Origin of the sequence: Bacteroides sp. RTP31139st1_H2_RTP31139_211217, assembly GCF_040227615.1 — a bacterium.
In the GTDB taxonomy this organism is placed as follows: Bacteria; Bacteroidota; Bacteroidia; order Bacteroidales; family Bacteroidaceae; genus Bacteroides; species Bacteroides uniformis.
In genome coordinates this window covers 1-57671 of record NZ_JBCNZM010000005.1, presented here as the reverse complement: position 1 = coordinate 57671, position 57671 = coordinate 1, and the positions used below count along the sequence as shown (strand labels likewise).

At 48.1% G+C, this 57671-nt stretch carries 42 protein-coding genes and 1 tRNA gene; 17 read left to right on the top strand and 26 right to left on the bottom strand.

Going from position 1 to position 57671, the window contains the following annotated elements; genetic code table 11:
- Nucleotides 1–38: 38 nt before the first annotated feature.
- The 3 genes from ABUA47_RS01620 to ABUA47_RS01610 all read right to left on the bottom strand — a co-directional run bounded on the left by ABUA47_RS01620 (nt 39) and on the right by ABUA47_RS01610 (nt 3186).
- A complete protein-coding gene (locus ABUA47_RS01620; RefSeq protein ID WP_035450195.1) occupies nt 39–809 on the bottom strand; it encodes a ParA family protein in 771 nt (256 codons plus the stop codon).
- Nucleotides 810–1230: 421 nt separating this feature from the next.
- A complete protein-coding gene (locus tag ABUA47_RS01615) occupies nt 1231–1704 on the bottom strand; it encodes a DUF456 domain-containing protein (RefSeq protein WP_035450190.1) in 474 nt (157 codons plus the stop codon).
- Between the two features lie 45 nt (nt 1705–1749).
- On the bottom strand, nt 1750–3186 hold the full coding sequence (locus ABUA47_RS01610) for a DUF1080 domain-containing protein (RefSeq protein WP_035450189.1): 1437 nt from the start codon (nt 3184–3186) through the stop codon (nt 1750–1752).
- A gap of 157 nt (nt 3187–3343) precedes the next feature.
- On the opposite strand from ABUA47_RS01610, the gene surE reads away from it, so the two are divergent.
- From surE to ABUA47_RS01595, 3 genes are all read left to right on the top strand, one after another.
- Nucleotides 3344–4108, top strand: coding sequence for a 5'/3'-nucleotidase SurE (gene surE / locus ABUA47_RS01605; RefSeq protein ID WP_005824046.1), 765 nt, complete (start codon nt 3344–3346; stop codon nt 4106–4108).
- A gap of 24 nt (nt 4109–4132) precedes the next feature.
- Entirely contained in the window at nt 4133–5278 is a 1146-nt protein-coding gene (lpxB, locus tag ABUA47_RS01600; protein ID WP_005835179.1) for a lipid-A-disaccharide synthase, read from the top strand.
- A gap of 98 nt (nt 5279–5376) precedes the next feature.
- A complete protein-coding gene (locus ABUA47_RS01595; RefSeq protein ID WP_035450310.1) occupies nt 5377–6126 on the top strand; it encodes a NigD-like protein in 750 nt (249 codons plus the stop codon).
- A gap of 117 nt (nt 6127–6243) precedes the next feature.
- On the opposite strand, the gene ABUA47_RS01590 is transcribed toward ABUA47_RS01595, so the two are convergent.
- From ABUA47_RS01590 to rsfS, 3 genes are read right to left on the bottom strand one after another with little or no spacing between them, the layout of a single operon-like run.
- The gene (locus ABUA47_RS01590; protein WP_005824038.1) at nt 6244–7086 is read right to left on the bottom strand and encodes a phosphatidate cytidylyltransferase; all 843 of its coding nucleotides are present in this window, start codon (nt 7084–7086) and stop codon (nt 6244–6246) included.
- The gene (ftsH, locus tag ABUA47_RS01585) at nt 7076–9088 is read right to left on the bottom strand and encodes an ATP-dependent zinc metalloprotease FtsH (protein WP_035450188.1); all 2013 of its coding nucleotides are present in this window, start codon (nt 9086–9088) and stop codon (nt 7076–7078) included. The genes ABUA47_RS01590 and ftsH overlap by 11 nt, the downstream gene beginning before the upstream one ends.
- 9 nt (nt 9089–9097) lie before the next feature.
- Nucleotides 9098–9457 (bottom strand): ribosome silencing factor, encoded by a 360-nt coding sequence (rsfS, locus tag ABUA47_RS01580; RefSeq protein WP_005824036.1) that lies wholly within the window; start codon nt 9455–9457, stop codon nt 9098–9100.
- A gap of 217 nt (nt 9458–9674) precedes the next feature.
- On the opposite strand from rsfS, the gene ABUA47_RS01575 reads away from it, so the two are divergent.
- Nucleotides 9675–9745 (top strand) — tRNA-Gln (locus tag ABUA47_RS01575).
- Between the two features lie 179 nt (nt 9746–9924).
- Nucleotides 9925–11103 (top strand): phosphoribosylaminoimidazolecarboxamide formyltransferase, encoded by a 1179-nt coding sequence (locus ABUA47_RS01570; protein WP_005824030.1) that lies wholly within the window; start codon nt 9925–9927, stop codon nt 11101–11103.
- An 84-nt stretch (nt 11104–11187) separates the two neighbouring features.
- On the opposite strand, the gene ABUA47_RS01565 is transcribed toward ABUA47_RS01570, so the two are convergent.
- From ABUA47_RS01565 to rsmA, 3 genes are all read right to left on the bottom strand, one after another.
- The gene (locus ABUA47_RS01565; protein WP_022402314.1) at nt 11188–13041 is read right to left on the bottom strand and encodes a DUF349 domain-containing protein; all 1854 of its coding nucleotides are present in this window, start codon (nt 13039–13041) and stop codon (nt 11188–11190) included.
- A 117-nt stretch (nt 13042–13158) separates the two neighbouring features.
- Nucleotides 13159–14505, bottom strand: a complete 1347-nt coding sequence (mgtE, locus tag ABUA47_RS01560; RefSeq protein WP_005824027.1) for a magnesium transporter — start codon at nt 14503–14505, stop codon at nt 13159–13161.
- 26 nt (nt 14506–14531) lie between these two features.
- The gene (gene rsmA / locus ABUA47_RS01555; RefSeq protein ID WP_005824025.1) at nt 14532–15326 is read right to left on the bottom strand and encodes a 16S rRNA (adenine(1518)-N(6)/adenine(1519)-N(6))-dimethyltransferase RsmA; all 795 of its coding nucleotides are present in this window, start codon (nt 15324–15326) and stop codon (nt 14532–14534) included.
- 135 nt (nt 15327–15461) lie between these two features.
- Between rsmA and ABUA47_RS01550 the strand changes: the two genes are divergently transcribed.
- The 6 genes from ABUA47_RS01550 to ABUA47_RS01525 all read left to right on the top strand — a co-directional run bounded on the left by ABUA47_RS01550 (nt 15462) and on the right by ABUA47_RS01525 (nt 27926).
- Entirely contained in the window at nt 15462–16448 is a 987-nt protein-coding gene (locus tag ABUA47_RS01550; protein WP_005824021.1) for a lysylphosphatidylglycerol synthase transmembrane domain-containing protein, read from the top strand.
- Between the two features lie 370 nt (nt 16449–16818).
- Nucleotides 16819–18276 (top strand): aminoacyl-histidine dipeptidase, encoded by a 1458-nt coding sequence (locus ABUA47_RS01545; RefSeq protein WP_005835191.1) that lies wholly within the window; start codon nt 16819–16821, stop codon nt 18274–18276.
- 703 nt (nt 18277–18979) lie between these two features.
- On the top strand, nt 18980–24877 hold the full coding sequence (locus tag ABUA47_RS01540; protein ID WP_035450186.1) for an alpha-2-macroglobulin family protein: 5898 nt from the start codon (nt 18980–18982) through the stop codon (nt 24875–24877).
- 141 nt (nt 24878–25018) lie between these two features.
- The gene (locus tag ABUA47_RS01535; RefSeq protein WP_035450184.1) at nt 25019–26083 is read left to right on the top strand and encodes a DUF1573 domain-containing protein; all 1065 of its coding nucleotides are present in this window, start codon (nt 25019–25021) and stop codon (nt 26081–26083) included.
- Nucleotides 26084–26213: 130 nt separating this feature from the next.
- On the top strand, nt 26214–27317 hold the full coding sequence (gene meaB, locus ABUA47_RS01530) for a methylmalonyl Co-A mutase-associated GTPase MeaB (protein ID WP_005824008.1): 1104 nt from the start codon (nt 26214–26216) through the stop codon (nt 27315–27317).
- A gap of 24 nt (nt 27318–27341) precedes the next feature.
- The gene (locus tag ABUA47_RS01525; protein ID WP_005824006.1) at nt 27342–27926 is read left to right on the top strand and encodes a Crp/Fnr family transcriptional regulator; all 585 of its coding nucleotides are present in this window, start codon (nt 27342–27344) and stop codon (nt 27924–27926) included.
- A gap of 16 nt (nt 27927–27942) precedes the next feature.
- On the opposite strand, the gene ABUA47_RS01520 is transcribed toward ABUA47_RS01525, so the two are convergent.
- Entirely contained in the window at nt 27943–28854 is a 912-nt protein-coding gene (locus ABUA47_RS01520) for a DMT family transporter (protein ID WP_009037165.1), read from the bottom strand.
- A 139-nt stretch (nt 28855–28993) separates the two neighbouring features.
- On the opposite strand from ABUA47_RS01520, the gene ABUA47_RS01515 reads away from it, so the two are divergent.
- From ABUA47_RS01515 to ABUA47_RS01500, 4 genes are all read left to right on the top strand, one after another.
- Nucleotides 28994–29824: an AAA family ATPase gene (locus ABUA47_RS01515; protein WP_022402321.1), complete on the top strand. Its 831-nt coding sequence runs from the start codon at nt 28994–28996 to the stop codon at nt 29822–29824.
- 11 nt (nt 29825–29835) lie between these two features.
- Nucleotides 29836–30849 carry a DUF4435 domain-containing protein gene (locus ABUA47_RS01510; protein ID WP_035450179.1) on the top strand — a complete coding sequence of 338 codons (1014 nt, stop codon included), beginning with the start codon at nt 29836–29838 and terminating at the stop codon, nt 30847–30849.
- Between the two features lie 27 nt (nt 30850–30876).
- Entirely contained in the window at nt 30877–32154 is a 1278-nt protein-coding gene (locus ABUA47_RS01505) for a mechanosensitive ion channel family protein (protein ID WP_005823993.1), read from the top strand.
- 335 nt (nt 32155–32489) lie between these two features.
- Complete coding sequence (locus ABUA47_RS01500) at nt 32490–32915, top strand: hypothetical protein (RefSeq protein ID WP_005835201.1); 426 nt, start codon at nt 32490–32492, stop codon at nt 32913–32915.
- A gap of 120 nt (nt 32916–33035) precedes the next feature.
- Here ABUA47_RS01500 and ABUA47_RS01495 read toward each other — a convergent pair whose 3' ends face one another.
- Together ABUA47_RS01495 and ABUA47_RS01490 are read right to left on the bottom strand one after the other, a co-directional pair.
- On the bottom strand, nt 33036–34217 hold the full coding sequence (locus ABUA47_RS01495; protein WP_035450176.1) for a hypothetical protein: 1182 nt from the start codon (nt 34215–34217) through the stop codon (nt 33036–33038).
- A 119-nt stretch (nt 34218–34336) separates the two neighbouring features.
- Complete coding sequence (locus ABUA47_RS01490) at nt 34337–37015, bottom strand: TonB-dependent receptor (protein WP_349831390.1); 2679 nt, start codon at nt 37013–37015, stop codon at nt 34337–34339.
- Nucleotides 37016–37249: 234 nt separating this feature from the next.
- Between ABUA47_RS01490 and ABUA47_RS01485 the strand changes: the two genes are divergently transcribed.
- The gene (locus tag ABUA47_RS01485; protein ID WP_117945539.1) at nt 37250–40033 is read left to right on the top strand and encodes an ATP-binding protein; all 2784 of its coding nucleotides are present in this window, start codon (nt 37250–37252) and stop codon (nt 40031–40033) included.
- A 135-nt stretch (nt 40034–40168) separates the two neighbouring features.
- On the opposite strand, the gene ABUA47_RS01480 is transcribed toward ABUA47_RS01485, so the two are convergent.
- The 14 genes from ABUA47_RS01480 to dxs form a co-directional block, all read right to left on the bottom strand.
- Entirely contained in the window at nt 40169–41608 is a 1440-nt protein-coding gene (locus tag ABUA47_RS01480; RefSeq protein WP_117945538.1) for an NADH-quinone oxidoreductase subunit N, read from the bottom strand.
- Nucleotides 41609–41729: 121 nt separating this feature from the next.
- Nucleotides 41730–43214, bottom strand: coding sequence for a NuoM family protein (locus ABUA47_RS01475; RefSeq protein WP_005823976.1), 1485 nt, complete (start codon nt 43212–43214; stop codon nt 41730–41732).
- Nucleotides 43215–43265: 51 nt separating this feature from the next.
- The gene (nuoL, locus tag ABUA47_RS01470) at nt 43266–45179 is read right to left on the bottom strand and encodes an NADH-quinone oxidoreductase subunit L (protein ID WP_035450173.1); all 1914 of its coding nucleotides are present in this window, start codon (nt 45177–45179) and stop codon (nt 43266–43268) included.
- A gap of 58 nt (nt 45180–45237) precedes the next feature.
- Nucleotides 45238–45546 (bottom strand): NADH-quinone oxidoreductase subunit NuoK, encoded by a 309-nt coding sequence (gene nuoK, locus ABUA47_RS01465; protein ID WP_005823972.1) that lies wholly within the window; start codon nt 45544–45546, stop codon nt 45238–45240.
- Nucleotides 45547–45551: 5 nt separating this feature from the next.
- Nucleotides 45552–46064: an NADH-quinone oxidoreductase subunit J gene (locus tag ABUA47_RS01460; protein WP_005823970.1), complete on the bottom strand. Its 513-nt coding sequence runs from the start codon at nt 46062–46064 to the stop codon at nt 45552–45554.
- Between the two features lie 30 nt (nt 46065–46094).
- Entirely contained in the window at nt 46095–46598 is a 504-nt protein-coding gene (locus ABUA47_RS01455; RefSeq protein ID WP_035450171.1) for a 4Fe-4S binding protein, read from the bottom strand.
- Between the two features lie 57 nt (nt 46599–46655).
- Nucleotides 46656–47732, bottom strand: a complete 1077-nt coding sequence (gene nuoH, locus ABUA47_RS01450) for an NADH-quinone oxidoreductase subunit NuoH (protein ID WP_009037156.1) — start codon at nt 47730–47732, stop codon at nt 46656–46658.
- 140 nt (nt 47733–47872) lie between these two features.
- A complete protein-coding gene (locus ABUA47_RS01445) occupies nt 47873–49462 on the bottom strand; it encodes an NADH-quinone oxidoreductase subunit D (RefSeq protein ID WP_016274121.1) in 1590 nt (529 codons plus the stop codon).
- A 15-nt stretch (nt 49463–49477) separates the two neighbouring features.
- Nucleotides 49478–50059: an NADH-quinone oxidoreductase subunit B gene (locus ABUA47_RS01440; protein ID WP_005823959.1), complete on the bottom strand. Its 582-nt coding sequence runs from the start codon at nt 50057–50059 to the stop codon at nt 49478–49480.
- Nucleotides 50050–50400 (bottom strand): NADH-quinone oxidoreductase subunit A, encoded by a 351-nt coding sequence (locus ABUA47_RS01435; protein WP_005823956.1) that lies wholly within the window; start codon nt 50398–50400, stop codon nt 50050–50052. The genes ABUA47_RS01440 and ABUA47_RS01435 overlap by 10 nt, the downstream gene beginning before the upstream one ends.
- Before the next feature lie 111 nt (nt 50401–50511).
- Nucleotides 50512–50883, bottom strand: a complete 372-nt coding sequence (locus ABUA47_RS01430) for a hypothetical protein (RefSeq protein ID WP_005823953.1) — start codon at nt 50881–50883, stop codon at nt 50512–50514.
- A gap of 103 nt (nt 50884–50986) precedes the next feature.
- On the bottom strand, nt 50987–52438 hold the full coding sequence (locus ABUA47_RS01425) for a TrkH family potassium uptake protein (protein WP_005823951.1): 1452 nt from the start codon (nt 52436–52438) through the stop codon (nt 50987–50989).
- A 21-nt stretch (nt 52439–52459) separates the two neighbouring features.
- Nucleotides 52460–53800 carry a Trk system potassium transporter TrkA gene (gene trkA / locus ABUA47_RS01420; RefSeq protein WP_005823949.1) on the bottom strand — a complete coding sequence of 447 codons (1341 nt, stop codon included), beginning with the start codon at nt 53798–53800 and terminating at the stop codon, nt 52460–52462.
- Nucleotides 53801–53866: 66 nt separating this feature from the next.
- Nucleotides 53867–55771 carry a 1-deoxy-D-xylulose-5-phosphate synthase gene (gene dxs / locus ABUA47_RS01415; RefSeq protein WP_039160270.1) on the bottom strand — a complete coding sequence of 635 codons (1905 nt, stop codon included), beginning with the start codon at nt 55769–55771 and terminating at the stop codon, nt 53867–53869.
- 571 nt (nt 55772–56342) lie between these two features.
- Between dxs and ABUA47_RS01410 the strand changes: the two genes are divergently transcribed.
- Complete coding sequence (locus ABUA47_RS01410) at nt 56343–57440, top strand: hypothetical protein (RefSeq protein ID WP_035450303.1); 1098 nt, start codon at nt 56343–56345, stop codon at nt 57438–57440.
- Nucleotides 57441–57671 lie beyond the last annotated feature (231 nt).

Here is a 57671-nt window from a genome sequence, read left to right as displayed (position 1 = left end):
GGTATTTATCACTAATCATTAATCACTAACCACTATAATCACTTCTTTTCGTTTCTGCTTATCAATTCCTTGGCAAGTGCCATGTGGTTTTTGGCTCCGGTTGAGTCTGCGTCATAGAGAATGGTGGGCAGGCCGTAGCTGGGAGCTTCGCTCAGTTTCACATTGCGCTGGATGACGGTGTTGAATACCAATTCCTGGAAGTGGCGTTTCACTTCATCGTAAATCTGGTTGGCCTGGCGCAGGCGCGAGTCGTACATCGTCAGCAGGAAGCCTTCGATTTCGAGGGCAGGGTTCAGCTTGGACTTGATGATTTTAATGGTATTCAGCAATTTGCTGATGCCTTCCAGTGCAAAATATTCCGCTTGTACGGGGATGATTACCGAATCGGCGGCAGTCAGTGCGTTGACCGTAATCAGACCCAAAGACGGGGAACAGTCTATCAAGATATAATCAAACTCATTCTTCAGCGGAGCGAGTACTTCTTTCAGTATCTTTTCGCGGTTTTTCAGATTGAGCATCTCTATTTCGGCACCTACCAGATTGATGTGGGAGGAGATTACCTTCAGTGTGTCTATCTCCGTGTCATGAAGGGCCTCGCGTACGTCTGCACGGTCAATAATGCACTCGTAGATAGTACATTCCGACCGCTTGATGTCCACACCCAATCCTGAGGAGGCATTGGCCTGCGGGTCGGCATCTACAACGAGCACTTTCTTTTCAAGCGTGGCGAGTGAGGCTGCGAGGTTGATTGTCGTCGTAGTCTTGCCTACACCACCCTTTTGGTTAGCCATAGCAATTATTTTTCCCATAATCTCAATATTTATTGGCAGCGAAATAAGTGATAATTCCGGATAGCGCCTACAAATTTGGAGAAAGATTGCAAAAACGGTTGATAAGTCGGCTGTTTTGTTAATAACTCACAGACGTTTACCGCTGTTTTTCTTCTTGTAAATTGCGCGTAAAGCGTTCTTTCTCTGTTTAGTGGGCAAATATACGTATTTATCTTGAAATGAAGCTGATTTTTTGTCTCGCTTGCAGAAGATTAAGATTTGTAAACCAATGGAAGACATTGGCTTGGACTATTCTCTCTACTTGCATGAGATGTACATCTCGTGTTGTTTGAAACGTGCATCTCATGTTGCTCGAGATGTACATCTCATGCAGATGGACTACCGTGTGGAAGATGGTCGGGGGATAAGTTGTTCCCGGGCAGAAGGAGAGGAGCTGGTGTCAGACCAAGGCTTTGACGAACTCCCAGCAGAAGTACGCACTCATCACACATTTCACTACTGTGCCCAGCAAGAATCCAAGCAGCGAGCCCAGCCCCGATTTCAAGGCCTGGTCTGTCTTGCTGCCTCCCATCAGTTCGCCGGCAAAGGCTCCGAGAAAGGGGCCGAGGATGATGCCCCAAGGCATGAAGAACAACCCTACGATGGTGCCTATGAGGCAGCCGCGCGTTCCCCACCGACTGCCTCCGCTGTATTTGCTGCCCAGCATCGGGACGAAATAATCCAGTATCTGTACAAGGACGACTGCTGCCAGCCATAAAAGTAACTGCGTGGTGGAAAACTGCGCCTTGTCCGTGAAATGTAGAAGCAACAAGCCTGCATAGGCTACGGGCGGTCCCGGAATCATAGGCAGGATGCAGCCTGCCAATCCGACAATCAGGCAGAGGATGCCCAAGATGATGAGAAGAATGTCCATAGGTGTATCGTTTCTGTTGGTGAAGATGACAGCGGTTGTTCCCTGCTACTCGAATCGGTTGTATATGACAATGGGGCGGGAGCGGCGTGTGCTCATCGACGGGAACCATATATCGTCGGCTGTGAGGCCGCATTGCTTGATGGCTTCGGCGCAGTATTCCAGTCGTCCGAAGTCGGCATCGACATTGTTTGTACCGAATGTGAGTTTGATTCCACGTGCTTTGGCGCGACGGATAATCTCGAAACTGGGAATCCGGTAGCGTGCATTGATTTCCAGAGCGATTCCATGTTGTTGCAATACATTCAATACGCGTTCAATGCGTCCGTCCGTCCAGTACTTGTCGTAATCATGCGCCATAGTATCGGGCAAGAAGGTAGGGTTGGCATAAATGTCGGCTGGCTCGTTGGTCAGAATCAGGACTGTTTGGTCGACAAGGTGGTCCATATACTGTTCAAGCGTAATGTCATCAAAGAGTGCTTCTTCGGCCCGGTAGATGCGCGAATTACGTCCCTTGTGGTCTATGATGGTCATGGCGTCGGTAAACAGGTAATCGAAAATCCCCAAAGCTTCCTGCGAGAAAGTTGCCGTCCATTTGCGTCCCTCACCTTGTACACCGCACAGGAATGGCATCCCTTTTACTTCATTAAAATAGTCGTACACTTCTTTGTCATCGGCCAGCATACGTCCTACGCCTCCTTCTCCGGCATTGGGGGCGACACCATAGTTGATACCGTAATTCATGGACATGGCGTGTGCCATTTCCTTCGTCAGCCCTCCTTTCAAGTGAACGTGATAGTCTATAACTGGGAAATCGTGCTGCTGTAGCCTGATTATCTCATCCGTGCGCTCGTCTACCGGAGCAAGCGTGTCGGCTTCGTTGCGTGCCTCCTTGGCAAGCCGTTCGATGGCGAGATTCCGGAATGACACTTCGCCGTGTATGCCTTGCAGGGCAATGGAACCTTGACTCAGCAGTTGCCGGGCGTGCTCCTCTGTGCGATATGGGTGTCCGGGTTCGGTATAACAAACAACTTCGGTTCCGTTAATGCAGACAATGATGTTTTGTCCGCGTACGGTTATCTCGAAGTCAAACCATTCTCCATCTTTTGCGAGTGAGCGATAGAGGTTGCGCACCGAGGCGAGTGAGCCGCTCTTGCGTGTGCCGTCGATGTCTCCGTTACGGAATATCACTTCATAACCGGACTCGCCGTCCGTATGAAAGAGGAGGCCTGCTTCGGAGCCGGGTTGTGTGAGGGCTTCTCCGGTGAGTCGGAAATTTTGGTATTCTTTGTCGTTGAAGAGCTTCCGGCCTTCTGCAATGACCGGGTCTGCCGTGTGAAGCGTAGATGTCCCGTCATTCCATTGGTCAAGTGGCTCGGGAGAACTGCTCCTGCCACAGCTTGTCAGGGTTGTTAGAAACAGAATAATTGCGGCAGCTGCCGTCTCGATGCGTGCAGCAATGGTAGAATGGCAAGAAGTGTTCATTATAGCATGGATTTTATGAATGATTATATTCCAATTATTGTCGGTACAAAGTTAGCCTTTTCTGAAAATATCTTTGAATACAAAAGAATTATTATCTTTGTAGTATTCTGTTTAAAGCCTTTTTAGCTACTTTTGCACGATAATAAAAAAGAAAGTTATGGAAAATCAGAGACCTTTGATATTGATTTCCAATGATGACGGCATCATTGCGAAAGGTATTAGCGAGTTAATCAAATTCCTCCGTCCGCTGGGCGAGATTGTGGTAATGGCGCCGGATGCACCTCGCTCTGGAAGTGCGTGTGCGCTGACTGTAACGGAACCTATCCACTACCAGTTGGTCCGTAAGGATGTTGGGCTGACGGTATACAAGTGTTCCGGTACGCCGACCGATTGTGTGAAGCTGGCTTTTCATACGGTGCTCGACCGCAAGCCCGACTTGGTGGTAGGCGGCATCAACCACGGCGACAATTCTTCTGTAAACCTGCATTATTCCGGTACGATGGGCGTTGTGATAGAGGGATGCCTGAAAGGAGTGCCTTCCATCGGATTCTCCCTTTGCAACCATGAGCCGAACGCTGATTTTGAACCTGCAGGTCCTTACATCCGCGAGATAGCCCGGCTGGTATTGGAGAAAGGACTCCCTCCGTTGACATGCCTCAATGTCAACTTCCCCGATACCAAAGAATTGAAGGGTGTGAAGATTTGCGAACAAACCAAGGGGCAATGGACCAATGAATGGGAAAACTTTGCCCATAGAGGAGATGCCCATTACTACTGGCTGACCGGCGAGTTTGAGAACAACGATGCCGAAAATGAGAAGAATGACCATTGGGCGCTTGATAACGGTTATGTGGCAATCACCCCGACCACGGTGGATGCAACGGCATACGGCTTGATTGATGAACTGAAAGCATGGTTCTGAATTAATTGACAATTATCAATTGATATGAAGTATTACTTGATTGTCGGTGAAGCTTCCGGCGACCTGCATGCCTCCCATCTGATGGCTGCATTGAAGGAGGAGGACTCGCAAGCGGAGTTCCGTTTCTTCGGAGGCGACCTCATGGCTGCAGTGGGCGGTGTGATGGTGAAGCATTACAAAGAGTTGGCGTATATGGGGTTCATTCCCGTACTGCTGCATCTGCGCACCATCTTTGCCAATATGAAGCGCTGCAAGGAGGACATTGTTACGTGGCAGCCGGATGTGCTGATTTTGGTGGACTATCCGGGCTTTAATCTGGATATAGCCAAGTTTGTCCATGCCAACACAAGGATTCCTGTCTTTTATTATATTTCTCCCAAGATTTGGGCATGGAAGGAATACCGCATCAAGAATATTAAACGGGATGTGGATGAGCTGTTCTCCATCCTACCGTTCGAGGTGGAGTTTTTTGAAGGGAAGCACGGGTATCCGATACATTATGTCGGCAATCCGACAGTGGATGAAGTGACGGCTTTTCTTGCTTCCAGCTCAGAGACATTCGACGACTTTGTCCGGGCAAACGGACTTTCGGCCAAACCCGTTATTGCTCTGCTGGCTGGTAGCCGCAAGCAGGAAATCAAGGACAATCTGCCCGACATGCTTCGTGCGGCAGCTTCTTTTCCCGATTATCAACTGGTGCTGGCCGGTGCTCCGGGTATTTCCCCCGAGTATTACAAACGTTATGTGGGTGGGGTGGATGTGAAGATTATCTTCAACAAGACATTCCCTTTGTTGAGGCAGGCAGAGGCTGCACTGGTCACTTCGGGGACGGCAACGCTGGAAACAGCTCTGTTTCGTGTGCCGCAAGCGGTATGTTACCATACTCCGATAGGGAAGGTTATCGCTTTCCTGAAACGGCATATACTGAAAGTGAAGTACATTTCCCTGGTCAATCTCATAGCCAACCGGGAGGTGGTGAAAGAGCTGGTTGCAGATACCATGACGGTAGAGCAGGTACGCTCGGAGCTGAACCGCATTTTGTACGATAAGGAATACCGCCGTCAGATGCTCGAGGGATATGAGTATATGGCATCCTGTCTGGGAGAGGCAGGGGCACCCAAACATGCTGCCCGCGAGATGGTGGCATTACTGAGGAGGAGGGAAGAATAATCGAAAAATTAAGAATTTGTTAAAATGGGAAAAGCCGGTGCAGTAAATGCCCGGCTTTTGTATTTTCTATACAGAAACAAATGAAAAGGACTTTGATTATGAAAAAGCTACATTGGTTATTTATGGCAATATGTTTGGCAGTGATGCCCGCTTTGCAATCATGTGATGATAACGACGGATATTCTTTGGGTGATTTTACCCCGCCTTTGTGGGCCACTGTGCGTGTTACGGGAAATGCCTTTTATTTAAACTGCGATGTTTGGGGGACGCTCTGGCCGGTGAATACGGACATGGGGTGGTATGATGCCGTGGATGGGCAGCGTGTGATTACCGTGTTCAATCCTTTGTGGGACGACTATGCAGGATATGATCATGCTGTGAAGCTGCTGCGTCTGCAGAACGTTTTGACGAAAGAGGTGGAGACGCTGACTCCCGAAACCGAAGAGGAATTCGGTAATGACCCCGTGCGTATATATAAAGGTGATATTACCATCAGTGGTGGCTATATGAACATTTTTTTCATGCAGAATCTGCCATCTTCGACTGATAATAAACACCGTATCAGCCTGGTGCGTCCGCAAGAAGATGATACTTTGTATGGCGAAGATGGATACGTCCATTTGGAACTCCGCTATAACGACTATGATGACCTGACGGGACGTCGTAGTCCTGGTGCTGTCTCCTATAACTTGAACAGTCTGGACATCCCCTCTGAAACCAAAGGCATCAAGTTGAAACTCAATTCAGAAGAGAATGGAGAGGTGGAAGTAACCTTTGATTTGAAAACTGTGGGGAGTAATGAAAAGCTGACTACTAATGTGGATTTGTCCAATATGCAGTTGAAGTAAGAAAGAGTTTGCGAGAGTATATAGTTAGAAAGAGCACCCGGGATTTTGATGTCATTCATCTTGCCCGGGTGCTCTTTTTATATCTGTTTTATGTAAGTTTGGTCATGTGAACTGTCGTTAGAACATCGTCAAGGCATATAGATAAACGACTGCTGCGGGAATTGCCATCAGGGCACTGTCGAAACGGTCGAGCATTCCTCCATGCCCCGGCAGAATGTTACCGGAATCCTTGATGCCCAATTGGCGTTTCATGAGTGATTCGGTCAGATCGCCCCAAGTGCCGAAAATGACGACAACGATTGCCAGACCTACCCATTGCCATCCTGGCATAAAAGGAAAGAAATGTGCAAAGCCAAGAGAGGAAGCGATGGAGAATATTCCGCCGCCGATGCTGCCCTCCCAGGATTTTTTAGGTGAGATACGTTCGAACAGACGGTGTTTGCCTATCAGCGAACCTACGCAATAGGCACCTGTATCGCTCAACCAGATAAATACGAAAATGGAAAGCGGTAGAATAGGGTTGTAGGTCACACTGCTCGTTTCCGGGGAATTCTGAAAAGCAAGTACGTTCAGCAGGGCAAAGGGGAGTGCCACGTACAATTGGCTTAGCATGGAGTAGGCCCAGTTACCCGTCGGATTCTTTTTCTTGAGGTAAAGTTCCGTAATCATCATGTAGAGCAATAGTCCCAAATAAGGAAGGAATACTCGTGCTCCTACAGACTGCTGGGTACAGAAACTCATCAACGCAAGGAAAAGGTAGGCTCCCCCCAATGCAGTGATGGTCTTGTTTATGCTTACTTCGCCGCTCTTGCTGACTAATTGGGCAAACTCATGTACGCTCAGTGCGCTGATAATGGTGAACAGTATACCGAACGAAAGGGGGCTGTAAAGAATACAGCCCACCAATACTATGACGAATAACACGCCGGTAACGGCACGTTGGATAAAGTTATTTTTCATGCTTTTCTTCTTCCTTAACTTCCTTTTCTGCTTCTATGGCTTTTTGCTCTTCTTCTTGCTCCGCTTTTTTCAGCTCGGCAGCAGTCTTGTTTGCACTGATTTCTTCCGAACGGGAAGCCCATGGACGTTTCCCAAAGATGTGTTCAACGTCTTCGGCAAAGATTACTTCTTTGTCAATCAGCAGTTGTGCCAGCCGGTTGTGCCCTTCTTGGTTTTCGGACAATATTTTCTTGGCACGTTCGTACTGTTCATTAACCATCTGCTTCACTTCTTCGTCAATCAATTCCGCAGTCTTTTCGCTATACGGGCGGTTGAAGGAATATTCCTCATTATTATAATAGCAGAGGTTGGGTAGTTTTTCGCTCATACCTAGATAGGCAATCATACCGTACGCCTGCTTGGTCACGCGTTCCAAGTCATTCATGGCTCCGGTGGATATTCTACCTAAGAATAGGTCTTCGGCGGCACGTCCTCCCAAGGTGGCACACATCTCATCGAGCATCTGTTCCTTGGTGGTAATTTGCCGTTCTTCCGGCAGATACCAAGCCGCGCCCAAAGCACGTCCACGGGGTACAATGGTTACTTTAATCAGTGGATTGGCGTATTCCAGTAACCAGGAGATACTGGCATGGCCGGCTTCGTGTATGGCAATGGAACGGCGTTCGGCCTCGGTAGTGATTTTGGTTTTCTTTTCCAACCCACCCACAATACGGTCTACGGCGTCCAGAAAGTCTTGCTTTCCGACGAACTTCTTGCCGTGGCGGGCGGCTATCAAAGCTGCTTCGTTACATACATTGGCAATGTCTGCCCCCGAGAATCCGGGAGTCTGGCGTGCCAGAAGGTCTACATCCACACTATTGTCTATCTTGATGGGGCGCAGGTGTACACCGAATACTTCCTTACGCTCATTAAGGTCGGGTAGGTCTACATGTATCTGGCGGTCAAAACGTCCGGCGCGTAGCAATGCCTTATCCAAAACGTCCACACGGTTGGTGGCGGCTAAGATGATAACACCACTATTGGAGCCGAAACCGTCCATCTCGGTCAGTAACTGGTTCAATGTGTTCTCGCGCTCGTCGTTGCCGCCCATAGCTGCCGCTTTGGCACGCGCACGTCCTACAGCGTCAATCTCGTCGATGAACACGATACAAGGCGCTTTTTCCTTTGCTTGGCGGAACAAATCGCGGACACGGGAAGCTCCCACGCCGACAAACATTTCCACAAAGTCGGAACCTGCCAAAGAGAAGAAAGGTACGTTGGCTTCTCCGGCCACGGCCTTTGCAAGCAGGGTCTTTCCGGTTCCCGGAGGGCCTACCAGCAAGGCGCCCTTGGGTATCTTACCTCCCAAATCGGTATATTTCTGGGGCTCTTTCAAGAACTCGACAATTTCTTCTACCTCTTGCTTGGCTTCAGCAAGTCCTGCCACATCCTTGAATGTAATCTTGATGGGGGAACCTTTTTCAAACAATTGGGCCTTGGACTTTCCTACGCTGAAGATGCCTCCACCTCCACCCATGCCTCCACCACCGCTCATGCGGCGGGACATGAAAATCCAGAAACCGATAAGGAATGCAAAGGGGAGAATCTGCCACAAAATGGCACCGAAGTAGTTCCGCTTTTTTTCGTAGTTAATGGAGCCGTCAAAGTGGGCGTCGTCTCTTTCCTTTTGCAGGAAATTACCTAGGCTCTCGCGTGAGGGGGCCTCGGTCGTAATAAGCGGATTCTTGCCTACGCGGCTGGAGTCCTGACGAAATACGTTTCCTACGTGCTGGGGTTTGACGTATGCTTCGACGGAATTGTCGTCGTAGCCGATGACTTTGCTTATATAACCGTCTCGTACATATTGCTGGAATTCATCATAAGAGATGTTTTTAGTTGCCGTACCATTTTCATTGGTCAGGTACAACCCCAGCAACATCATCGCTATAATCATATACAGCCAGTTCAGGTTGAACTTGGGCATATTCACTTTATTGGGTTTCTTGTTGGTATTATTGTCCATACGTTTTGATTAATCGAGGTCAGGAATTTGAGTTAATTTGGCGTCTGCCCATAGGTGCTCCAGATTGTAGAATTCCCTTGTTTCAGGCAGGAAGACATGCACCAATATGTCCGAGTAGTCCATAGCTACCCATTCGGCATTGCGCAGCCCGTCTACGGCAAAGGGCTTGGTATCGGCACCCTTGCGTGTGAAGTCCCTGATGGATTCTACAATGGCTGTCACTTGGCTGGGAGAGTTTCCTTGGCAGATGACGAAATAATTGCATATTGTATCGTCGATTTTTGTCAGATCTGCGATGACGATTTTTTTTCCTTTTTTATCTTGAATACCTTCTGTTATCTGTTGAATCAGTTTCTTCGTTTCGTTCATTATACATTATTATATTAAAACAGTTGACAAATATACGTTGATTTCTCATATCAAACACGCAAAAGAGGAAAACTCTTTCAATTTTTGATTTTTTTTAGTTATATAATCCTTTGGATTACGGTATCTTATCAGTTTTTTGCGAAAAAAACACTCGTTTTTGTTTTGATTTATAGAAATCTTTGTATCTTTGCAACCGCAAAACGGAAATAATAACAATTGGGCTATGGTGTAATGGTAACACTACAGATTCTGGTCCTGTCATTCCTGGTTCGAATCCAGGTAGCCCAACGAACTCTTATTTAAGTCAAAAAACCACTAAAATCGCAAGTTTTAGTGGTTTTTTGTTGCTTTTCGACCATGTACGAAAATTTCAGTGTAGGCATTCGGTGGCAAATTCAGTGACAGGGCTTCTGTAAGCCGGAAATATTCTGTAAATTTGTAGCATTTCAACATTAAAGCAGAATTTTATGGCAAAAGAATTAGCACTGAAGTACGGCTGTAACCCTAACCAGAAGCCGGCTCGCATTTTCATGCAGGAGGGGGAGTTACCTATTGAGGTTTTGAATGGACGTCCGGGGTATATTAATTTTATGGATGCCTTGAATGGATGGCAGTTGGTAAAGGAACTGAAAGAGGCGACCGGTATGCCTGCTGCAACTTCATTCAAGCACGTCAGTCCGGCGGGTGCCGCCATCGGCTTGGAACTCAACGAGACAATGAAGAAGATTTATTTTGTGGATAATCTTCCGCTCTCTCCGCTTGCTTGCGCATATGTGCGTGCCCGCGGTGCCGACCGTATGTCTTCCTATGGTGACTTTATCGCTTTGAGTGATGTGTGCGACGAGGCTACTGCACGTTTTATTAACCGCGAGGTCTCGGATGGCGTTATTGCTCCGGGGTATACGGACGAAGCACTGGCTATCTTGAGGGAAAAGCGTAAAGGAACTTACAATGTGATTCAGATAAGTCCCGGCTATAAGCCTGCCCCGATTGAACATAAGGATGTCTTTGGTATCACGTTTGAGCAGGGACGTAATGAGATAAAGCTGAATGGAGATGAACTCTTTGCGAATATTCCTACTCGGAATAAGAATTTCCCGGAAGCAGCGAAACGTGATTTGATGATAGCCCTTATCACTTTGAAATATACGCAGTCGAATTCTGTATGCTATGTGAAGGACGGTCAGGCTATCGGTATTGGTGCCGGCCAGCAGAGCCGTATCCACTGTACTCGCTTGGCGGGCAACAAGGCCGACATTTGGTATTTACGCCAGCATCCGAAGGTGTTGAATTTGCCATGGGTAGAGAAAATCCGCCGTGCCGACCGTGATAATACGATTGATGTCTATATCAGTGAAGACCATGACGATGTGCTGGCTAACGGTGTTTGGCAGCAGTTCTTTACGGAGAAACCTGAAGTGCTGACCCGTGAAGAAAAACGGGCTTGGTTGGATACATTGAAAGGTGTTTCTTTGGGTTCGGATGCATTCTTCCCTTTTGGAGACAATATTGAGCGTGCCCATAAGAGTGGAGTAGATTACATTGCCCAAGCGGGTGGTTCTGTACGCGATGACCATGTGATTGAAACTTGCGATAAATATGGCATTGCCATGTCGTTCACGGGTATCCGTCTGTTCCATCATTGATAAGGGGTATAAAAGTAGGCCCGCCCCCACGGCTGCATAGCTGTAGGGGCGGGTTCCTTTTTTATTAAGTCTTATCTTGTTACGTTATCCTTGGTTTTTGATGTTCTCGTCCACCACTTTTATCTTTTCTTTCACAAGCTCGATGTCTGCTTTCAGCTTTTCCACCTTGCGGTTGATTTCTGTCAGCAGACTATTTCCCTTCTTGGAAGAAGTGGTCAGGAAGCCGAGATTGTTTTCATATGTCTGGAGCTCGTTCTTCATATTGTCGAAGGCACGTACCAGCTTCTCACGTTCCCGGTAAAGGGCTTGTGGACTACCTTCCTGAATGGAGCTGATAGTCGACTTGAAATTGCTTAGCTTCTTGTTGGAGGCACTGATGTTGAAGCGTTCAAACAATTTGTCTATCTGACTATGGTATTGCTTATAGATTCGGTCTTTCTCTTTGAAAGGTACATGTCCTACGCCGTTCCACTCTTTCATGAGGTCGCGTACCAATTGGGTAGCTCCCTCCGTATCCATTTGGTCATCAATAGCATTCAGTTTCTCGATGATGTTTTTTTTCTTTTCCAGATTTTCCTGCTCTACGCTGCGCTGTGAAGAAGTGGCTTTGTTCTTTTGTTCGAAGAAGTAGTCACAAGCGGAGATGAAACGTTTCCATACGGCATCCGAATATTTCTTTGCTACCGGACCGATGGTTTTCCATTCTTTCTGAAGTTTGGTCAGTTCATCGGCAGTTACTTTCCAGTCGGTACTGTCCTTAAGAGCTTCTGCTTTTTCGCACAAGGCACGCTTCTTTTCCAGGTTTTCGTTCATACCTTCCTTCAGGGTCTTGAAGAACTCTCCCTTTTTACGGAAGAACTCGTCGCACGCTTTGCGGAAACGTTCGAAAATCTTCACGTTCATTTTTTGCGGAGCGAAACCGATGGTCTTCCATTTGTTTTGAAGTGCGATGACTTCTTGCGTTTTGCTCTCCCAAGAAGCAAAGTTTGTCAGTTCTTTGTAGTCGATGGCTTCTATGATTTCGCAAATTACGGTCTTTTGGTCAAGATTGTGTTGTTCCACTTCCTTCAATGCTTCGAAATGTTGCTGGTGACGTCGATTTACGGTTGTAGAGGCAGCTTTGAAACGTGCCCAGATTTCGTCGCGTAGTTCCTTGGCTACCGGCCCTGTATCACGAAATTCTTGATGTAGCTTCTGTAACTGATGGAAAGCTGAAACTACATCCGCTTCATCTGCCAGCTTTTCGGCAGCTTCACAGAGATGTGTCTTGATTTCCAAATTCTTCTTGAAATCGTATTCGCGGAATTCATTGTTCAGTTTCAGAAGGTCATAGAATTTCTCAACATACAATTGGTAGTTTTTCCAAAGCTCGTTGACCTTAGCTTGCGGAACGAGTTTAACTTCATTCCATTGCTGCTGTAGTTTCTTGAACTCCGTATAGCTCTTGTTGGCGTCATCTGGAGATTCAACCAGCTCCTTCAGCTCTTCGATGATGGAAAGCTTTACCTGCAGGTTCATTTCCTTTTGCTTCTCCAGTTCGGCTGTGAGTGCACTTCTTTTTTCTTTGATGACGGACATGATATTCTTGAACTCTTCTTCCACACTGTCTGTTTGTGGAACAAAGTTCTCCGCGGCGCCTCCGTTTTCAATGAACAGTTTTCTGGCCGCATCCTGCTCAGCATTGTGCAGCTTGTAGAAAGATTGCTTCAAACCGTCTATTTCAGGTTTTGCCACGTTCTCCACGTCTGCAACCACCTCTTTGAGTTTGGCAAGTATTTCCTCTTTCGTGAGCTTCTGAACTGGCTCTACCGGCTTTTCCGAAACGATTTCTTCAGCGGGAGTTTCTGTTGTTGCCGGTTCAGAAACCTCTGCTGCCTTCTTTTCTTCTTCTAATTCCACCGGCTTTTCGGGGAGATTAGTGTCATGAGTGTCCGTCATTGTATTTACTTTTTTAGAAACGGGTTCCTCCCGTTCGGGTTACATTAGGCTACAAATTAATGAAATAAAATGATTACTTCATACAATTTGCCTTGATTTTTTTCTATTTTCTTGTTTTTATGACAGTAAGACAGTGATACCCATGTACAGCATCATGCCTATAATGTCATTGGTAATGGAGATAAACGGGCCGGTGGCAATGGCCGGGTCAACCTTCAGTTTCTCTAAAGTCATGGGGACTAGCGTTCCGAAGATGGAGGCGAACATGACGACTGCAAAGAGGCTGATGGAGACGGAATAAGTGACCGTAGCCGTAGCTCCGAACCGGATAAAATTATAGATGTATACCAGCAGGGAGATGATGGTGGCATTGATGACCGCCACTACTGCTTCCTTGGCTACCTGCTTGAAGGTGTCTTTGGCATCCAGTGAGCTGTTGGCAAGGCCTTGCACGATGATGGCAGACGACTGGGTTCCCACGTTTCCCCCCGTACCACCAATCAACGGAATATAAAGGGCCATTTCCGGATGGGCGGCGAAAGTCGTGTCGAAGTTACCCAATATCATGGAGTTGCCTATACCACCTAACATACCGATAAGTAACCATGGAAGGCGGGCAGAAGTCTGGCGCATGACATTATCGTCCGTTTCTACATCTTGGGACAAACCGGATGCCAACTGGTAATCACGTTCCGACTGTTCGCGGACTTCGTCCATGACGTCGTCTACGGTAATCTGGCCTACCAGACGCCCGATACTGTCTACAACAGGAGCTGCCACCAAGTCATACTTTTCGATGATTTGTACCACTTCGTCAATGGGGGTATCTACATGGACGGAGATAGGATCTTTCCGCATCACATGCTTTACCTTGGAGACAGAAGGGGAAGTTATCATTTTCTTCAATGGGAATACCCCTTGCAGACGGTCTTCGTCGTCGATGACGTATACGTAGTAAATTTCATCCAGCTTTTCAGCTTGCAGGCGCATTTCCTTCAGGCACTCCGGCATACTCCAGTTTTCATTGACAGTCACCATTTCCGTACCCATCAAACCACCGGCAGTGTCTTCATCATATTTCAGCAGGTCAACGATGTCACCGGCTTGTTCTATATCTTCGATGTGCGAAAGTACTTCCTCCTGCTTGTCTTCATCAAGTTCGCGCATCAGGTCTACGGCATCGTCCGTGTCCATATAATCCACGAAACGCTTGGCAATGGTCTCCGAAGGAAGAAGTTCCAGGAATTCTTTCCGGATGTCTTCGTCCATTTCAACCAGTACGTCCGCTGCCGTTTCGTTGTCAAGGAGGCGGTAAACGAAGCGGGCTTCCTCCAAGCCGAGGTCATTGCACAGTTCTGCAATATCCGCCGGGTGAAGATCGGTCAAAAGTGTTTTGACGTTTTCCGCGTCTTTCTGTTCTATCAGGCTTTTGACTTTGTCTATGTATTCTTCGTCTATTTCCATGATTGTTCGTGTTTAATCACTAGCCATTAATCATTAATCGTTCTCAATGCCTGTTCCACTTGGTTGGTCAGCTGAATAAATTCCTGTACGGACAGTTGTTCCGGGCGTTTATTAAATAATACGTCCTCCGTCAGTGGACAGTCTTTGCCGAGTATCGGTTTTATGGAGTTCCGCAGAGTCTTGCGTCGTTGGTTGAACGTGGTTTTCACTACTTGCTTGAACAATTTCTCGTCGCAGCCTAAATCGTGCGTTTCATTGCGCATCATGCAGATGACGGCACTTTTAACTTTTGGGGGCGGGTTGAAGACATGTTCGTGTACCGTAAACAAGTACTCCACTTTGTACCATGCTTGTATCAGTACACTTAGGATTCCGTATGTCTTGCTGCCCGGCCCGGCGGCTATGCGCTCGGCTACTTCCTTTTGTATCATACCCGTACAGCAGGGAATCAGATCCTTATATTCCAGCATTTTGAAGAATATCTGGCTGGAGATATTATAAGGATAGTTTCCCGTCAGCACAAAAGGTTGCCCGCCAAACAACCGTTGCAGGTTCATTTTGAGGAAGTCGTCCTCAATAATGTTGTCTTCCAGTTGCGGATAGGCTTCCCGTAGGTAGGCCACTGACTCGTAGTCCAGTTCTACTACTTTGACGTTGCGTTCTTTGGGCAGAAGAAACTGGGTCAGTACTCCCATTCCCGGACCAACTTCGAGGATGGGAATTTCGGGACAGACATCTACCGTGTCGGCAATGTCTTGTGCCACTTTCAGGTCTTTCAGGAAGTGTTGCCCGAGGAACTTTTTAGGTTTAACTACTCTCATGTATCAACTAAATCATTACTTTTGCTCCGTAAACGTAGGCTGTAGTGTGAACAACAACCTATCTTTACACGGAGCAAAGGTAGTTCTTTTCAATGAAGAATGAAGAATGAAGAATGAAGAATTTGGGAATATCGTATGAATAAGCTGCTAAAAAAGACGTTGAAAATCATCTTACCCATTTTATTGGGTGGTTTTATCCTCTATTGGGTATATCGTGATTTTGACTTTTCAAAGGCAGAAGAAGTTCTCCTTCATCAGACGAACTGGTGGTGGATGTTGTTGTCCTTGTTCTTCGGTGTGATGAGCCATGTGTTACGAGGCTGGCGTTGGAAGCAGACTTTGGAGCCGCTGGATGCTCATCCCAAAACAAGCGATTGCGTTGATGCCATTTTTGTATCTTATGCCACCAATCTGGTACTGCCCCGTGTGGGAGAGGTTTCGCGTTGTGGAGTACTTGCCAAATATGATAATGTTTCCTTTGCAAAGTCCCTGGGGACGGTGGTGACGGAGCGGTTGGTAGATACGCTTTGCATTCTGCTGATTACGGGGATTACTTTTTTGGCGCAGATGCCTGTCTTTTTCCGTTTTTTCGAGGAGACGGGCACCAAGATTCCTTCGCTGGTGCATCTTGTGACTTCCCCTTGGTTTTATGTGGCTCTTTTTTCTATTATTGGTGTTTTGGTACTTCTCTATTTTCTGTTGCGTATGCTTTCTTTTTTTGAAAAGGTAAAGGGAGTAGTCTTGAATATATGGGAAGGTGTGATGTCGCTTAAGAATGTGAAGAATGTGCCTTTGTTTGTTCTTTACACTTTACTTATTTGGCTATGCTATTTCTATCATTTCTATATAACTTTCTATTGCTTCCAGTTTACGGAGCACCTTAGTTTCCTTGCCGGGCTGGTGATGTTTGTCGGCGGAACGTTTGCAGTCATTGTTCCCACGCCCAACGGGGCAGGACCCTGGCACTTTGCTGTCATCACTATGATGATGCTTTATGGGGTAAATGCTACGGATGCGGGTATATTTGCTCTGATAGTGCATGGCATACAGACGTTGCTGGTGATAGTGTTAGGCATCTACGGGTCGTTGCACCTGGCATTGGCGAATAGGGCAAAGAAATAGACGTTTCTTGTGGTGGGTTCCTATATTGTCACTTCTTGTGTTAGAGGACAGAGACAGTACTTATAGAGAGTACTCCTTTAAAAGTACTGTAATACTTCTTTGCAAGTACTTCAGTACTTCCTTATAAGTACTGAAGCCTAAAGGTTGTTGGAAGATTGGTTTCTTTAAACGATATTGTTGCTTGGATATAGAAGTGGGAGAAATTCCTAAATATGGTAGCTATATTAGGTGCAGATGTTCTATCGCAATATGTGAAGATGTAAAAGCCATGTTTAAGATAGCTGATGATTTAGTACTTTAGAAAAATCCCGGTTTATTGTACTTTCCGGGAATAAACCGTTATATTTGCGAAAACTAACTTTTTAGAATTATGAGTACAATCTTACAGTTAGCTCCACAGAATGTATGGAAGCACTTTTATTCACTGACCCAGATTCCCCGTCCGTCAGGACATATGGAGAAGATTACCAAATTCCTTATTGATTTTGGAAAAGGCTTGGGGTTGGAATCATTTGTCGACGAGGTCGGCAATGTTATTATTCGTAAGCCTGCCACTCCGGGTATGGAAAATCGCAAAGGCATCATCCTTCAGGCGCATATGGACATGGTGCCTCAGAAGAACAACGATACTATTCACGATTTTACAACAGATCCCATTGAAACCTATGTTGAGGGTGATTGGGTGAAAGCCAAAGGAACCACGCTGGGAGCAGATAATGGTTTGGGAGTAGCTGCCATTATGGCGGTGCTCGAAGATAATAACTTGAAGCATGGCCCATTGGAAGCTCTGATAACCAAGGATGAAGAAACGGGAATGTATGGTGCATTCGGTTTGAAACCCGGAACTATGCAAGGGGAAATTCTGCTGAACCTTGATTCTGAGGACGAAGGCGAACTCTATATCGGCTGTGCCGGTGGTCTTGATATTACTGCTACTTTGGAATATAAGGAGGAGACGCCTATGGCCGATTTCGTTGCTCGTAAGATTACGCTGAAAGGTTTGCGTGGCGGTCACTCCGGTTTGGAAATCAATGAAGGGCGCGGTAATGCCAATAAATTGCTGGCACGCATCGTACATGATTTGCTGATTGAGTTTGACTCCCAGCTGGCAAGTTTTGAAGGTGGTAATATGCGTAATGCTATCCCTCGCGAAGCACATGCAGTATTGGTGTTCAATCTTGAGGATATGGACGGTTTGGAAGATTATATGAAGGAATACGAGGCACAACTGAATGACGAATATGCTCCGATTGAAAGTGGTATTACCCTGAGTATAGAAGAGGTAACTCTACCCACTGCCGTTGTTCCTTCAGAAATCCAGGATAATATGATTAACGTGTTGATGGCTTGCCAGAATGGTGTGATGCGTATGATTCCTACTGTTCCCGATACTGTAGAAACTTCCTCCAATTTGGCTATCGTAATCATTGCAGACGGTAAGGCCGAAGTTCGTATTTTGGCGCGTAGTTCTTGCGATACGATGAAGGATTTCCTGGCAGACAGCCTGACAGCTTGTTTCGCTATGGCAGGTATGAAGGTGGAATTGAGTGGTGGCTATTCCGGATGGCAGCCTAATGTGGATTCTCCTATACTGCATGCCATGAAGCTGTCCTATAAGCAGCAGTTTGGTGTGGAACCTGCCGTGAAGGTTATTCACGCAGGTCTGGAATGCGGTATTATTGGTGCCAATTGTCCAGGACTCGATATGATTTCTTTCGGTCCCACTTTGCGTTCTCCGCATTCACCGGACGAGCGTGCGTTAATTCCTACTGTTTCCAAGTTCTATGATTTCTTGGTGGCTACATTGGAGCAGACTCCTGAAAAGTAGAGAATACTTTATGTAATGAATAGGGGCAGGGTGCTTTATTAAGTATCCTGCCTTTTTTGTCTGTGACAGTTTGTCCTCTTTCTGCCAGAATGTCCCAGACTTATTACAATGGTATGTCAATATCCTTGCACTTTCTCCCTAAAAATTGACCTAAGTCAAGAAATGTGTTATAAAACATGTTTTCTATCCGTTTTTTGCTTGTTGTCTTGAACAAAGGCTCTATTTTTGTGTTGTAAAACATGAAAACAATAGAAAACTAGTAGATTTTTTAAGGATAACAAGATTGATTTTAGGAGGATAACAAAATGAAAATGTTAAAGAGTTTTTTTAAGCATGTCGGCGAAGCCGATAAGAACATTTGGGGTTACGTAATGCTTTAAGCATTCCCCCCCCTTTCGTGAAGTATTGAATTTTAGTTTTCAGGTATTAGTTTAATTTTTTAAGATTATGAAAAAGAAGATTGCAAATTCATTTAAGCACATTCTTACCGCAGCTGGTAAGAATTGGATGGAGGCAATGAGATATTATAGCCTCCAAATGTGAGTACACTAACATTTAAGTATAGCACAAGGGATATGTTTGCAAAACATATCCCTTGTTTTTTTGTAGGAGTAGAATAAGATTTTTTATGTCCAAAAGTACATTTGTTTGAACTTTATTCACTTCCTTTGTTATTAATACAAAGACTAACAAACGAATAATTATGAGAGTAATTCAAAGAATTTGTAGCATATTGTTGCTGCTGGTTACATTTGGGGCTTCGGCATTGTATGCGCAGACGTACGATAAGTTGTGGAAGCAGGTGGAGCAGGCTCAAAAGAAAAGCCTGCCTCAAACAGTGATAAAACTGGCTGATGAAATCTATCGGAAAGGTCGGCAAGAGCAGAATGCTCCGCAAATGTTGAAAGCCTACATTTGTAGGGAGACTTATCAAGAGGGGCTGACTCCGGACAGCCTTTACTCCAGTCTGAAATATATGGAATCTTGGGCACAATCGGAGAGGAATCCGGTGAACAAGGCTATTCTACATTCTTTGTTGGCATATGAATATGCTGACTTGATGCGGAAGAATCGCCGTGTCTTGCTGTCACGTACTTTACTGACTGTTGACGAGGTTCCAGAAGATATCCGTGAGTGGAGTATCAGCCAGTTTGTGGATAAAATAGATAGGTGTAACCGTGCATCCTTGCAGGATTCCATCCGCTTGCTCAATACATCTGCAGAACAATATGTGCCTTTTGTGGTGTTGGAAGACGGTAGCCGGTTCTATGGGCACGATATGTACCATCTATTGGTAAGCCGTGCTGTTGATGCTTATCGGCAGCTGGATGGTTTCAGCGTGGATTCTTTGGTACAGACCCGTATCGAAAGGATTTATCTGGATATGATGAATGCTTATCGCCGTCGTGCCGGTTCGGAAGATGCTATGTTGCTCTGTTCTCTTGATTATTGGAACTGGAAGTTGACCGGTGGTATCAGCCAGCAGCCTTATCCTACTTTCCGAATGCGTCAGGAAAAGGCTAATCGGGAATATCTTGAGGTTTTGAATAAATTGATAAAGGAATACGGTTCACGAGAGGTTTGTGCCGAGGTTTACATTCATAAAGCCAACCACCTGCGCCGTTTGGAACCGAAACGCGCTGATGAGGCTCTAAAAGTCTGTGAAGAAGGCTTGAAGCGCTATCCTGCGTATAAGCGTATCAATGAGTTGAAAAATATCCGTGAACAGATTTTACAGCCTGAACTCATTCTGACTATGAATGAAAGCGGTTATCCCGGCGATTCGGTGAATATGAGGCTGCATTATCGTAATGTCGAGGGCTTTACTCTCAACTTATATACCACTACTTTAAGTGAAGTACCTTGGATGGACCATGGTATAAATAAAGATACTTATAGAAAGTATGCCCGGAAGTTTTCTTCCACGCATTTTGGCTTAAAGCCGTTGCCAGGCAAGGATAAATTGCCTGAAGATGTCCCTTATCTTGCCTCGGACACTGTATTTAAGTTCATGATTCCTCGGGAAACGGGAGTCTATATTCTTCAAATAGTACCTGATACTGAAACGGCCCGTACAGATGATAAATTTCTGGTATCTACCCGCTTCAAGGTGCTGACATTGGATTTGGGTGACAACCGTATGGAAGTGGCTACATTGGATGCCCGTAGTGGACAGCCGATTGCTGGTGCCAAGGTGAGTTTCTACTCTTCTTATGATGAGAAGAATAGAAAAGCGATGGCAGAGGTACTGACTGATGCCGGGGGGAAAGCTGTATTACCCTGGCAGAGTGAAATCCGAAGTTATGTGGCGCGTAAAGGCAGAGACACAGCCATGATGCCGCAGAACGTTTATATGAATCATCCTTATTACGGTATTAAGGATACAGATTGGAGGCAGATGGCATTGCTGACAGACCGTTCGCTTTATCGTCCCGGGCAGACCGTTCATGTAAAAGGGATAGCTTACAAGCAGAATAGTGATAGCGCCCAGGTACTACAAGGAGTTGATTATGAGCTTGTCTTGTTGGATGCCAACCGCAAGGAACTTGCCACCAGGAAGGGGCGGACCAATGATTTCGGCTCTTTTGCTACGGAGTTTGTACTTCCGGCAGCTTGCCTGAATGGCATGTTCAGCATACGAACCAAAGAGACTCAATCTACCGTCACTTTTAGGGTAGAGGAGTACAAGCGACCTACGTTCGAGATTGCCTTCACTCCGGTTTCGGAAGCTTATCGGCTGGGTGACAAGGTTGTGTTGAAAGGAAATGTCAAGACCTTCAATGGCATGATGGTGCAGGATGTGCCATTGGCATATACGGTGACTCGCCGGAATCCGAGACCTGGTTATTGGAGCAATGCTGATAAACCATTATTGTCTGACACCATACAATTGGATACCAACGGGGATTTTTCCATACCCTTGACTTTGGAAGCTCCGGCTGTAGATACAGACGGGTATGGGAGTGTGTATACTTATCATGTGGAGGCGGTGGTGACGGATGAGGCCGGTGAAACGCAATCCGCTTCGTATAACTTGTTGGCAGGTCCTAAGGCTTATTCCTTTGATATTCGCTTGCCTCAATATGTTTGTAAGGAAGATAGTATGCTTTTCACTTTTGGAGTGAATAATGTAATGAATATTCCTCAGCACATTGAAGGTTCCTATTGCCTTTATCCATTTGCAGAACAAAATGGGGCAAGGAATATTGCAGGTTCTGAACCCTTGGATGATGTTGTATTGGAGGGTACCTTCACAGCCAATCGGCTCCAGGATTTTTCGGCTTGGAACAAGCTTCCTTCAGGTAACTATCGCTTGAAACTTTCTGTACGTGATAGTTTGGGACGTGAAGAGAATAACGGGGCATATGGCAGTGACAGTTTCATGCTCTTTTCAAAGAGTGACAAGCGTCCGGCTGCGTTTACAGATTTCTTTTATTATAAAGAAAATGAGGAATTTGATGTACAGTACCCTGCCGCTTTTCTTTTGGGGACTTCTTATCGGGATGCATATGTGCTGATGGATGTCTTTTGTGACAGAAAACGCATTGAAAGCCGTGTGTTGCAGTTGAATGATACTATTATTCGTATGGAATTCCCTTATAAGGAAGCATATGGCAAGGGAATCACCATTCTTTTCAGTTTTGTGAAAGCTGGCGAGATGTACAGTCATCAGGTTGAACTGAAGAAGCGGGAGCCGGAACGTGCTCTCGACATGAAATGGGAAGTGTTCCGTGACCGTTTGCGTCCCGGACAGGAAGAAGAGTGGAAGCTCGTCATAAAGACGCCTCAAGGTATGCCTGCTGCGGCTGAGATGTTGGCTACGATGTACGACGCTTCACTGGATAAGATTTATAAGAGTAACCAGATACTACGGGTTTTCTATCCGGATAATCTGTATGGGGCATTCCGTGGTGCGAGCCGTTATAATAGCAATTACTTCTCCGTTTATTTCCCGTTGAAGGCTTGGAGGGTTCCGGTGTGGTCGTTTGACTACTTCTGTTCTCCTTATATGGATGGAAGGATGCGGATAGTGATGGTAGAAGACAATGCGCTTTTGGAAGAAGTAAGTGTTGTGGGGTATGGGACTACCCGGAATAGCTCTTTGACCGGTAATCTTAGAATACGTGGTGCCAACCAGCCGATGCTTGCTTCCAAAGCAGAATCCGGGAATGCCGTTGAAGTGAAATATGTTCCTGCACAAGTAGCGGAAGACGCGGTGGAAGATGTTGTTTTTGAATCGGAAACGATACCGGTTGGCGAGGCCTTGCAACCTATTGAGGGGCTTCGCACCAACTTTGCCGAAACAGCCTTTTTTTATCCTCAACTTCGTACAAACGAACAAGGGGAGCTTGCGTTTTCTTTTACGATGCCGCAGAGCTTGACTCGTTGGAATTTCCGTGGTTACTCACATACTAAGGATATGCTGACTGGGATATTGGATGCTTCCGTTGTAACTGCCAAGGAGTTTATGCTGACTCCGAATATGCCTCGGTTTGTCCGCGTTGGAGATAAAACACAGATAGCCGGAACAATAGCCAATCTGACGGGTAAAGCGGTGAAAGGAACAGCAGTATTCACACTGTTCGACCCTATGACGGAGAAAGTTATTGCTACTCAACGTCAGAAATTCTTGGTAGAAGCAGGAAGAAATACTGCTGTCAACTTCCATTTCGAAGTGTCCGACCGCTATGATTTGCTTGGTATTCGTATGGTTGCCGATGGAGGTACGTTTAGCGATGGCGAGCAGCATCTGTTGCCCGTATTAAGTAATAAGGAGTATATTACGGAAACGCTTGCTATGCCTATCCGTGGCGAGGAGACCCGTACGTTCTCATTAGACAGCCTTTTCAACCGTAATAGCCGTACAGCGACAGACCGTCGTCTGACTGTAGAATTTACCGGGAATCCGGCTTGGTATGCTGTACAAGCGTTGCCGGCATTGAGCCTGCCTGCCAATGATAATGCCATTTCTTGGGCTACAGCTTGGTATGCCAATAGTCTGGCAGGCTTCATTGCCAACAGCCAGCCCCGCATTAAGACTGTATTTGACAGTTGGAAGGCTGCCGGTGGCACGAAAGAAACCTTCCTCAGCCAGTTGGAGAAGAATCAGGATGTGAAGAATATCCTGCTCAGCGAGTCTCCGTGGGTACTGGAAGCTACTACTGAAGCCGAACAGCAGGCACGTATTGCCACGCTGTTTGATATCAACCAACTGAATAACCGCAATCTTTCCGCTTTTACCAAATTGAAAGAATTGCAGGGTGAAGACGGTGGATGGAGCTGGTATAAGGGAATGTCCGGTAGCCGCTATATAACTGGCTATATTACAGAATTACTTGTTCGTCTTCCTCTGCTGACGAAAAATGAACTGTCTGAAGAAGTTGCCGCCATGCGGCAGAAAGCTTTCGGCTATTTGAATCGGCAGGCCTTGGAAGAGTATCGCAATATCCGTAAAGCCGAAAAAAATGGCGCCAGAATTACTGCCAACTCCGAATCGGCAATGACATATCTGTATCTGATAGCCCTTAGCGGCGAACAAGTGCCGGCAGACAATCAAGCGGCTTACCGCTATTTCCTATCAAAAGTAGGTGCCAATCTTAAAGATGGAACCATGAGCAGCAAGGCGCAGTCTGCCATCATCCTGAAAGCAGTAGGGCGTACAGCCGAGGCGAATGAATTCATCGCTTCCCTCAAGGAACATCTGGTACAGACGGATGAACTGGGTGCATACTTTGCTTTCCAAGCAAATCCGTATAACTGGGGTATGCTGCCCATCCCTGCCCATGTGGAAGTAATGGAAGCCCTGCGTATGGCAGGTGGCAACGATGCTTTGGTGGAGGAAATGAAACTCTGGCTGCTGAAACAGAAGCAGACTACCAGTTGGAATTCTCCGGTTGCAACGGCTGATGCTGTTTATGCATTGCTTTGTCAAGGTACTAATCTGCTGGAAAGTCGGGGAGACGTACGTATCACGTTAGGTAACAAAGTTTTGGAAACATTGTCGCCTACAAAGACCATAATCCCGGGTTTGGGTTATGTCAAGGAAACCTTCGCTCAAGGAAGTCCGGAGCTGAAAGCTAAAACCGTCACCGTAGAGAAACGGGATGCAGGCATTGCCTGGGGAGCTGTTTATGCCCAGTATCTGTCACCCATATCTGATGTAAAGCAGCAGGGGGGTGAATTGAATGTAGAGAAGAAACTTTATGTAGAGCGTATATCGGCCGGTGGTAGCAAGTCCTTGCAACCGGTTACGGAAGGGACCGTATTATCCGTCGGTGATAAAATAGTGGCCCGTTTGACTATCCGCTTGGACCGTACTATGGATTTTGTTCAGTTGAAAGACCAGCGGGGTGCCTGCTTTGAACCTATAGGCTCGCTTTCCGGTTATCGTTGGAGTAATGGCCTCGGTTATTATGCAGAAGTGGAAGATGCCGCAACCAATTTCTTCTTCGACCATTTGGGCAAAGGCGTTTATGTCTTAGAGCACAGTTATCGCATAGCCCGTGGCGGAACATACGAAACGGGGCTGGCCACGATACAGTGTGCGTATGCTCCGGAGTATGCTTCGCATTCGGCGGGAGGGATAATTGTAATAAAGTAACAATAGAGTATGGAGCGGAGCGCAATTTGTACAAATTGCGCTCCGCTATTTTAGGTACTCTCGCTAAAAACACCTATTTTTGTCCGACTAATATTGAATGAGAGTGGCAGAATTAGGAAATCTTGATATTAAGAAAAATAGATGAAGCGGATATTGATAACTTTATATGTGCTTGCAAGTGTGGTATTGACTGCTGTAGCGCAAGCTCGTTTTACCTCGAATACAGAGATGTACAGTTTCGGCCAGATAGAATGGAAGCATCCCGTGACTGTGCAATATACCATCACCAATACGGGTGACCAGCCTTTAGTGCTTACAGAAGTAGAGCCGGATTGCGCCTGCTCCGTGGCCCAGTGGACAAAAACGCCTATTGCTCCGGGGGCAAAAGGAACAGTAAATGTGACTTTTGACGCCAAGGCATTGGGACATTTCCAGAAATCTGTGGCTATTTACAGCAATGCGCAACCCAATCTGGTCTATTTGAAGTTCAATGGTGAAGTAGTACAGGAAATCAAGGACTTTACCAAGACGCATCCCTATCTTATCGGTCAGATACGTATTGACAAGAACAGCCTCGACTTTCCCGATATTCAGCATGGTGAGCAGCCGGTGATTCATATCGGCGTGGTCAATCTTTCCGACCGTCCTTATGAACCGGTACTGATGCATCTGCCTCCTTATTTGCAGACAAAAGTAGAGCCCAATGTCTTGCAAAAGGGAGAAAAAGGAGTGATTACACTTACATTGAATTCGGAAAGACTGACTGACCTCGGACTGACTCAAGCGTCGGTCTATCTTTCTCGCTTCTCCGGTGACAAGGTGGGCGATGAAAACGAAATTCCCGTTTCTGCCATTCTTTTACCGGATTTCTCCGGAATGACGGAAGTGGAGAAGGCAAATGCTCCTGCCATCCACCTTTCTACTAAAGAAGTTGATATGAGTGCGATATTGGCCAAGAAGTCAAAAGCACGTCAAGATATTACCATTACCAATACCGGGCGTTCTCCTTTACAGATAAACAAGCTCCAGGTATTCCACCCGGCAGTGGGAGTTAACCTCAAGAAGAGCGTATTGCAACCCGGCGAAAGCACCCGCCTGCGGGTAACGGTAGTGAAGAAGAATATAGGCAAGAAGCGTCGTCATCTGCGTCTGTTGATGATTACCAATGACCCGATGCAACCGAAAGTCGAAATCAATATTAAGTAATGTATTAATGTGAGGAATGTGCCAATATGCTAATGGAGATAGTAGAGATTATCATAAAAGCTTATTAATATATTCAGCACATTCCTCATATTAGCACATTAGCATATTAATCATATTAGCACATTAAACCATGGAACATCCCGAAAATAATGAAGCATATAAAGGCTTGGTTGTCAATGCAGGCATTGAGCAACCTTCATCGGTCAATCCTTACTTGAAGAACCGTCCCAGGCGGAAGAAACGCGAGCTTTCCGTATCAGACTATGTGGAGGGTATAGTGAAAGGTGATGTTACGGTACTCAGCCAGGCTGTAACACTGGTGGAAAGTGTGAAACCGGAGCACCAGGCTGTGGCGCAGGAGGTGATAGAGAAGTGTTTGCCCTATTCGGGCAACTCCGTCCGTGTGGGTATCAGTGGTGTGCCCGGTGCCGGTAAAAGTACCTCTATTGATGTATTTGGCTTGCATGTACTGGAGGAACACGGCGGCAAGTTGGCCGTTCTTGCCATTGACCCGAGCAGTGAACGCAGCAAAGGCAGTATTCTCGGTGATAAGACGCGTATGGAGAAGCTCTCCGTTCATCCCAAGTCCTTTATACGTCCCAGTCCCTCTGCCGGTTCGCTGGGTGGCGTGGCACGCAAGACGCGTGAAACGATTGTGCTTTGTGAGGCTGCCGGTTTCGACAAGATATTTGTAGAGACGGTAGGGGTGGGGCAGAGTGAGACTGCCGTACATTCTATGGTAGACTTCTTCCTGCTGATACAGCTGGCGGGTACGGGCGATGAGTTGCAAGGCATCAAACGCGGCATCATGGAAATGGCCGATGGCATTGTTATTAATAAGGCTGATGGCGACAATCTGGAGCGGGCCAGACTGGCAGCAACGCAGTTCCGTAATGCGCTGCACCTCTTCCCGGCTCCGGAGAGCGGTTGGACACCCCAAGTGCTGACTTATTCCGGTTTCTATAATCTTGGTGTAAAAGAAGTGTGGGATATGGTCTATAAATACATTGACTTTGTGAAAGATAACGGCTATTTTGAATACCGCCGCAATGAGCAAAGCAAATACTGGATGTACGAGACCATTAACGAACAGCTGCGCGACAGCTTCTACCACAATCCGCAGATTGAAGCGATGCTGACTGGCAAGGAAAAACAAGTGCTACAGGGCAACTTGACTTCTTTTGTGGCTGCCAAGAACTTGCTGGACACCTATTTTGCAGAACTGAAGAAATAAGGGCATATCCCTTTCTCTATATCGATGACTAAGGAAAACAACATGGAAGTGGCGCGGCGGTTTACCCGCCGCCTTCATGAACTCCCTTCTGAGGAGCTGGAGCTCATTGCCGGTTTGTTTGTACGCCGTGAGGTGCACAAAGGAGAACTGTTGATTAGTGAGAAAGATATAGCCAGGGATATTGTTTTCGTAGAGAAAGGACTGCTTCGCCAGTTCTATTTCAAAGAAGGCCGGGACATTACAGAGAACTTTGCCTGCGACGGTGACGGCGCTATGTGTATCGTCAGCCTTTTCACCGGACGCCGTAATTGCCTTCAGCTGGAATCCCTGGAGGAAGGCGTCATCTGGAGCATTTCGTATGCAGGGCTGGTCGAACTCTCTGAGCGCTATCTGCATATAGCCCGTCTGCTTCGCCATTTGTTGGAGGGGTCTTTAATGCTTTCCCAATATAAAGCAGACTCTTGGCGTTTCGAAACCTCACGCGAGCGGTATGCGCGTTTCGTCAGGGATTATCCGGAGATAGCCCGGCGTGCCTCAGTCAACCACATAGCATCTTATCTGTTAATGACTCCCGAGTCTCTGAGCCGGGTACGTGCCGGAGTACTGTGACGGTGGAACGGCTGTTTTATACGGCTTTCCCTTCTTTCTCGAAATCCTTGCGTGACTTGCTTTGTGTCACGATGTACACTCCCAGGAATACCAAGGCTATGGCTATTCCCTTTTCCAAATTGAACACTCCCAATCCTAAGATGATGGCAACGGTTGAGGCCACGATGGGCTGCATGTAGTTGTACATGCTCACCACAGTGGGGCGCAACAGCCTCTGCGCACTCATTATGAAGATATAGGCAAGGAAGCTTCCTCCCACAACCACATATCCCGCTTGCAGCAGGGCGGCTGTAGATATTTCGCTCCACTGTATGGCAGCCACGTCGTGGTAAGAGAACGGGATGTAGCACATGGAGGCATAGACAAACATCCATTTGTTCAGGGTGATGGGAGAGTATTTTTGCGACAACCCCTTGAATACGGTCAGATAAATGGAGAAGCTGATTTGGGCGAGCAGGCAGAGAAGGTCTCCGATGAGGCTGCCATTGCCGGCACCGGTGGTCTGGCTGCTCATGATGAGTATAAATGCTCCCATAGCCCCTACAAAGATACCCAGCACTTTCTTGTTGGTGACCGGTTCTTTCAGATAGATTGCAGCCACTATCATGGTGACGATAGGCAGCGTGGTTGTAACGATGGAGGCGTCTATGGGTGAAGTCATGGAGAGTCCGAAGATATAGACACCTTGATTGAATACCAGGGCGAAGAGTGCGGCGAAGAATATCTTCAGCATGTCCCGGTGGTCCACCTGTTCGCGTTTACAGAATAGGGAGAGGAGCCAGAAGCAGGCGGCTGCGCCTACCATGCGGAATGTGGTTACTGACAACGCGGAAAACTCTACCAGAGCTGACTTGCCTATAGGTGCCATCAAGCCCCATAAGATATTTGCGGTAAGGGCGAACAGATGCCCTTGAATGTTCTTGTTCATACTCTTTTGTTCTTTGCGGGTGCAAAAGAACAACTATTTTCTGAAAAGAGAAAATCTTTCATTATATGATTTTTCTGGTTCATGGGCGTAGAAATAAGAGATTATCGTGTATATTTGCTTCTAATTAAAGCAAGAAACCATGGAAGTACAAGCCAATTACATCAAGCGTATCGAAATACACGGATTGTGGCATCGGTACGATATTGCCTGGGACCTGCGTCCTGACGTCAATATACTTTCCGGCATCAACGGAGTGGGGAAGACCACTATCCTGAACCGTTCGGTCAACTATCTGGAACAGACATCGGGTGAAGTGAAGAGTGACGAGAAGAACGGCGTACACGTCTACTTCGACAACCCCGCAGCCACCTTTATCCCCTATGATGTAATCCGCAGCTACGACCGTCCCCTTATCATGGGCGACTTTACGGCACGCATGGCCGATGCCAACGTGAAGTCGGAACTGGACTGGCAGCTCTATCTGCTCCAGCGCCGTTATCTGGACTATCAGGTGAACATCGGCAACAAGATGATAGAACTGCTCAGCGGTGATGAAGAGCAGCGTAGCCTGGCTCCCTCCCTTTCCCTCCCCAAGCGGAAGTTCCAGGATATGATTGACGAACTTTTCAGCTATACCCATAAGACGATAGACCGCAAAAGCAACGACATCGTTTTCTATCAGAACGGTGAACGCCTGCTGCCCTACAAACTGTCTTCGGGCGAGAAGCAGATGCTGGTCATCCTGCTGACCGTGCTGGTGCGTGACGATGACCACTGCGTACTCTTCATGGACGAGCCGGAAGCCTCCCTGCACATCGAATGGCAGCAGAAGCTTATCGGCATGATACGCAATCTGAATCCCAATGTGCAGCTTATTCTCACCACCCATTCGCCCGCAGTCATCATGGAAGGCTGGCTGGATGCCGTCACCGAAGTCAGCGAAATCTCATCCCTCATCCCTAATCCTTAATCCCTACCCAAGTGTCCACTTCCCTAAGACATAACCTTACTTCCGCCTATCTGGATGCCGCCCGCAAGTTGTCCCCCAAGAGAGCACGCAGGCGCATAGTGGCGTATGTGGAAAGCTATGACGACATCGCTTTCTGGCGGACGCTGTTGTCTGAGTTCGAGAATGAGGAGCGTTATTTTCAAGTGATGCTTCCCTCGGCCACCTCTCTGGCAAAGGGCAAGAAGATGGTGCTGATGAATACGTTGAACACATCGGAACTGGGGCGCAGCCTGATAGCGTGTGTAGACAGCGACTACGACTTCCTGCTGCAAGGTGCCACCAAGGTGTCGCATAGGATAAACAAGAGTCCCTATATCTTCCAGACTTACGGTTATGCCATCGAGAACTTCCACTGCTTTGCCGACAGTCTGCATGAAGTCTGTGTGCAGGCGACGCTGAACGACCGGCATATCCTGGACTTCCCCGCTTTCCTGAAGCGTTATTCGCAGATTGCCTATCCGCTGTTTCTGTGGAATGTCTGGTTCTACCGCCAGCACGACACACACACTTTCCCGATGTACGACTTCAACGCCTGCGTGCGTTTGCAAGAGATAAACCTGCGTCATCCTTACCGTAGTCTGGACGAGATGCAAAAGACGGTGTCGGCCAAGCTGTCCGAACTGCAAGCCCGTTTCCCCCGCTACATCGACCGGGTGGAGCAGCTGGGCACGGAGTTGGAACGTTTGGGACTGACTCCGGACAATACCTATCTTTATATCCAAGGACACCATATCATGGATTGTGTAGTGCTGAAAATCCTTATCCCGGTATGTACGGTGCTGCGTCGTGAACGCGAGCAGGAGATAAAGCGCCTGGCAGAGCATAACGAACAGTTCCGCAACGAACTGACGGGGTATGAGAACAGTCAGGTCAATGTATCCGTGATGCTGAAAAAAAACAGCGGCTACAAGAACCTTTATCTTTATCAGTGGTTGAAAGAAGACATTATGGAGTTCCTCGAGCGGGAGGAACAGTCGCGTAGATAAGATTGCCGTTATGATAAACATACGATTATGGAGATATTGAAGAAGATAGACGACCTTTTAATCGGGTGGGGCATATCCCCTTCCCGGGCTGATATGCTCGACCAATTCATTGCCTTTGCACTGATACTTGCCGTTGCTTTCCTGGCGGATGCCCTATGCCGGAAAATCCTGCTGAAGGTAGTGGCACAACTGGTGAAGAAGACCAAGGCTACGTGGGACGACATCGTATTCGACCGTAAAGTGATGGTGCACCTCAGCCGCATGGTGGCTCCCGTTATCATCTATCTGTTTGTTCCATTGGCATTTGTCGAAGTCGGTTCATCGGCAATGGATTTCATCCGGCGTATCTGCCTTATTTACATCATCATTACTTTCCTGAGTTTCGTTAACTCGTTCCTGAAGGCTGTTTATAGCGTATACAGCGAGAGGGAGCAGTTCCGCGACCGCCCTTTGAAGGGGATGTTGCAGACCATGCAGGTCATTCTGTGGCTGGTGGGTGGCATTGTGGTCGTGGGCGAACTGATAGGCCGCGACCCGCTTTCGCTGCTTGCCGGATTGGGTGCTTCGGCAGCCATCCTGATGCTGGTATTCAAGGATTCCATTATGGGCTTTGTCTCCGGTGTGCAGCTTTCGGCCAACGACATGCTGAAGGTGGGCGACTGGATTGAGATGCCCAAGTACGGTGCCAACGGTACGGTGATAGAGGTAACGTTGAACACCGTAAAAGTGCGCAACTGGGACAATACCATTACCACCATCCCTCCTTACCTGCTTGTCAGCGACTCCTTCCAGAACTGGCGCGGCATGCGCGAGAGCGGTGGGCGGCGAGTGAAGCGCAGTATCAATATCGACATGACCAGCGTCCGTTTCTGCACCCCGGAGATGCTGGCAAAATATCGCAAGATACAGCTACTGAAAGATTATGTGGAGCAGACGGAGGAAGTGATTGAAAAGTACAATGTGGAAAACGGCATCGATAACTCCATCCTCGTCAACGGACGCCGCCAGACCAATCTGGGGGTGTTCCGGGCGTATCTGACGGCTTATTTGAAAAGTCTTCCCGACGTAAATCAGGAACTGACCTGCATGGTGCGCCAACTCCAGCCTACCGACCGCGGTATCCCGATAGAACTTTATTTCTTCTGTGCGCTGAAGGATTGGGTGCCCTATGAAGGGGTGCAGGCGGATGTGTTCGACCATGTGCTGGCAATCATCCCCGAATTCGATTTGCAGGTATTCCAGTCTCCGTCCGGCAGAGATTTCCAGCGGGTACTGCCTGCTGCTTCCGAAGAAAAAGGAGCTTGATTCCGACCATCAAAAAGGCCTATATCTATGGTATTTCTCATAGGGAGTCATTACCTTTGAACCCTATACTGAAAGGTCAGAACATCCCCATCTTTTCTCCCAAAACATCCCCATGTTTTGGGGTATTACATCCGGGTGTTTTGGGTGAAAACATCCCCATGTTTTGGGGCAATACATCCGGGTGTTTTAGGTATTCAGTCATATAGTGAAAGGTATTCGGTCACGGAGTCTTTACCGTAAGGTATAGGCTTTGTGTATGCAAGTTGTAGGTGTGCCTCGCGTCGGGCGGGAATATCTTTCGTTTTTTACGAACCTAATTATAAAGAAAGATTGGTATGTCAATGAATTATGTGGTCCGCAAGAAGGTGGACAAGAGTGGAGACAAGGAAGTGGTGCGCTACTACGCGGCGTCAAAAGTGCTTCAGCCGGAACCGGTGAGCAATGACGAACTGGCCAAGAGGCTGGCTTTTGTCAGCTCCCTGCAGGTGGGCGATGCCCAGTCCGTGCTGGTGCAACTGCCGGATATTATAGCGGACTATCTGGCCAGTGGACGCACGGTGAACATCAAGGGACTTGGAAACTTTTTTCCCTCCATCACCAGCGAACCGGTGGAACGGATAGAGGACTGTACGGCAGATAAAGTGCGCATTTCGCGTATCTGCTTCAGGGCGGCAGGCAGTTTCATGCAGCGCGTTTGCCGTCATCTGGACTTGTTCAGCTTTCAGGTTCAGGAATTGAAGAAGGAGCTGAAGAAGAAGTAAACGGTACTTTTAGTTTCTTTCTTGAAACAGCGCGTACCCCTTGAAGCCGGAAGGCATTCGAGGGGCACGCTGTTGAAGAAGTTGTGTGTTTTTTTATAGCCTTGCGAGTGCTTCTTTTTTTTACTTCACCCAGCTTCCGTTCATCCAGCTGCATTCTTTCCTGATGTCCTCGAAAGAGCTGTAGCTCAGGTTGGCGTCCACCTTGTTGCTTGTCACGGCGATGAAGTCGGCATGGGTGTAGATGCCTTCTTTGCTGCTCAGCTCGGAGGTGAGGGTGATGTTGGTCAGCTTGGAGGTGCCGTTCTTCAGGGCGTTTTCGGTAAGGGCGGTTTCCACGGTCAGGGGCTGGCCTTTGCCGCATACCTTGGCGTTGTCTATTTCCACTTCCGTGCCGGCACGCAGACGGATGCCTTGCTTGCTGCCGCCGTTGCCGACGAGGATGAGGTTCTTCAATACGGGGTGGGCAACGGGAGTGGCGGCGTTGTTGCTGCCGTTGTTGTCGCACTCCATCAGGCAGTCGCAGTCGTAGCCCAGTGTGGATTTGTCCTCTTGGTAAGCCACGAGGTTGGTGCCTTTGCCGTTCCAGCCTTCGGTCCAGTCGAAGGAGTCGTCGCTACAGCTTACGGCTACGAGGTTGCTCACGTTTACCGAGCCGCCGAAGAACTCAAAGCCGTCGTCGGAACCTTTGTAGGCTTGGCAGTGGTCCACGATGGTACCGTTGCCTACGCTGTAGAAAGAGATACCGTTGGCTTCGTGCTCTTCATCGAAGGCAAAGCCGGTGTATTCCAGACGAATGTATTGCAGCGTGCCCGAGTTGTCGGCATCATCGTTGCCGCCGTAAACGGCACCGCCTATTTCAGAACTTCCCTTGCCGCCTTCGGCATTGGTGTGGGCGCGTCCGCAGATGTGGATGCCTCCCCATGCGCCCGGCTCTTCTTTTTCGCTGGTCATTACGATGGGTTTGTCCGGCGTGCCTACGGCGTTGATTTTACCGCCCTGCTTCACGAGGATGTAGTCTGCGATGTCATCGTAAACGGCGATAATCTTCACGCCTTCTTCTATGTGGAGCGTGCCACCTTCTTCTACGATGTATTCGCCGCTCAGCTTGTAGGTGTTTCCGGCAGCCAGGGTCACGTCGGAGGTGATGGTACCTTTCAGTATCGTACCGTTTTCGATTTCATTGCCGTTTCCGTTGCCGCCGTTGCCGTCATTGTCGTTGTTGTCGTCGCTGCTGCAAGCGGTGAGGATAGACATTCCGGCTACAAAGGCCAGAGAGTAGAATTTCCATTTCATTGTTTTCATAATTCAATTGTTTTAGTTGTTATATCCAATTTATCTGTCTGTCATTCAGATTGATTCTCTTAAATCTGCTTGTTTGTCAAAGAGTGTTCTCCGTTCCCTTCAGGGGGAGGGCGGGGGCTTTATAGGTTGTAGCTTATTCCCACCTCAAAGTTCGTTCCCTTGTGGTAGCGTTCCACTTCCATTTCCTGCCCCGTGGTGGGCACATCTTGCTTGAAGATGACATCGCGGTTCAGCAGGTCGTTCACTTGCAGCTTCAGGTTGAAGTGCTTGTTCAGGCTATATCCGGCGCTGAAGTTCAACGTGTGCAGCGTCTGTTGCCTGACATCGCCCAGACCCGACACGCCTACCGCATGGATGCGGCTGCCTTGCAGGTTGTAGAGCAGGGCGAGGTTGAGCTGCCTGTCTTCGCCGAAGCGTGGCGAGTAGGTGAGGTCGGCATTGGCAAGGATGGGCGATGCGCCTTGCAGCGAACGTTCCTTGTTGGTGTAGGCACCGCCTTGGGGCAGCTTCACGTTGGTGTACATGTAACTGATGTTGGCGCCTAGGCGCAGGTCTTTGACGAGCCGTTTGCGCATCTCCAGCTCCACGCCGGCAGCCATGCCGTTGTCGGCATTCTTGAAGCTGTGCAGCGTGGCGCCGCCTTGCAGGTCTTGGATGCGTTCGATGGGGCTGTCGAGGTATTTGAAGTAGCCGGTCACGGAGAGCATGTCGCCGTCCTTGCCGAAGCGTTCGTAACGTAGGTCGAAGTTGTAGTTGTAACCGTTCTGCAACTCTTCGTTACCGCGGATTTGTGCCGAACCGTAGGACTCTTGATAGAGGAAGGGGGCCATCTCGATGAACGAGGGACGGGTGACGGTGCGCGAGGCAGAGAAGCGGATGCTGTTGGTGGGGTTCACCGCATATTTCAGGTTCAGGGCGGGGAAGAGGTCGTTCTTGTCTAAATTGCGCCGACGGGAGTACCAGTCGCCGCCGTCGCTGGCGTAGCGCACCCATTGCTTGCTCATTTCGTAGCGCAGGCCGAGGTTCACCAAGAGGGCTTCGGTGGGATAGAAGTCGGTCAGCAGGTAGGCGGAGTAGATTTCGTTTCCGGCGCGGTAGCTGTCTTTGGGCTGCATCACACGCTGTACCACGATTTGTCCGTCGGCAATGTTCTGCTGGTTGAGGAAGCCGTCGGTGTTGTAGATGTCGGTGATGACGGGGTTCAGTTTGTTCAGGTTGTAGTAGAAGCGGGTAGCGCTGTAGTCGCGGTTCTTGTCCTTGTAGTTGAAGCCGAGCTTGAGGTGGCTGGTGTCGTTCCACTTCCAGCGCATGGCGAGGTTGGCGTTCCACTCTTCTTCGTCCAGGCTGCCGAAGTAGCGCATGGTCTCTTGGCGGTTCAGCTTGAAGAGCCTGAGGCTGCCGTCGTTGTCTTTGACGTACATCACTTGCCGTCGGTCGGGCTCTTCGCTGCCGGTCTTGCTGTATGAGCCTCCCCAGGTCAGTTGCCACCTGTCGCCCTCGCCGAAGTTATGGATTCCGTTCAGTTGATGGTTTTGCAGGGTGTATATGTGCATGATGTTGTTGCTGCCGGTCAGCTCGTGTCCTTCGGCATCAGTACCTTCGCGGCGCTGATAGGTGTCGATGGCATTGCGGGCGTAGAAGAAAGTGTAGCCTATGCGGTCGCTCCGGCGCAGGGTATAGCCCAGGTAGCTGAGGGCGGCGAGCTTCAGTTCCTGCGCAAAGCTGTCGTAGGAGAAGTCGTCCTGCACGGTGCCGGTGGCTTCGAGTGTCTTGTAGAAGGCATCTTCCATGTTCTGGTAGCCGTTGCTGGCGCTGAAGGAGGCAAGCAGGCTGAGTGTCTGGTTGCCTATACCGAAGTTCTTGCCGAAACCGAGGTTTCCGCCCAGTTCGGGCAACGAACTCTTCTTGCTGGCGGCAAAGGAGGTATCGAAGATATTGTGGGTCTTCACGTATTTGTCAAACTCCATCAAGGGCATGTCGAGGGCGGCCGCGTCTACGCCGGGTGTCTTCAGGAGCGAGCCGCTGCGGTCCATCTGATAGCGGTCTTTGCCTAAGGTGTTGAACTTCCCGCCCGTGTTGAGGCTCAGTTGGAAGAAATCTTCCGGTATGTTTTCTTTGGTGCTGATGTTGATGTGCGCACCGCTGTAGTCGGCAAAGGCGGCTGCGTCATACACTTTGCTGACGGTGATGTTCTGTACGGTGGACGAGGGGAACAGGTCGAGCGGCACCAGCTTGTTGTCCGGGTTGGGCGAGGCGATGGGCAGTCCGTTCAGCGTGGTGGTGCTGTAGCGGTCACCCAGTCCGCGGGAGATACCCGTTATTTTCTTTACTCCTTCTTCCACATTGCCGATGCCTTTGAGGGACATCTCTTTGGAACCGAGGTTCTCGATGGCGAGGGTCGCTTTTTGCCGTTCCATCTGCAAGGCGCGTTCGCCTTCGAGGTTCTTCTTGGCGGTGACCTGCACTTCGCCCAGGGTTTGAGTGTCCGGCTCCATGTCGAAGTTCAGCACGGTTTCACCCTTTATCTCTACGGCGTTCATCGTCATGTCTTTGTAGCCGATGTAACGGACGGTGAGGGTATAGGTCCCGTTCTTCAGCTCCAGTGTATAGTTACCATCCAAATCGGCGACGGCGCCTTGTGCTGTTCCGCTTACTTGCACGGTGGCTCCCGTCAGCGGCTCTTTGGTTTGTCGGTCGGTGATTGTCCCTTTGACGGTTCCCGCCGTGGCAGCCATGACGGAAAGTGTGAGGAATAAAATAAGGAAGAAAATCTTTCCCAAGTCTAATTTCATGCTCATCTCTTTTCTTTGTACGTTTTTTAATCCGCTGCAAAGATGAGGCAATGACATTACACCGGTGATACATGGAGCATACGTTTCATTTTCAAATCTATTACGATTTGGTTACCGCACATTCTTCCGGATTGTTTGTTATCCTTATATATAGGCTGCTTGGGACGAAAAAGGTTTCTAATGGTTGCTTATTAGAGTTTTATGGCTATTTTTGTATCTCAAACCAATATTGATAAATATATGGCTGTTCATCGTGACGATAGTGAACGTTTCCGGCGCCTTTCCATTCTTGGCCGGATAGGTTGGTGGGAGGCTGATTTTTCTTCAAGGCAGTATCTCTGCTCCGAATATGTCTGTAAGTTGTTAGGCTTGGAAGGGGAATACCTGAGCTTTGAGGATTTCGGTAAAATGATACGCGAAGACTATCGGACGCGTATCAGCCGGGAGTTCCTTGCCATTCAGAATATGGAGGTCTATGAACAGACGTTTCCTATCTATTCTACTGAAGGAGTGGTCTGGGTCTACTCGCGCGTGGGGTATAAGGAGCATTTGCCGGATGGTACATTGAAGGCTTTCGGAGTGTTGCAGCGCGTAGAGATGCCGAAGGAGGAGGCTGCGAAGCAGGCTTTGCAAAGAGTGAACGATTTACTTTATCGGCAGACCTCAATATCCCATTCCCTATTCCGCTTCCTGAAAGACGAGGATATAAGTGCGGGCATTTACGACATACTGAAAGATATTCTTGATTTCTTTCGCGGCGGACGTGTCTATATATTCCAATATGATGAGAAGTGCCGGTACCAGAGCTGCACATACGAGGTGGTGGCTCCGGGAGTGGCTCCTGAGAAAGAAATGCTTCAAGGAGTTCAGGCTGACAGCCTGCCGTGGTGGACGTCACAGATTATGGCACAAAAGCCCGTTCTGCTGGAAACGCTGGGGCAACTGCCGGAGCACGCTTACGCCGAATATGAAATTCTGGCGAGACAGAATATAAAGTCCTTGATGGTAACTCCGCTGGTTGCCAATGACCAGGTGTGGGGATATATGGGCATTGATTTGGTGGACCGTACCCGAATGTGGACTAACGAGGATTACCAATGGTTTAGTTCGTTGGCAAATGTCATCAGCATTTGCATAGAGTTGCGCAAAACGAAGGATGAGGCTGTGCGCGAACGTACTTTCCTCAGCAACTTGTTCCGCTATATGCCTTTGGGGTATGTGCGGATGTCCATTGTCTGTGATGAAAAGGACAACCCCTACGGGTATTATGTGACAGATGCGAATTCTATCTTTGCCGATTTTCTGGGAAAACCTGCGTCGACGTTTATCGGCAAGACAGCCTCGTCCTTTTCAAGGGAGGCGGCCCCCAGACTGGAATATCTGCTTGAGATAGTGAACACCGGGACACATAAGGAAATGGACATGTGTTTTGAGCTTACCAACAAGCACTGCCACGTGGTGATATACTCTCCGGAAAAGAATGAAGTGGTGGCGTTATTCCTCGATACGACAGACTCGGTACAGACTCATCTGGCTTTGGACCATAGCGAAAAACTGTTCAAGAATATCTTTGCCAATATACCGGCCGGGGTGGAAATCTATGACAAAGACGGATTCCTGGTAGACATCAACAATAAGGATATGGAGATATTCGGGGTCCGTGACAAACAGGATGTCATTGGAGTGAACTTATTCGAGAACCCGAATGTGTCCGCCCAATTGGCAGAACGTATACAGACTGAGGATATGGTCGACTTTCGCCTGAATTATGCTTTCGACCGGACTGAAGGGTATTACTCCACTTCCAAACAGCCGAAGGATGTGATACATCTTTATACGAAAGTGAGCAAGGTGTATGACAGTAAAGGTAACTTTACCGGCTATGCCATGATTAACATCGACAATACGGAACGGATTGATGCCATGAGCCGTATCTGTGATTTCGAGAATTTCTTCCTGCTTATATCGGATTATGCGAAGGTAGGTTATGCCAAGCTGAACCTGCTCGACCGGAAAGGCTATGCCATCAAGCAATGGTATAAGAATATGGGAGAGGACGAGAATACCCAATTGGCGGATGTCGTGGGAATATACAGCAAGATGTACCCCAGTGACCGCAGGAGGATGCTTGATTTCTTCAGTAAGGCCCGTGTGGGCGAAGCCAAACATTTCCAGGGAGAGATGCGCATTGAGCGTCCGGGCGAAAAGGGAAAATGGAACTGGGTACGTACCAATGTGGTTGTCAATCTGTTTGAACCGGAGAACGGACAAATAGAGCTGATAGGCGTCAACTATGACATTACGGAATTGAAGGAGACGGAGGCTATGCTGATTGAAGCCAAGGAGAAGGCAGAAACCGCCGACCGTCTGAAGAGTGCCTTCCTTGCCAATATGAGCCATGAGATACGTACGCCCCTGAATGCGATTGTCGGTTTCTCCAGTCTGATGGGAGAGACCGGGGACATGGAGGAAAAAAGGCAGTATATGGCGATTATTGAAGAAAACAATGACCTGCTGTTGCAGCTGATTTCCGACATACTGGATTTGTCCAAGATAGAGGCCGGGACATTTGACTTTGTGGAAAAAGAGCTGGACGTGAACATGCTGTGTGAGGACATCGTGCGCTTCATGAAGATGAAGGCTAAACCGGGTGTGGAAGTTCTCTTCGACCGTCATCTGCCGGAATGCCGGATTGTCAGTGACCGTAACCGTTTGAATCAGGTCATAGCCAACTTTGTCAACAATGCCATCAAGTTCACCACTGCGGGAAGTATACGTGTAGGATATGATAAGGTGGATGAAACTCATTTGCGTTTTTATGTGGCCGATACGGGCCTTGGCATTGAGCCGGAAATGCAGGCTCAGATATTCGACCGTTTTATAAAGCTGAATACGTTTGTGCATGGCACCGGCCTGGGGCTTTCTATCAGCAAGAGCATTATAGAGCAGTTGGGTGGCACAATCGGTGTGGACAGTGAACCGGGGAAAGGCTCATGCTTTTGGTTTGTGCTGCCGATTGTATAGTATGGAAATGTGCTAAAATACACACTCACCACAAATTATGCAGATTAACACAAGTCAAAGCTCTTGATTATCAGAACTTCTAAAGATAATTTGTGCCAATCTGTGTAATTTGTGGTAAGTGATGATACCCTCCGGTTATAATCCGAATGAGAACTTATCGATGGATTGATATACCACACTTGCAATACTCAGTACCACAATACCCAGCGTGCAAATGGCCAGGCTGGCACGTGTATAGTTGTCACTGCGGAATGCTGCAATCGGCTCGTCGCTCTTGTTGATGTACATTGCCTTTACAATCTTCAGATAGTAATAAAGCGAGATGATTGTATTGATAAGGGCAATGAATACCAGCAGATGGAAGCCGCCTTCGAAAGCTGCCGCAAAGATGAAGAACTTCGAGAAGAAGCCCGCAAACGGCGGGATGCCTGCCAGAGAGAACAAGGCTAAGGTCATCAGGAAAGCGAGCTTTGGATTGGTATTGTACAGCCCGTTGTAGTCGTCGAGCGTGAATTTATGGGCACGCAGGGCTACAATCGTGATGACTGTAAATACGCTGAGGTTGGCAAACATGTAAATCAATACATAAAAGACCAATGAAGTCATACCTTGTGAAGTGCCGCTGATAATCCCCAGCATGATATAACCTGCCTGCGAGATACTGGAAAAAGCCATCAATCGTTTCAAGTTCTGCTGACGCAAGGCGAAGAGATTGGCAAGCGTGATAGAGGCGATGATGATCCAGTAGAGCACTTCTTGCCATTGAGCTACCATCGGGGCGAATACCTTGATGAGGATAGTCATCAGCACGAAAGCGGCAGAGCCTTTGGAGATAACGCTTAAATAAGCGGTTACCGTACTTGGAGCGCCTTCGTAAACGTCTGCTGTCCAAAGATGGAAAGGCACCAGTGATATTTTGAATCCCATGCCGGAGAAGAAGAATACGAATGCCATAATCTGCAACGGGTCGCCGGTGAGGCGTGCCGGTATGTCGGCAAAGTAGAGAGTGCCTACCGTACCGTAAATCAAAGATAATCCGTATAGCAGCAATCCGCTGGAGAACAGTGCCGTGAGAATATATTTGGCACCTGCCTCGGCAGAGTGGTGGCGGTATTTGTCGAAGGCAACCAGGGCTGCCATCGGGATGCTTGCCGTCTCCAGTCCGATGAAGAACATCAGGAAGTGTCCGGCGGAAATCATGAAGTACATACCCAGCAGGGTGGAAAGTGTCAGAATGTAGAACTCACCTTGTTTGATGGCAGTGTCCGGACGGCGCATCCATTCGTGGGCCATCAGGAATACAATCAGTGTACCTATACTGAGAATGGATTTCACGATGCTCTGTATCGGCTGGTTGTGATACATGCCGCCAAAGGCATCGGCCACAGGACCGGGGACGATGGTGATAAGTGTATGTATGGTCAGCAGAACAACTGGCAGCATTGTGTTCAGCACCGGTTTGCCGTCATTCTTGTGTGCATCCGGACTCATGAAGAGGTCGGCGACAAAAAGGATGACGATGACCAATATCAGCGAAAGCTCTTCTTTGAGCAGGAGGAATTGGGAATAATCCATATCTATTTACGATTTTACGATTTACGATTTACGATTGAAATTACTCTTGGGATTTACGATTTTACGATTTACGATTGAGGTTACTCTTGGGATTTACAAGTCATTTATCAATCGTAAATCGTCAAATCGTAAATAAATCAGTTATTGGCAGCACGCTGTCTCCAATCATGCCGCTAATCCACCATGGTGCCATACCGAGGGCGGCAACGCATGCGATGAGGATGATGACCGCTGTACGTTCGTCCCAGGTTGCATCGCTCAAGGTGAGGTGATGCTTGTTAGTGCAGGTGCCATAGAGAATCTTTCCTACCAGTCGCAGGATATAGACTGCCGTAATCACGATGGAGCTGCATGCAATGACCGTCCACACGCGGTGGAACGTATCGGGATGCTGGAACGAACCGGTGAAGATGGTCATTTCGGCAATGAAACCGCTGAGTCCGGGCAGTCCCAGATTGGCAAGACCGGCGATTACATAGCAGACAGCCAGAAAAGGCATAATCTTCATCAGACCGGAGAGTTCGCGGACGTCACGCGTATGGGTACGTCCGTATATCATACCGATAAGGGCGAAGAACAAGGCTGTCATCAGTCCGTGAGAGAGCATCTGCAGAACAGCACCCGTGCAAGCTGTCTGGTTCATCATCAGGATGGCGAACAACACCAGGCCGCAATGGCTGACGGAAGAGTAGGCATTGATATACTTCAAGTCGGTTTGTACACAAGCGGAGAATGCACCGTATACCACGGAGATTCCGGTAAGAATCAGGAATATCCATCCCAGTTCTTGTGCAGCTTCGGGCATCAGGTACATGGCTATGCGGAAACATCCGTAACCTCCCAGTTTCATCAATACACCGGCATGGAGCATGGATACGGCAGTCGGTGCGGAGGCGTGACCGTCGGGGCTCCATGTGTGGAACGGGAACAGAGCGCCCAGCACACCGAAACCGAGGAAGGTGAGCGGGAACCAGATACGTTGCTGTTCGATGGGAATATTGTGCATCTGTGCTATTTCCAATAGGTTCATAGAGGTGGCTCCGGCACCGTAGTAGATACCCAGGATACCGATAAGCAGGAAGGCGGAGCCGCCCATCAGCATCAGTGTCAGCTTCATGGCGGAGTACTCCTTGCGTCCCGACCCCCATACACCGATAAGCAGATACATGGGAATGAGGGCAACCTCGTAGAACATGAACATGGTGAACAGGTCTATCGAGATGAAGAACCCGAACACACCGATGGAGAGGAAGGTGAACCAAAGGAAATATTCTTTAGTCAGCGGTTGCAGCCTCCAGGAGGCGAATGTTCCGGTAAAGACAATGATGGCCGAAAGCAGCAGCATGGCTACCGAAATACCGTCTACTCCTACCGAATAGTGGATGTTGAGTGCAGGATACCAGACCATGTCGGCACGGAACAGCATTTCATCCGTGGCACCAGCGTGGCGTGCATTGAGGTACATCACGGTCAATGCTGCAGAAAGAACCAGCAGAGCCGATGCACCGGTCACCATCACCGCGCGTATTTGTGCGATGTTGCGGCTGAGCCAAAGACCCAGCAACATCAGCAAGGGGATGAGTACGAATAATGATAAAAAGTTCATCTTTATATTTACGATTTAACGATTTACGATTTACGATTGAAAAATCTCGGGTTATAGCAATAGTAGCAGTATCAGTGCCAGCGTGCCCAGCAGGAATACAAATGTATATTGCTGGATGCGTCCGCTCTGCAGACCGCGTATCTCGTCACTGGTAGCCTCGGCACTCCAGGCAAGGAAGTTGAAGAAGCCGTCCACTACATGGCGGTCCCACCAGGCGATGGGGCGGCAGATGCAGCCGAAGATGATGCGGTGGGTGATGAACTGGTAGACCTCGTCCAGATAGAAGCGGTGGTAAGCTGCTGTCCACAAGCCTTTGAAACGGTGTGCCAATGTATCGGCAACGGGTTGCCGGCTACCTGCATAGATGTAGGTGGCAATGGCTATGGAAACCACCGCTACGGCGATACTTGTACCTGCCACACTCCAGTCCAGATGGATGTTATATGCTTCACCGTTGGAACTGATGAAGTGTCCGAAAGGAATGAAACCGGCAACTATCGTAACCACAGCAAGGAGCATCAGGGGCAGGGTCATCGCCAGAGGACTCTCGTGGGGGTGAGGCACGTGGCTGTCGCCCCCATCACTTGCCGACTTTTGTCCCGGCTCTGAGCCGGCCCAAAAGATACCATAATAAAGACGGAACATATAGAATGCTGTCATACCTGCAATCACTGTCATAATCCATCCCATAGTGGGGCTGAACAGGAAGCATGCCGTCAGGATTTCATCTTTGGAGAAGAATCCGGAGAACGGCGGGATACCAGCAATGGCGAGACATGCGATGAGGAACGTGATATGCGTAATGGGCATATACTTCCGCAGTCCGCCCATGGCAGACATCTCGTTACTGTGTACGGCATGGATGATGCTACCCGCTCCGAGGAACAGCAATGCCTTGAACATGGCGTGTGTGAACAAGTGGAACATGCCTGCCATGTAGCCCAGTCCCCCTTCGTGTGGGTTGGCTGATGTACATACACCCAGCGCCACCATCATGAAACCGATTTGGGAGATGGTGGAGAATGCCAGTACACGCTTGATGTCACTCTGCACACATGCCACACTGGCGGCATAGAATGCCGTGAAGGCTCCTACGTATGCCACGATGTGCAGCACGCTGGGAGCATATTCTATGAACAACGGGAACATGCGTGCCACCAGATAGACACCTGCAACCACCATCGTGGCGGCATGAATCAGTGCACTGACCGGCGTAGGACCTTCCATGGCATCGGGCAGCCAGATGTGCAACGGGAACATGGCACTCTTTCCGGCACCACCGATGAACATCAGTCCCAAGGCCAGCGGAATCATGGCCGCACCACCCTTTGCCAGCGCCATCTCATTAGGGCTGAAGGTGTATGTACCGGCATAATACCCATAGACGAGGATACCTATAAGGAATCCCAGGTCAGCAAAACGGGTCACGATAAACGCCTTCTTCGAAGCGGCAATAGCCGCCGGCTTCGTATAATAGAAACCAATCAGCAGATAGGAGGACACGCCCACCAACTCCCAGAACAGATACATCTGGAAGATATTCGTTGCTACTACCAGTCCGAGCATGGACATGGTGAAGAGCGACAGGAAGGCGTAGTAACGCTGGAAACCGCGTTCGCCCTTCATGTAGCCGAAAGAGTATATGTGTACCAGCAGCGAAACGGTACTGATGACCACGAGCATCATAACCGAAATCGGGTCGAGTAGGATACCCATGTCGATACTGAGGCTTTCTGTGAAAGGCAGCCATTTGAAGTTATAGGGCATTAGCGCCTCGTACGTACCATCGGCAAGGCGGGGAGCGCTGAAGTACATTCCTGCGGTGAGATAGGAAAGCACTGCGACCACACTCAGTGCCGCAGTTCCGATAAGGCCGGCAGTGCGGTGTGACATCCATTTACCTCCAAGTCCCAGAGCGAGGAAAGAGAGGAAAGGGAGTAGAAGGATTAATATTGTATATTCCATATATACTATGTTTATCAATTATTACTATTCAAGAAACATCGCTTGGCGATTCTTGCTCTTACCACTTCATCTCATCCAGTTTGTTCACCTGGATGCTGCGGATGTTGCGGTAGATGTTAATCATGATGGCAATGGCTACAGCCGTTTCGGCCGCCGAGATGGCGATGGAGAATAAAGAGAAGAAATATCCTTCCAGTCCTCCGGGGAATAGGAAACGGTTGAATACAGCAAAGTTGATGTCCGTGGCATTCAGTATCAGCTCGATGCTGATAAGTATCGCCAGCGTGTTGCGGCGGGTGAAGAACCCGTAGATGCCTGCGAAGAACATGATAGCCGAAACTATCAGATAATATTCCATGTGTATCATAATTCTTATCTTTTACGTGCTATTAATAATCCACCTACGATACATGCCAATAACAAGATGCTGACAGCTTCGAAGGGAAGCAGATAACCATACTTGTCACCGCTCAGCATGTGGTGACCGATGGTCTTGATGTTGACTTCCAAAGGCTCCACGTCGGTGGTGGCAATGAACTTATGCTTCAAAGTGATGAATACTACGATGATGGCACCGCCCACGGTGGCACCCAGTCCGGCAAGGAACCTGCTACGCTTTAACTTCTCGATGACATCGCCTTCGCCACTGGTAAGCAGTATGGAGAAGACGTAGAGCACTACGATACCGCCGGCATAGACCATAATCTGCACGGAACCGAGGAAGGTGTAACCCAGCAGAAAGTAGATGCCTGCCGTACCGAAAAGCACGAACAGCAGGTAGGTGGCCGAGCGCACCATGCGGTGGGTCGTTACCGTCAAGATGGAAAATACGGTGATAAAGGCCGCAAGGAAGTAGAATACTACTGTTTCAAGAGTTATTTCCATGTTGTTTAATTACAAGTTACTATTAACGAATTACTTTGTTGTCTCTTCTTTGGGAGCAGCGGGTTTCTTTTTTTCTTCTACATGGCTGCCCGGACGGTTCAGCGTCATGACCAGTTTCGTGCGGTCAAACACTGCATGCTCAAAATCCTGGTCGAACGTGATGGCATCGTGAGGGCAGGCATTCACACAGAGTTGGCAGAACATGCACGAACCGAGGTCGTATTCGTACTTAACCAATATCTTCTTTTTCTTGCCGTCTTCCGTTTCAACCATCTCGCCGGTCACCTTGATAGTGTCGTTGGGACAAGCCATCTGGCACAAACCGCAAGCTACACACCGATGTTCATTTTTATCATTATGGGGCATGGTCAGCGTGCCACGGAAACGGTCGGAGAGTTTCAATCTCGAGCGGTTTTCCGGATATTGTTCGGTAGTCTTTCGTCGGCAGAATACGGTCATGGTTGTTTTCATACCTGTCAGCAGAGAAGTGACGCCGTGTATGAGTCCGCCGATATAAGAGTTCTTTTCTTTCATTACTTTTGCCTTTATTAAAATTATCCGCAAGGAAATCTTGCTCCGGCGCTACGCCGGTTAGAAATGCAATTTAAATACTACAATTAATACCATCAAAATCAAGTTCACCATAGAGATGGGTACCAGGTACTTCCACTCCAGATTCAGAATCTGGTCAATACGCAGGCGGGGGAAGGTCCACTTTATCCACATCAGCAGGAAGACTACGAAGAAGGCCTTTCCGAAGAACCATACAAATCCCGGAATGTAATCCATCACTGCGTTGAAGCCGTCCAGGCCTACGATGTGTAGCGGCATCCAGCCTCCCAGGAAGATGGTGGCTGCCACGGAGGCTACGATAAACAGATTCAAATATTCTGCCAGATAGAAGAATCCGAAGCCCATACCGCTGTATTCCGTATGGTATCCGGCAGTCAACTCGCTTTCGGCTTCGGGCAAGTCGAAGGGACCGCGGTTGGTTTCCGCATTTCCGGCAATGAGGTAGATGATGAAGGCTATCAATGCAGGGATATGTCCCTTGAAGATGAACCAGCCGTCAGCTTGTCCTTCTACTATTTCGGAGAACTGCATGGTTCCCATCAACACTACCATTGTCAGTATGCTCAATCCGCAGGACAACTCGTAGCTGATAATCTGCGCACCGCTTCGCATGGCTCCAATCAGCGAGAATTTATTGTTGGAACTCCAGCCTGCCAGCAGGATACCCACTACGCCGATACTCGATGCAGCCAGCAGGAAGAACACTCCTACATTGAAGTCCAATACCTCCAATCCCTTGTTGATGGGCAGGCAGGCAAATGTCAGGAAAGAAGCGATGATTACCATGAACGGTGCCAGATTGTAGAGGAACCGGTCAGAGAATTTCAAATCAATGATTTCCTTTGTCAACATCTTGATGACGTCGCAGGGCACTTGGAGCAATCCCCATTTCCCCACGCGCATCGGACCGAGGCGGCATTGGAAGAAGGCGCATATCTTACGCTCCATGTAAATCAGGATGATGGCAAGCACGGCATACATCAAAATGATGCATACGCCAATCACCACGCATTCGAGGAATATTGCCAGACCTTCCGGCATCAGGGAAGTCAGCATCTGGTGTATCCAGTTGGTTACTATACTAAAGTCAAACACGTTGTTCATTTACTATTTACAATTTACTATTTACAATTTACGAGGCGCTTTTTGATTTACAATTCACAATGTACAATTTACAATTTGGCTGCGCTGTAATTCCGCATGGTAAATTGTAAATTGTCAAATCGTAAATCCTTTTATCTGTCAATATCTGGTACTACATAATCCAATGTTCCGCCAATGGCAATAAGGTCGGCGATTTTAGCTCCGCGGCAAATCGTATTTACGGTCGATACCAATGGCAAGCCCGTACTGCGGAAATGCAGGCGGTAAGGCATCTTGTCGCCGTGGCTTTCGAGGAAGACGCCGAACTCACCGCGGCTACCTTCTACGGCTGCATAATAAGTGCCTTCCGGTACGCGGATAATAGGTTTCATCTTTTCCTGGTAGGCTCCTTCCGGGATGTTGTCTATCAGTTGCTCGATAATCTTCAGGCTCTCCAGAATTTCATCCATACGGATAAGGTAGCGTGCCCATGAATCGCCTTCGGTGCGGATGACTTCTTTAAAGTCCACCTTGTCATATACGGCATATGGCATACGCTTACGCACGTCGCAGGCCCATCCGCTGGCGCGTCCGGTGCCTCCGGTAGCTCCAAAGGCGATGGCATCTTCCCGTGAGAGTATACCCACACCTTTCAGACGTTGCTGGGCAATGATGTTCCCGGTGAATACGTCGTGATATTCGTGTAGGATACCGCGGAGGTAGGGGATAAACTCCTTCACTTTCTTTACGAAGCCGGGAGCAATGTCTGCCTGCACGCCACCGATGGTGTTGTAGTTCATGATGAGGCGTCCGCCGCAAGTTTCCTCAAAGATGTCGAGTATCTTTTCGCGGTCGCGGAAACCGTAGAAGAAGGCCGTTAATGCACCCAGGTCCATAGCAAGACAAGAATAGAACAGCAGGTGAGAGTCTATTCGCTGCAACTCGTCCATGATGGTACGTATGTACTGCACGCGTTCGCTTACTTCCACGCCCATTGCCTTTTCGATACACATGCACAAGGCATGGCGGTTCTGGTGTGCGCCCAGGTAGTCCAGACGGTCGGTCAGAGCCAAGGTCTGCGGATAGGTCAGGCTTTCGCACATCTTCTCGATACCCCGGTGGATGTAGCCGCAGTTGGCATCAATCTTGTCGATGATTTCACCCTCCAATGATACACGGAAGCGCATTACGCCGTGGGTGGCCGGATGTTGGGGACCGATGTTCACCACATATTCCTCATCACCGAAAAGTTGCATCTCCTTATTCTTGATGCTACCGTCGGGATTCAGCTCCAATTCCATAGTGGTGTCCACCGTTTCTTCGTTGTCCATACGCAACGGATTATCTTTTTCCGGCTCATTGTCTTTACGCATGGGATAGCCTACCCAGTCATTGCGCAGATAGAGTCGGCGCATATCCGGATGACCGATGAAAACGATGCCGTAAAAGTCGTAGACTTCGCGCTCGTTGAAATCCGCAGCTTTCCAGATATCGCTGACGGAAGGAAGTTCGGGATGTTCCCGGTTTAGAGTGGCGGTGCGTACCGCTATCCGTTCGCCGGTAACAGTAGATTCCAACAGATAGACTACACCGAGTCCGCGGGGGGTGTCCGGTGCGTCTTTCTCGTCGGGTATTCCCCAATCCATACCGCTGAGGCATTCCAGGAAGTCCATTTGTTTCTCTTTCCGCAGACGCAGCATTTCGTCGTGCAGGACTGAGGGCTCTATGTATTTTATTTCCATATTTTTAAGTACTGATTAGTGGTTCTCTTCTTTTCTGTTTACTCCACCGAAGTATTTCTCTATTTTCACTTTACGCTGCAATTGCATCATGCCGTAGTAGAATGCTTCCGGACGCGGAGGGCAACCGGGAATGTAGACATCCACCGGCAGAATCTTGTCCACACCGTTCACCACGTGATAGGATTTCTTGAACGGGCCTCCGCTGACGGCACAGCCGCCTACGGCTACTACATATTTCGGATCGGCCATCTGGTCGTAAAGACGTTTCAGAACGGGAGCCATCTTGTTGGTTATTGTTCCGCAAACCATAATCATGTCTGCCTGGCGCGGACTGGCACGGGCTACCTCGAACCCGAAGCGCGCCATATCGTAGCGGGCTGCGCCGAGGGCCATGAATTCGATACCGCAACAGCTGGTTGCAAACGTAAGAGGCCACAGTGAGTTGCTGCGTCCCCAGTTGACGAAATCGTCCAGTACGCCAAGGGCGACATTGGCGCCTCCGGCATTAAGTTCCCGAACCAGTTTCTCCAACGTTTCGTTGTCTGTAAACTCCTCATAAGGGATAGATTTAATTTTCGGTTTCTTTGTTACTTCCATTCCAAAGCTCCTTTCCTCCAGGCATAAGCAAGGCCCAGAATCAATATAATCAGGAAAAATAAAACACTGAAAAGTCCTGCCACGCCAAGTTCGCGGGTGATGACTGCCCAAGGGAACAGAAATACCGTTTCCACTTCGAACATCAGGAACAAGATGGCAAACAGATAGTAACCTACCCGGAATTGCATCCACGATTTACCGCGGGTAGGGATACCACACTCGTACGGCTCCATCTTCTGTGCATTGTACGAACGGGGTGCTATCGCATTGGAGAGCGCGATGACGATACCCACGAAAGCGATTGCCGTCAATAAGACGACCACTAACAAAGTAAAGTTCATAAACCTGATAAGATTTTAGATATATAATAATAGATACATCGCACCGGAGGACAAAACCTCTGATTTGTTGTCCGGCGAGGTCAGGGGCAAGCGTCTGCGCTTGCAGGCCTTCTAAATGATAATCTTTCTTAGCCCGAACACGTAATAATTCGCGTCGGGTACGGGATGAGGAGACAGATTCAACAAACGGTCGCATTCCGGTGCATAGGCATGCTGCTGCATCTTGTAGATGTACATGCGCAGGAGTACGCTTTTGTTGGTTGGTACTTGCGTATGGTCCACATGTTCTATGCAGAGGGAGTTTGGTGAAAACAAGTCGTAGAACTTCTGGACTGCTTGTTGGGTGGTAGGAGCTTGTGACAGCGTACAGCATTCTGCTTGTCGGGTGGCAGGAACGCACAAAATATCTGCAGCTCCGGTTGCACTGTCGTGCAATAGGGCTGCAAAGATTATGATTAAACAGTATTTAATGCATTGCTTCATACCACAATTCTCTCTTTCAAGGACGCAAAGATATAATAAGTATTGTTCAATTTGCTATCCCCGCATAACAAAAAATGATTATTTTTACACTTTTTATCCTAAATCAATTCCGTTTCCAGAAATCCGGTGTGAAAAGCAGCAGTACGGTAAATAACTCAAGACGACCCAGAAGCATTAAAAAGGATAACAGCCATTTAGCTGCATCGGGCAGGGCATTCCACGAATAGGCAGGTCCGGTTTCACCCAATCCGGGTCCCATATTACCGATACTGGAAATGACGCAGCCCATTGATTCTTCAGCCCCGACACCCATAGCCATCATGAGCAGTGTGCCGATGACTATAATGGAGATATAAATAAAACAAAAAGCCAGTACGGTGGAGACAATGGAGGGAGAGATTACCTGCTTGTTTATCCGTACCGGAAGTATGGCATTGGGGTGTAGGATGTGTTTGAACTCGTTTCGTGAGACTTTGGTAAGAATTACCATACGTATACACTTCAAGCCTCCGGTGGTACTGCCTGCACACGCTCCCATCAGCATGATGATGGTAAGCAGCCCCCACAAGACGGGTGTCCATTGCATATAGTCATCTGTCGCAAAACCGGTGGAGGTCTGGAGGGAGATTACCTGGAACAAGGATTTGCGGAAGGATTCTTCCATCCCCATGGGACTGGTATAGTAAAGCACGATGGCTATGACGGCAGTGAAGAGCACAACTGAACCGAAATAGAATTTCAGCTCGGCATTGCCGATGAACTTCTTGAATTTCCGGTTGACGAACAATAATACTAAAGTGAAGTTGATACCGGAGATAAACATGAAGATGGAGATGACATATTCTATATAAGGAGAATTATAGTAGGCAACGCTGGCCTGCTTGGTAGAGAATCCACCGGTGCCGGTAGTGGCAAATGCATGGCAGATGCTGTCGAACCAGTCCATGCCTCCAAGCATCAGCAGGCAGACAAGTAAAGTGGTTATGCCGGTATAGATGCTCCAAATCCACTTGGCGGTGATACCGATACGCGGATGAACCTTGTCATGTGTGGGGCCGCTTGCTTCGGCTGCGAATACCTGCAGACCACTGACTCCGAAGATAGGAAGCACTGCAATGGTGAACATGATGATTCCCAAGCCGCCAATCCACTGTGTCATGCTGCGCCAGAACAGTATTCCATGAGGAAGTGACTCGATGTCGTCCAAAATAGTGGCACCCGTACTGCTGAAACCGGACATGGTCTCGAAGAATGCATCGGCAATGTCGGGTATGTATCCGCCTATATAGAAAGGCAGCATTCCGAAAAGAGAGAATGCCACCCAGGCAAAGCTGACCAGTACATATCCGTCACGGCGCGTCAGTTGCCGTTCACCTCCTTTACCGAGAGCTGCCAGCAATAAGCCTATCCCTGCTGTGATACCTCCTGCTTTCCAGAAATCGAGCATATCGCTTTCTCTGTAGTAGAAAGACACGCTCGAACAGACCAGAAACATGACTGTTTCCAGCAATAGCAGAATACCGATAATCCGTATGATTGTCTTGAAGTTAATCATTTACCAACGACTCATTCTCTATTAGTTAAAGTATTTTTCGATTTTCTTAATCATCATGTTTAGACAGAATACCACCACATGGTCACCCGGTTGTATCAAGGTATTACCCATAACCACGACGCCTTCCCCCTGACGGATAAGTCCGCCGATGGTGGTTCCTTTCGGGAGGCCGAGGTCTTTTACCGGATGTTTGGTAATCTTTGAGCCGGCCTTAACGGTAAATTCCGCTACATCGGCATTGGCAAAGGTCAGGCATTTCACATTGCTGACGTCCGCATCCAGCATCATCTGATAAATGTGGCTGGCGGCAATCATCTTTTTGTTGATGACAGTGCCGATGTCAAGGCTTTCAGCCATGCCTATGTAGTCTATATTCTCCACTTCTGCTACGGTTTTGCTGACTCCCATGCGTTTGGCGGCAAGGCAGGCTAGAATATTGGTCTCCGAATTGCCGGTCAAGGCAACGAAGGCTTCCGTGTTTTTCAGTCCCTCTTCCACAAGTAAGTCCATATCCCGCCCGTCGCCATTGATAATCATGGTGCGGTCGTCAAGCAACTCGGTCAGACGGTTGCAGCGGTTCAAGTCGTTGTCCACGATTTTCACCTGCATGTAGTCCGGGACGTATTGGGCGGTGCGTACGGCAATTCGGCTTCCACCCATAATCATTACGTTGCGCACATCAGCATAATCTTCCTTGCCAGCTATTTTGCGGATGTAGGGGACGTATTTCCTGATGGTGGTAAAGTATACGATGTCATGTAGCTTGATGGTATCGTCACCGCGGGGAATCAGTGTCTCGCTTCCCCGTTTGATGGCTACCACGTGATAGGGCAGCTCCGGTCCGCCCAGTTTGTGGAGAGGGATGTCCAGTATCTCGGCTTTTTCGCGTATTTTGGTGCCTATCAGTATCAAGGCGCCTCCGCAGAATTCCCACCATTGGCGTACCCAGCTCATGCGGATGGAGGATACGATCTCTTTGGCGGCAAGCATTTCCGGGTAGATGAGTGAATCGACACCCAGCTTCTGGAAAAATTCCTTGTTTTTGGGCAGCAGGTATTCGTAGTTGTCAATGCGGGCTACGGTCTTCTGTGCTCCCAGATTGTTTGCCAGCATGCATGCGGTCATGTTCCGGCTTTCATCAGGGGTGACGGCTATGAACAAGTCGGCTTCTCTCACTCCCACTTCTTTCAAGCCTTTTATGGATGTAGGGGAGGCCGTAGCCGTCATTAAGTCAAAGTTGGAGTTTAGGGTGCTCAACTTTTCTTCGTTGTCGTCCATCAGAATGATGTCCTGCTTCTCGCGGGACAGCAATTTAGCCAAGTGTGTGCCTACTGCGCCGGCACCTGCAATAATTATTTTCACTTTTAATTAGTTGATAGTTGATAATTAATAGTTGACATATGGGGTAGATACTTAAACGGTCAATTTTCAACTATCAATTATCAATTGATTATAGATTCCTTCTTCGTCCATTCCGCAAAGATGATGCAACTCTTGTATGGTGCCGTGCTCTATGAAGGCATCGGGTACACCGATACGTCTGATATGGGGGATATAGTCATTGTCTGCCATGAACTCCAGTATGGCACTGCCCATTCCTCCTTTTTTGACACCGTCTTCTATGGTGACGACATGCTGGAAGTTGAGTCCTACCTCGTGCAGCAAGGCTTCGTCGAGCGGTTTGAGAAAACGCAGGTCGTAATGGGCTATGGAGATCCCTTTGTCTTTCTCTGCGCGCTCTATGGCACGTGCGGCTACGTTGCCTATGGGACCGAGGGTGATGACTGCCAGGTCTTTACCTTCCTTCAGTTTACGCCCTTTACCTACGGGGATTTCTTCCAGCGGACATTTCCAGTCCAGTAATACGCCGCGTCCGCGGGGATAGCGGATGACGAACGGACCTTTGTCTGACAATTGTGCCGTGTACATCAGGCGGCGCAATTCATGTTCGTCCATCGGTGAAGATATGGTCAGGTTGGGAATCGGACGGAAATAGGCCAGGTCGAAAACTCCGTGGTGGGTCGGTCCGTCTTCTCCCACCAGTCCGGCGCGGTCCAGACAAAGTACGACGGGGAGGCGGAGCAGGGCGATGTCATGGATGACATTATCGTATGCCCGCTGCATGAAGGAGGAGTAGATGTTGCAGAAAGGTTGCATTCCTTCTTTTGCCATACCGCCCGAGAAAGTGGCTGCATGTCCTTCGGCAATACCCACATCGAAGGCACGGTCGGGCATGGTGTCCATCAGCTTGTTCATAGAGCAGCCAGTGGGCATGGCGGGGGTTACTCCGACGATTCTCGGATTTTCCTTTGCCAGTTCTACCAGTGTTTCCCCAAACACGTCCTGGTAAAGCGGAGGCAGGTTGCTGGTATCTGCCTTGAGGCGTTTTCCGGTTTTCGGATCGAACTTGCCCGGTGCATGCCAGATATCGGGATTCTTCTCGGCAGGTTCGAATCCTTTTCCTTTTACAGTGTGCAGATGCAGTATTTTCGGTCCCTGCATATCTTTGATGTCCCGCAGGACACGGGCTATGTTTTTCACATCGTGTCCATTGATAGGACCGAAGTAGCGGATGTTCATCCCTTCAAAGATATTCTGCTGCTGGGCGGCCATTGATTTCAGACTGTTGGCAAAGCGAATCAGCGCTTTGCGGCGGTCCTCGTTCAAAAGTCCCATTTTGAATAGCAGTCTGGAAGTTTTGAAGCGCAGCTGGTTATAGCGGTTGCTGGTAGTTAGGTTGAAAAGATACTGCTTCATGCCACCTACACTTCTGTCTATCGACATATCATTGTCGTTGAGAATGATAAGAAGGTTGTTTGGGGTGGACGAAGCGTTGTTCAGTCCTTCAAAAGCTAAGCCGCCGCTCATGCTTCCGTCGCCGATGATGGCCACTACATGGCGGTCCTTCTCGCCTTTTTCGGCAGCGGCAACAGCCATGCCAAGGGCGGCGGAGATTGAATTTGACGCATGTCCGCAGGTGAATGTGTCATAATCGCTTTCCTCTGGTGAGGGAAAAGGACGAACTCCCTTGAATTTACGGTTGGTGGAGAATGCTTCACGGCGTCCGGTCAGTATCTTGTGCCCGTACGCCTGATGGCCTACATCCCAGACTATGCGGTCGTACGGAGTATTGAATACGTAGTGCAGGGCAACGGTCAGCTCTACCGTGCCCAGGCTGGCTGCGAAATGTCCGGGGTTGCAGGAAACCTCCTTTATAATGTCTTGCCTCAATTCTTTACAGACTTCAGGAAGCTCTTCTACGCTGAGTTGGCGTAAATCCTCGGGAAATGTAATGGTGTTAAGCAAGTTATATGTTGTTGGTTCTGTTCTCATTTCTAATCTGAAGATTACAAAATGCAAAAATAGCAAAAGAAAACGGATGGCGGGAAGTTTTAGAAGGAAAAAAAGCCTCTTTTGTTCACTTCTGTTTTTACTTTCTCTTTGCATACGCCATATTTCTCGTTCAGCCTGCCTATGGTTAAGGGAAAAGATGCCTGATAGTAAATCGTTCCTCCATGGAGAAAATATTGTTCCATCCTGGGGGAAAAATCGTTCCACCATGGTGGAACGATTTTTTCTCCATATAGGAATAATTTAATTTTGGTAGGCAAAGATATTAATCCTTTCAAAAATTGACTTGTACTCTCGTATGTGTGCATCTATGATAAGAAATGCTTTAAATTTAATGTTTGTTGAAAAATACAACTTAATAAATTGTTTATTGCAACTTTTTGAGGTTTTGGTTGTTATTTGATATAGTATTATGTATATTTGCGAAGTAGAATATGTCCTATTTATCAATATGTTATACAATTTTGAGTTGTATATAATGATATTCTTGGTTGTAATATGTGTCGGAATGGGGTGTAATCACGAATTGTTAAATGAATAAACAATGAATGATATGAAGAAAAAGCTCAACTTTGGAATTTTGGCTATTATGGGCGTAGTGGTATTTTCCGCTTGCGGTTCTGATAGCGATTTGTTCGACCCGGAAAAGGCGGCGGCTAAGAAAGAGGCACAGTATGCATCGGCTTTCGTGCAGAAGTATGGAGAAATTGCAGTTGATCAGGATTGGGGATTTGGGGCAACACCGACAACGCGTGTTGCTAACACTAATAGCAATCAATGGAAAGATTTTACGGAAGTACCCGAGGGTATTACGGCTACAGAAAAAGAAGTGGTTACGGAATGGTTTAAAACACATCAGAATCCACAATCCATTGGTGTGGATTGGACTGACTTTTTTGTTCAACATGTAAGTGGCTCACACTCTAATATGGATTTTTTGGTTGCGGCATCAGATGACCATATCAATAATTTTAATGCTACTGAGGGGGCTATAATGCTAATGCAGAATAGTGGAACGTCTTCTTTTGGTTATAGGGCTTCTCTGGATGGTAAAATGCACTATAATTATACTATACAATATATTGAGGGTGCTTATTATGTGGGATTTGACTTTGAAGCTACCGGACAGAACCCAAATCAACAAGTGGCTGCAGATGGGTATTATAGTGATTGGATTGTGAAGATCTCTCCGGCCGTATATACGAATGCGTACAGAATCATAGCAGAAGACCTTGGAGACAGTGATGATTTTGACTTCAACGATGTCGTGTTTGATGTAGCGACCAATGGGGGAGCAACTATCATTACCCTGCAGGCTGCGGGTGGTACTTTGCCTTTGTATATTGAGGTAGGCGGTGATAGCCGTGAAGTTCATGAACTCTTTAGTGTTTCTAGTGCTACAATGGTAAATACGGATGCTGGAGCAACTAAGGCTCCGGTGATGTACAGAGTTAACGGTACCGGTGCCGTAAATATCAAAGTGGAAGGCCAAAATGCTGAAGTATATACACTGAAAGCAGAGATAGGCAAAGCTCCGCAGAAGATACGTGTAGAGACAAGATATGAATGGACTACTGAGCGTCAGGCTATTAATGATAAATATCCAGGTTTTGCAGATTGGGTGGCTGATCCTACGGCTAATTGGTATTAATAGAATATATAGTATTTTTATTTAAGGCAGATGATATAATGAGAGGTTATATCACCTGCCTTTTTTATATTGAAATTTACTATCTTTGTGGCGTAGCAAGCAGTTGGTACATCATTTTTTCTGAGAAAGTGAATGGTTTATTTATTTCGAACTTATGAATCTTTATACGCCTGTAGAAGTAGTTTCCAGTATGCCCCTTCTTTCGCAAGAGAATAATCTGTTGCTGATGGG

Excerpts from the sequence above, each read along its gene's own strand:
- ABUA47_RS01620 (WP_035450195.1), bottom strand. The coding sequence starts at position 809 with ATGGGAAAAATAATTGCTATGGCTAACCAAAAGGGTGGTGTAGGCAAG.
- ABUA47_RS01615 (WP_035450190.1), bottom strand. The coding sequence starts at position 1,704 with ATGGACATTCTTCTCATCATCTTGGGCATCCTCTGCCTGATTGTCGGA.
- ABUA47_RS01610 (WP_035450189.1), bottom strand. The coding sequence starts at position 3,186 with ATGAACACTTCTTGCCATTCTACCATTGCTGCACGCATCGAGACGGCA.
- surE (WP_005824046.1), top strand. The coding sequence starts at position 3,344 with ATGGAAAATCAGAGACCTTTGATATTGATTTCCAATGATGACGGCATC.
- lpxB (WP_005835179.1), top strand. The coding sequence starts at position 4,133 with ATGAAGTATTACTTGATTGTCGGTGAAGCTTCCGGCGACCTGCATGCC.
- ABUA47_RS01595 (WP_035450310.1), top strand. The coding sequence starts at position 5,377 with ATGAAAAAGCTACATTGGTTATTTATGGCAATATGTTTGGCAGTGATG.
- ABUA47_RS01590 (WP_005824038.1), bottom strand. The coding sequence starts at position 7,086 with ATGAAAAATAACTTTATCCAACGTGCCGTTACCGGCGTGTTATTCGTC.
- ftsH (WP_035450188.1), bottom strand. The coding sequence starts at position 9,088 with ATGGACAATAATACCAACAAGAAACCCAATAAAGTGAATATGCCCAAG.
- rsfS (WP_005824036.1), bottom strand. The coding sequence starts at position 9,457 with ATGAACGAAACGAAGAAACTGATTCAACAGATAACAGAAGGTATTCAA.
- ABUA47_RS01570 (WP_005824030.1), top strand. The coding sequence starts at position 9,925 with ATGGCAAAAGAATTAGCACTGAAGTACGGCTGTAACCCTAACCAGAAG.
- ABUA47_RS01565 (WP_022402314.1), bottom strand. The coding sequence starts at position 13,041 with ATGACGGACACTCATGACACTAATCTCCCCGAAAAGCCGGTGGAATTA.
- mgtE (WP_005824027.1), bottom strand. The coding sequence starts at position 14,505 with ATGGAAATAGACGAAGAATACATAGACAAAGTCAAAAGCCTGATAGAA.
- rsmA (WP_005824025.1), bottom strand. The coding sequence starts at position 15,326 with ATGAGAGTAGTTAAACCTAAAAAGTTCCTCGGGCAACACTTCCTGAAA.
- ABUA47_RS01550 (WP_005824021.1), top strand. The coding sequence starts at position 15,462 with ATGAATAAGCTGCTAAAAAAGACGTTGAAAATCATCTTACCCATTTTA.
- ABUA47_RS01545 (WP_005835191.1), top strand. The coding sequence starts at position 16,819 with ATGAGTACAATCTTACAGTTAGCTCCACAGAATGTATGGAAGCACTTT.
- ABUA47_RS01540 (WP_035450186.1), top strand. The coding sequence starts at position 18,980 with ATGAGAGTAATTCAAAGAATTTGTAGCATATTGTTGCTGCTGGTTACA.
- ABUA47_RS01535 (WP_035450184.1), top strand. The coding sequence starts at position 25,019 with ATGAAGCGGATATTGATAACTTTATATGTGCTTGCAAGTGTGGTATTG.
- meaB (WP_005824008.1), top strand. The coding sequence starts at position 26,214 with ATGGAACATCCCGAAAATAATGAAGCATATAAAGGCTTGGTTGTCAAT.
- ABUA47_RS01525 (WP_005824006.1), top strand. The coding sequence starts at position 27,342 with ATGACTAAGGAAAACAACATGGAAGTGGCGCGGCGGTTTACCCGCCGC.
- ABUA47_RS01520 (WP_009037165.1), bottom strand. The coding sequence starts at position 28,854 with ATGAACAAGAACATTCAAGGGCATCTGTTCGCCCTTACCGCAAATATC.
- ABUA47_RS01515 (WP_022402321.1), top strand. The coding sequence starts at position 28,994 with ATGGAAGTACAAGCCAATTACATCAAGCGTATCGAAATACACGGATTG.
- ABUA47_RS01505 (WP_005823993.1), top strand. The coding sequence starts at position 30,877 with ATGGAGATATTGAAGAAGATAGACGACCTTTTAATCGGGTGGGGCATA.
- ABUA47_RS01500 (WP_005835201.1), top strand. The coding sequence starts at position 32,490 with ATGTCAATGAATTATGTGGTCCGCAAGAAGGTGGACAAGAGTGGAGAC.
- ABUA47_RS01495 (WP_035450176.1), bottom strand. The coding sequence starts at position 34,217 with ATGAAAACAATGAAATGGAAATTCTACTCTCTGGCCTTTGTAGCCGGA.
- ABUA47_RS01490 (WP_349831390.1), bottom strand. The coding sequence starts at position 37,015 with ATGAGCATGAAATTAGACTTGGGAAAGATTTTCTTCCTTATTTTATTC.
- ABUA47_RS01485 (WP_117945539.1), top strand. The coding sequence starts at position 37,250 with ATGGCTGTTCATCGTGACGATAGTGAACGTTTCCGGCGCCTTTCCATT.
- ABUA47_RS01480 (WP_117945538.1), bottom strand. The coding sequence starts at position 41,608 with ATGGATTATTCCCAATTCCTCCTGCTCAAAGAAGAGCTTTCGCTGATA.
- ABUA47_RS01475 (WP_005823976.1), bottom strand. The coding sequence starts at position 43,214 with ATGAACTTTTTATCATTATTCGTACTCATCCCCTTGCTGATGTTGCTG.
- nuoL (WP_035450173.1), bottom strand. The coding sequence starts at position 45,179 with ATGGAATATACAATATTAATCCTTCTACTCCCTTTCCTCTCTTTCCTC.
- nuoK (WP_005823972.1), bottom strand. The coding sequence starts at position 45,546 with ATGATACACATGGAATATTATCTGATAGTTTCGGCTATCATGTTCTTC.
- ABUA47_RS01460 (WP_005823970.1), bottom strand. The coding sequence starts at position 46,064 with ATGGAAATAACTCTTGAAACAGTAGTATTCTACTTCCTTGCGGCCTTT.
- ABUA47_RS01455 (WP_035450171.1), bottom strand. The coding sequence starts at position 46,598 with ATGAAAGAAAAGAACTCTTATATCGGCGGACTCATACACGGCGTCACT.
- ABUA47_RS01445 (WP_016274121.1), bottom strand. The coding sequence starts at position 49,462 with ATGGAAATAAAATACATAGAGCCCTCAGTCCTGCACGACGAAATGCTG.
- ABUA47_RS01440 (WP_005823959.1), bottom strand. The coding sequence starts at position 50,059 with ATGGAAGTAACAAAGAAACCGAAAATTAAATCTATCCCTTATGAGGAG.
- ABUA47_RS01435 (WP_005823956.1), bottom strand. The coding sequence starts at position 50,400 with ATGAACTTTACTTTGTTAGTGGTCGTCTTATTGACGGCAATCGCTTTC.
- ABUA47_RS01430 (WP_005823953.1), bottom strand. The coding sequence starts at position 50,883 with ATGAAGCAATGCATTAAATACTGTTTAATCATAATCTTTGCAGCCCTA.
- ABUA47_RS01425 (WP_005823951.1), bottom strand. The coding sequence starts at position 52,438 with ATGATTAACTTCAAGACAATCATACGGATTATCGGTATTCTGCTATTG.
- dxs (WP_039160270.1), bottom strand. The coding sequence starts at position 55,771 with ATGAGAACAGAACCAACAACATATAACTTGCTTAACACCATTACATTT.
- ABUA47_RS01410 (WP_035450303.1), top strand. The coding sequence starts at position 56,343 with ATGAAGAAAAAGCTCAACTTTGGAATTTTGGCTATTATGGGCGTAGTG.